This window comes from Micromonospora sp. NBRC 101691, from assembly GCF_030269285.1.
Lineage (GTDB): Bacteria > Actinomycetota > Actinomycetes > Mycobacteriales > Micromonosporaceae > Micromonospora > Micromonospora echinospora.
Genome location: NZ_BSTB01000009.1, coordinates 1 through 55879, shown reverse-complemented (window position 1 = coordinate 55879; position 55879 = coordinate 1). Strand labels below are relative to the sequence as shown.

Sequence of the window (55879 nt, the reverse complement as noted above, 5' to 3'; positions counted from 1 at the left end):
CCGTAGACGGCGGTGGTGACCACCTTGCCCTGTTCCAGGTCACCGGGGATGAAGACCACCGAGGGCACCCCGGCCCGGGCGGCGTGCGCGGCGACGGAGTTGGCCAGGTTGCCGGTCGAGGCGCAGGCGAACCGGGTGAAGCCGAGCGCCTTGGCGGCGGTCAGCGCCACCGAGACCACCCGGTCCTTGAACGAGTGGGTCGGGTTGGCGCTGTCGTCCTTGATCCAGAGCGGCGCGGTGATGCCCAGCTCGGCGGCGAGGTTGCCGGCGGCGACCAGCGGGGTGAGCCCCGGGTCGAGGGTGACCCGGGTGGTCGGGTCCTGGCCGGCGGGGAGGAGGGCGGCGTACCGCCACAGGTTCTGCGGCCCGGCCTCGATCTGCTCCCGGGTCACCCGGGCCAGCGCGGCGGTGTCGTAGTCGACCTCCAGCGGCCCGAAGCACTCGTAGCAGGCGTGCTGGGCGGCGAGCGGGTAACGCGCCGAGCAGGCGCGACAGACCAGGGCGCGGGCCGGGCTGGCGGTGGTGTCGATACCGGGGGCGACGATCGTCGACGTCATGTCGAGGGGGTCCTCTCATCTTTCCCCGCGTCGCACCCTGCGGCGGGGACGGATTTGGCACCTGCCCCGTCGGACGCTCAGCTCTGAGCGCACGGGGTGGTTGCCGGGGCGTCGTCGGGCCGTATCCCTCAGCCCCTCTGGATGAGGTATTCAGTTGTGCCTGCGAGCATACGCACAGCCCAACCCGCGTCCGCTCCCCCTTCCCACCTTGTGAGCCATTCCACCCACCCGGGCGCGGGTAGGGTGCGGGGCGTGCCGTGGTGGGTGGGGGCCGCGATCGGGTGCGGAGTGGCGGGCGCCCTCCTGCCCACGGTGGGCTACCGCCTCGCGGTGCCGTACGGCGAGCCGCCCCGGCAGACCTGCTCCGGATGCGGTGTGCCACTGCGCCCCGGCGTCGTGGGGTGGTTCGCCGGTCGCTGCGTCCGGGGACACCGGCTGGGCGTCCCCCGGTGGGTCACCGCCGCGCTCGCCGGGCTGGCCGGGGCGCTGCTCGCGGCGGCGCTCGGCGCGGTGGCCGTCCTGCCGCTGCTGCTCGCCCTGGCGGTGCTGGGCGTGCTGCTCGGCGTCGTCGACGTCGCCTGCCATCGGCTCCCCGACCCGCTGGTGCTGCCGGCACTGGCCGCCACGCCGCCGCTGCTCGGGCTCGTCGCGCTCGGCACCGGCCAGTGGGACGACTGGGTACGCGGACTGCTCGCCTGCCTGGCGGTCGGAGCGGCGTTCACCGGGCTGGTGCTGCTGCCGGGCGGCGGTTTCGGGTTCGGTGACGCGAAGGTGGGCGCACTGCTCGGCTGGTACCTCGGCTGGCTGGGCTGGGACGCGGCGCTCCTCGGCGTGGCGCTGCCGTGGGTGGTGAACGCGCCCGTGCTGCTGGTGCTCCTCGCCGTCCGACGCGTCCGCTGGCGGACGAAGCTGCCCTTCGGGCCGGCTCTCCTGGCCGGTGCGCTGCTGGCGGTGCTCGTCACCGCCGGATGAGGGCCGACCGCTTCCGTCCGGAGTGGAGCCGGCGTCCCGTCCGGCCACTGGCGACCGTCTACTACCGTCCCGGTCACCTGCCGAGAGAAAGGTGACGGACGATGCGTCGGAGCGTGGTTCCGGTGGTGGCTCTGCTGATGGTCTGCGTACTGGCCGCGTGCGGCGGCAGCGGCAGCGGCAAGAAGAAGCGGTCCCGGGACGCCCGACCGGCCGCCGCCACCACCGCCGCGAAGGTCGCGCCAGCCGACCGGGACGAGGACGCCGGACCGACCCGGATCGCCCCCAGCCCCAGCTCCACCGGGACACCACGACGCAAGGTACGGGCCCTCACCTGCGCCGACCTGCGCGACGCGGAGCTGGGCAGCAGCGGCGTACGGTACCGGGATCTCCCGAACCCGCTGCGGCTGCGCGGCGGGCGGTGGACGGGCAACGGCACCACGGTGATGCTGGAGAAGCCCTGCGCGACCGGCGACCTGGACGGTGACGGCGCGGTCGACGCGGTCGGCACCGTCACGCTCGACTCCGGCGGCTCGGGGCGGTTCTGGAGCCTGGCGGTCTGGCGCAACGTCGACGGCCGACCGCGCTACGTCACCGTCACCGACGTGGGTGACCGGACGCCGGTCCAGTCGATCCGCATCGCCGACCAGAAGGCCACGGTGGTCCAGCTCACCCGTTCACCGGGGGCGGCCATGGCCGAACTGGACCTCCGTCGTACCGCCGTGCACCGGCTGACCGGCACCCGGTTCCCGGCGGTCAGCCACACCGAGGTGCCGTACACCCCCTGAACGAGCCGGGGCGGGAGCGCCGGATCAGGCGACCAGCCGCCGGGCGAGTTCGTCGGCGACCTTCTCCGCCAGGTCGGGCGGGATCGCGGCGGCGATGGCCTCCGGGGTGAGCGTGGCCAGCACCCCGCGCACCACCTCCGCGCTGATGGTGCCGCTCTGGAAGTTCTGGACGCCCTCGTAGACCTTGTTGAGGACGTTCAGCGTGGAGAGGTCGGCCGGGATGCCGCCGCCGCTGTACTGCCACGGCAGGGCCCGCATCAGAGCCGCCACGTTCGGGTCCTTCAGGATGGCAACGAACTGTGCTGGGGTCATGTCGTCCTCGCTCTGGTTGAGGGCCTGCTCGACCTTGGCCAGCAGGTGGTCCCAGGGAAAGTTGGCGCCGGGATCGGTGTGGGTGGTGCCGCCCCAGGCCAGTCGCATGTCGTTGTGTCCGTAGAAGGCCCGGACCTGGGGGGTGGCCTTCATCTCGGCGACGGTGGCCCGACGGGGCGCGATGTCGTAGTACCGGCAGACCACCGCCAGCACCTCGGCCAGCCGGTCCCAGGCCACGTTCTCCAGCCACCACTGGCGGCTGCTGGACGAACGGCCGCTGATCTCCACCGCGATGGCGTTCTCGTTACCGGTGCTGGAACCGGCGTGGCCGGCCCGGGCGGTGGTGTCCAGGGACTGGACGACCGAGTCGGCGTCGACGTAGAAGTGCGAGCTGACCCCGTCGGTGCGTCTGGTGGCGTAGACGGATTCCGCCTCGGCCGAGGCGGTGTTGTCGGTGGCGTGGATCGCGATGCCGAACTTCTGACCGTCACGGTCGTCGTAGGCGTTGCGACCCTGGACGAAAGGAACTCCGGGGACTTTCACGATGACTCCGTCTCCGGTTGGGGGACCGTCGGCCGGCGACCGTGCCGGGCCGATTACGGATGACCCCAGGAAACCAGCCGCACCGTGACGAATACATCAGCCTTCGTAGATCGGCCTTGACAACCGGGTGACACCCGTCGGGCTCCATTGAGAGGCATGAAATCTCTCCGTGCCTGCGCATTCGTCCTCACGGTCCTGGCGGCGACCCTCGCCGTGCCGACTCCCGCCCTGGCGGTGACGACCTCGGTCTTCCAGGCCACCCGCGACACGTACGTCAACTCGGGCTCGCCGGCCACCAACTACAACGACCAACGGCAGCTCGCGGTGGCTGGCGATCCGGACCGCATCGCCTACCTCGCCTTCGCGGTCAGCGGCCTGACCGCGCCCGTCCTGCGCGCCTGGCTCCGGTTGCGGACCAGCGATGTCTCCCACGCCGGCAGCCCCAACGGCGGGCAGGTGTACCGGGTCGCGTCCGGCTGGTCCGAGAGCACCCTGACGTACGCCGACCGGCCGGGGGCCACGGGGACGGAACTCGGCCGCTTCGGTCGGGTCCGCCCGAACAGCGTCTACGAGGTCGACGTCACCGCCGCGGTGACCGGGAACGGCGTACTCAGTCTGGGGATCTACTCCATCAGCCCGGACGGCGTCTACTACGACAGCCGGGAGACCGGCGCGACCGGACCCCAGCTCATCGTCTACACCGGCGTTCCCGGCACCGACGACACGGTGCTGCTCGCCGCCGGGGACATCGCGAGCTGCACCACCGAACGGGACGAGCAGACCGCCCGCGTCCTCGACGGCGAGGCGGGGGTCGTCACCCCGCTGGGCGACGTGGTCTACGAGAAGGGCACCCCCGAGGAGTTCGCCAACTGCTACGAACCGACCTGGGGCCGGCACAAGGAACGGACCCGGCCTGCGGTGGGCAACCACGAGTACCTGACGCCGGGCGCGACCGGCTACTACGGGTACTTCGGGGCGGCGGCCGGACCGCCGGGCCAGGGCTGGTACTCCTACGACCTGGCCGGCGGTCAGTGGCACGTGGTCGTGCTCAATTCGAACTGTTCCCACATCGGTGGCTGCCACGCCGGCTCCGCACAGGAGCAGTGGCTCCGCGCCGACCTCGCCGCCAGTCAGGCCCGCTGCACCGTGGCGTACTGGCACCACCCGCTGTTCGCCTCGGGAGGGCGGGCCCGGCACGAGATGCGGCCGTTGTACCAGGCGCTCTACGACGCCGGGGCGGAGGTCGTGCTGACCGGACACAACCACCAGTACGAGCGGTTCGCCCCGCAGAGCCCGACCGGGGCGGCCGACCCGGCGCGGGGGATCCGGCAGTTCGTGGTCGGCACCGGCGGCCGGTCGCTCCAGCCGGACTTCCCGGACGTCGCCCCGAACAGCGAGGTCCGTAACGGCAGCGTGCACGGGGTGCTCAAGCTGACCCTGCTCACCGACCAGTACCGCTGGCGGTTCATGCCCATCGCCGGGCAGTCCTTCACCGAGGTCGGCACCGGCACCTGCCACTGACCGCCCAGCCCTCGTCGATCATGGAGTTGTGGCGCCCGATCAGTGACGATCGCGAAGTTCGGCCGGTGCCCCAAGTCCATGATCGACGGGGTTCTCCGGCGGGCGGCGGAGCAGGGCGACGAAGGCGTGACCGAGCAGCAGCAGGCCGGTGCCGGTGCCGACCAGCAGGGGCACCAGTCCGGACGACACCAGGCCGGCGACCAGGCCGACGAGCGCGACGAGGCAGACCGCCAGGCCGAGCGGGCGCAGCAACGGATCGCCCAGCAGCGGGGCCAGCGGCAGGAAGTGCAGTCCCACGACGGCGCTGACCAGGACCGGGATGAACGCCGACCAGCCGACCAGCCCGAGCAGCGCCGCGCCCAGCCCGGCGGCGGCGAACTCGGCGACAACGACGAGCAGGTAACGCCGGTCGGTGGCCCGGTCGCGGGGCGGCGCGTCGGCGCCCCGGGCGCGGGCGACGACGACGCCACCGGCGACCGCCGTCAGCAGCGCCGCCACGCTCGCCACCACCAGCACCGTGTCCAGCGGCGGATCGGCCTTCGGCACGCTGAACCAGAGGGTCGCGAAGACCCCCAGGTAGAGCGCGGTCAGCCCGGCCTGCCGCCGGGTGGCTGTCCGTCCGGTCGTCACCGTCGTCACCGTCCGTCCGTCTGCTCGCGTGGGTGCCCCGGGGATCCTACGGGCCGGTGACAACCCGGTCGGCGGTCAGCTCGTGACGTCCTTGCGCGTGAACCGCCAGAAGGCGAGCCCCCAGAAGAGGGTGGCGTAGCTGATCGCCGAGACGCAGCCGCGCACCACGTCGTCGGTCTGCACCGGTGTGGAGAGCAGGCCCAGCCAGGCGTTGCTGTAGTGGGTGGGCAGGAAGGTACGCAGCACGCCGAGGGCGGTGATCTGGTCGAGGATGCTGGAGAGGATCCAGAGCAGCACCGCGCCGCCGACCGCGCCGAGCGCCGCGTCGGTGACCACCGACAGCAGGAACGCCAGACCGGCCACGACCAGCATGACCACCGCCAGGTAGCCGAGGACGGCGAGCAGCCGCAGCAGTCCCTCGCCCGGGGCCAGTTCGGCGGCGACCAGGCTGCGTAGTGGCGACCAGCCGTAGCGGAGGGTGCCGGCCAGCAGGGCGGTGCCGGCGAGCAGGACCAGGGCGATCGCCGAGTAGGTGAGCGCGACCAGCAGTTTCACCGTCAACAGCCGGGCCCGGGGCACCGGGATGGCCAGCAGGTAGCGCAGGCTCCCCCAGCTCGCCTCGCTGGCCACGGTGTCCCCGCAGAACAGCGCCACCACCACGACCAGCAGGAACGACGCCGACACGAAGATGGTGAAGAGGGTGAAGTTCAGCCCGCCGGTGGTGGCGAACTCGACCAGGCTGGCGAACTCGCCGCCGCCGTTGTCGTCGTCACCGGAGTCGAACTGGAACGCGATCAGGATGATCAGCGGCAGCAGCACCATGAAGCCGAGCGCGAGCTGGGTACGCCGCCGCGACGCCTGCCGGCGGAACTCGGCCCCGAACGGCAGGGTCGCCGACGGACGGTAGCCGGGGGCCGCGCCCACCGTGGCGGACGTCTTCGTCGTCACCGGTTCCCCGTTCTCCCGCGCCTGCACCGCCGGTCCCCCGTTTCCCTGGGACTCCATCACCGGTCCCCGCTTCCCCGGGAGTTCTCGCCCACCAGGGCGAGGAAGGCGTCCTCCAGGCGACGTCGGGGCACCACCCGGTCCACCCCGACCCCGGCCCGGACCAGTTCGGCGACCACCTCGCTGCGGGCGGTGCCGTTGGTGTCCACCACGAGCTGCCCCTCGGTGTCCGGCAGCACCCGGACGCCGTCGAGCCGGTCGAGCACCTCCCGCGCGGCGTCCGGGTCGCTGACCTCGAACAGCACGCTCGGCGACTCGCCGACGATCTCCTCGACCGGACCGGAGGCGACGATCCGTCCCTTGTTGACCACCACCGCGTGGGTGCAGGTCTGCTCCACCTCGGCGAGGAGATGGCTGGAGACCAGCACCGCCCGGCCGTCGGTGGCGTACCGCTGGAGCACCCGGCGCATCTCGGCGATCTGCGGCGGATCCAGCCCGTCGGTCGGCTCGTCGAGCACCAGCAGCTCGGGCAGGCCGAGCATGGCCTGGGCGATGGCGAGCCGCTGCCGCATGCCGTGGCTGTAGTTGTTGGTCCGGCGGTGCACCGACGCGCCGAGGCCGGCGATCTCCAGCGCCTCGGCGAAGTGCGCCTCCGACTCCGGCCGTCCGGTGGCCCGCCAGTACGCCTTCAGGTTCTCCAGGCCGCTCAGGTGCGGCAGGAAGCCCGGCCCCTCGACCAGCGCGCCGATCCGGGACAGCACCGGTGAGCCGGGCACCAGCCGGTGCCCGAAGACGTAGATCTCCCCGGCGGTGGGCTGGGTCAGCCCCATCAGCACCCGCAGGGTCGTGGTCTTGCCCGCGCCGTTCGGCCCGAGCAGGCCGACCACCTGGCCGGGGTGCACCTCGAAGTCGACGTTCGACACGGCGACGAAGCCGTCGGCGTACTCTTTGCGGAGCTGCCGGACGGCCAGCGGCGTGCCCGCGTACGCCGGGTGGACGGAGCTGTCCTGGCGGCGGTGCCGGCGGCGTAGCACGGCGACGAGCACGACGAGCCCGACCACGATGGTGGTGAGCAGCCCGGCGAGCACCCAGCGCCAGACGGTGGCCGTGGTGGGGATCGGCTCGCCGCTCAGCGTGGGCAGCACGACCGGCCCGTCCCCGACCGCGACGGTGTGGACGGTCGGTTCGGCCGGCGTGGCGTACGCCTGGTCGCTGGTGGCGACGACGACCCGCAGCCGGTGACCGGCCTCGATCCGCCGGACGATCGCCGGCAGGGTGACGGTGACCGGCCGGGCCTGCTCGATCGTGGCCGGCAGCCCGCTCAGCCGGACCGGGGCGACCAGGCCGCTGGGCAGGGTGGCGGTGCCGTCCGGGGCGACGTCGTAGAGCTTGACGAAGAGGACGGCCTCCCCGGTCGGCGAGGCGGCCCGGATGCTCACCGTGGGCGCGCCGACCACGTCGACCGCCCCGCCCAGCGGCGCGGACTCGAAGCGGGCGTGCTGGCCGGGCAGGTCACCGGCGACCCCGTCGAGCAGCGACGAGAACGACCCGGCGAGCGGCAGCGAGGAGATCGCCGCCGGGTTGCCGCCGGGCGGGTTGGCGATCGGCTGCGCCGGGCCGGTCACCGCGACCTCCCGGCGGTCGTCGCCGCCCACGCCCGGGTAGTCGGTGGTGCGGTAGCCGGTCGCCACCAGCCCCCGGTCGAGCGCGTCGAAGCCGGCGATCCGCGACCAGGTGAAGTCGTCGCCCGGCGCGTCCCCGGTGCCCGCGACGTAGTGGTCGAGCCACTGCACGGTCAGGAACTTCACCCGGTCCGAGTCGGTCTCCGGGCCGTCGCCGCCGTCGTGCCCGCCGGTGAACCAGGCGACCCGGACCGGCGTGCCGTTGGCGGCGATGCCGCGTGCGTTGGCGTCGGCCTCGGCGATCGGGAAGAGGCTGTCCGCGGTGCCCTGCACCAGCAGGGTCGGCGACTCGATCCGGTCCAGCACGGTCGCCGGGCTGGACCGGCGGAGCAGGTCGACGGCGGCCTGGTCGCCCCGGCCGGTCGCGGCGATGCGCAGGTACGCGGCGCAGACGTCGGCGGCGAACCGGCCGCAGGCGGGGTCCGCGCCGGCCGGCGGTGCGCCGGACACCGCCGGTCCACCCGGGTTCTCCCCGGTCGGCCCGCCGGGCTGGCCGCCCTCGTTTCCGCTCTCCTCCTCGGCGTCCCCGTCGCCGCCGGGAGGGCCGGTCAGGCCGGCGGGCGCGGCGCCCGCGCCGCCGAAGAAGATCCCGGCCCAGCCCTTCTTGAAGACCCCCTCGGTCGCCGGGCGACCGGTGCTCTCCGGCAGGAACGCCCGGGGCAGGTCGTTCCAGGTGATCATGGGCACGATCGCGTCGACCCGCCGGTCCTGGGCGGCGAGGAGCAGCGCCAGCCCGCCGCCGTACGAACCGCCGACCACGCCGACCCTCGGGTCACCGGCGGCGTCGGTGCGCACCTGCGGCCGGGCGGCCAGCCAGTCCAGCAGCCGCTGCGCGTCGCGTACCTCGTGGTCGGGGCTGTTCAGGTGGATCTGGCCACCGCTGCGGCCGAAGCCACGCGCGGTCCAGGTCAGCACCGCGTAACCCCGGGCGGCGATCTCCTCGGCGTCGGCCCGGACCGTCTCCTTCGTACCGCCGAACCCGTGTGCCAGCAGCACCGCCGGCACCCGGCTCCCGGCCGACGCCCCTTCGGGCAGGTAGAAGGTGGTGTCCAGGTCGACCGGTTCGTCCCCGGACGGCCCGGAGCGGACGGTCAGCAGCGCGGACTCGGTCGTGTAGGCGGGACGCTCCGGCCACACCGCCCAGCCGACGGCAGCGGCGACCAGTGCGGTCGCCACCGAGGCGGCGACGAGCCGGCGACCGGTGGGGAGGGCACGCCGGAGCCGCGCGACCGTCAGGGTTGGCATGGGCATCACGGTACGGCGTTGATCCTGAGCGTTGGCTGAGATCCTCCGTACGGCCGTCCGGGTCGGCCGATCGGCGATTCCGGATAGTCGACCGCGCAACTATCGACGAAATCCGGCGTTCTGAATTCGTATCACGTGAATTCGGAACCTTCCCCCGGAATACCGTGAGACACCGTCATGTCACCGCGCGTTTCTCACCACAGGTCACCGTGTCGTCACCATGCGCCAACCGCGCCCGGATCCGGGCGACGCGGCCCGGTCGGGGGCGGGAGCGCGTCCAGCCTTGCGGGTAGATTTCCGCTCCGGTGCACCGGACCGGATCGGGCGTGTGCCCGACCCCACCCGCCGCGCCTCCTCGGACCGGTCGCCGGGTCGGTGGTCCGCACCGCCACCGACCCGGCGACCCCGTGTCCCGTCAGTCGCCTCCGAACGCCGGCGCCCCGTGCCCCGTCAGCCGACCCGCAGGCCGCGCCGGATGTGGCCGATCCGGGCCGACCTGGGCGGCGGCGGCTACCCTCGGGCGGGTGGCCGAACCCGAACTCACCCTGATCGCCAGCCTGCGACCGGCGGCGCTCGACGCCCGCCGGGGCGTCGTCCGGCTGCACCCGGAGGTGCTCACCGCGCTGGCCCTGCGTCCCGGCGACCCGGTCCGGATGACCGGTCGGCGGCAGACCGCCGGAATCGCGGCGAAGGCCGAACCGGGCGCCGGCACCGGCCTGCTCCACGCCGACGACCTCGTCCTCGGCAACCTGGGCGTCCGGGACGGCGGGCAGGTCACGCTCAGCCCCATGCCGCTCACCGCAGCCGGCCGGGTGACGCTGCGCGGCCCGCTGGAGATCGTCGCCGCCGTCTCACCGGAGATGCTCCGGCTCGCCCTGCTGGGCAAGGTGGTCACCGCCGGGGACGACGTCTCGCTGCTGCCCCAGGACGTCAGCCCCGACGCCCCGGTCCGCCCGCTGGTCGAGGCGGCGCGGCGCAGTCTCGCCAACACCGTCGGATACGCCTGGACCAGCGCCCTGCTCACCGTGGTCACCGTCGAGCCGGGGCCGGGATCTCTGGTCACCATGGACACCGTCGTCGGCTGGGAACACGGCCAGGTCACCCACGGCAACCCCGCGCCGGCCGGTTCCCGCGCCGCGGCCCCCGGCTCCCTCACGACGGGGTTCCCCGGCTCCCGTCCGTCGAACGCGCAGCGCCACGACGACACGGTCGCGACCACCGGGGAGGCGGACCCGGCACAGGCGCCGGACGTCGACGAGCTGCCCGGCCTGCGGACCCAGGCCGAGGAGTTGACCGAGCTGCTCGACCTCGGGTTCCACCACCGGGAGGTGCTCGGCAAGCTGAACACCACCGTGTCGCTCGGCGTGCTGCTGAGCGGACCGGCCGGCTCCGGGAAGTCGGCGCTGGTCCGCGCCGTCGCCGCCGCCGTACGGGCCCGGGTCCACCCGGTCTGGGCACCGGAACTGGCGGCGCTGACCAACCAGGCCGCCGCCGAGCGGCTGCGCGCCGCAGCCGCCGCCGCCCGCGCCGACGGGCCGGCGGTGCTCCTGGTCACCGACGTCGAGGCGCTCGCCCCGGCGGACCAGCCCGGACCGCTGGCCACCGTCTTCCGGCAGGTCGTCGCGGAGACCGTACGGGCCGGGGCGGCGGTGGTGGGCACGACCAGCCGGCCGGAGGCGGTCGACCCGGCGCTGCGCACCCCCGACCTGCTCTCCCTGCCGATCACCGTGCCACTGCCGGACGCGGCGCTGCGCCGGGAACAGCTGACCGTGCTGACCCGGCGGGTTCCCCTCGCCGGGGACGTGCGGCTGGACGAGGTCGCCGGCCGGGCCCCGGGCTTCGTCGCCGCCGACCTCGCCGCGCTGGTCCGCGAGGCCGGGGTACGGGCGGCGCTGCGGCAGAAGTCGACGGACACCCCGACCGTGGCGATGGCCGACTTCGCCGCCGCGCTGGAGGTGGTCCGTCCGACCTCGATGGCCTCCGCCACGCTGGAGCTGGCCAACGTCACGCTGGAGGACGTCGGTGACCTGGTCGAGGTGAAGGAGACGCTGACCGAGTCGGTGCTCTGGCCACTGACCTACCCGGACACCTTCGCCCGACTCGGCGTGCAACCGCCGCGCGGGGTGCTGCTCTACGGACCACCGGGCTGCGGCAAGACGTACCTGGTCACCGCGCTGGCCGGCTCGGGCCGGGCGAACGTGCTCTCGGTGAAGGGCGCGGAACTGCTCTCCAAGTGGGTCGGCGAGAGCGAGCGGGCCGTCCGGGAGCTGTTCCGCCGGGCCCGCGAGGCCGCCCCCACGCTGATCTTCCTGGACGAGGTGGACGCGCTCGCGCCCGTGCGGGGGCAGGCCACCGACGGGGGCACCACCGACCGGGTGGTCGCCGCGCTGCTGACCGAGCTGGACGGGGTGGAGGCGCTGCGCAACGTGGTCGTGGTCGGCGCGACGAACCGCCCCGACCTGGTCGACCCGGCCCTGCTCCGGCCCGGACGGCTGGAGCGGCTGGTCTACGTCCCGCCGCCGGACGCCGAGGCCCGGGTGGAGATCCTCAAGGCCTCTTCCCGGAACGTCCCCCTGGCCGACGACGTGGACCTCGCCGGGCTGGCCGAGTCGCTCGACGGCTTCTCGGCGGCGGACTGTGCCGCCCTGGTCCGGGAGGCGGCACTCGCCGCGATGCGGGAGTCGCTGACCGCCTCCACGGTCACCGCCGCCCACGTCGAGCGGGCCCGGGCCCGGGTCCGGCCCTCCCTGGACCCGGCGCAGGTCGCCTGGCTCGCCGCGTACGCCGCCGAGCGGCAGGGCTGACCGTCCTCCGCCGGTCCGGTCGGTGCGCGACCGGACCGGCGGTGGTCACCGTGACCCGTCGGTGGGCAGCAGCGGGCCGAGCGGGCCGAGGTCCAGGTTCAGGTCCTCGGGCGCCAGGCCGAAGTGCTCGCGCAGTCCGGCCATCTGCTCCTCCAGCGCCATCAGGGTCATCCCGATCCGCTCGACCTGCTCGTCGGTCAGGTCACCCAGCTCGACCCGGCGCAGCGCCTGCCGTTCCATCAGCTGACGCAGCAGTTCGATGACGGTCAGCACCAGGCTGGCCAGGCCCTTCTCCACCGAGTCCCGGTCCACCGCCAGTCGCCGGTCCAGCGGCGTCACCCGGGGTGCCCGCCACTGCGGCTCGCCGAGCGCGGCAGCCAGCGCGGCGGCCTCGTCCGGTGGGGCCGACCCGGGGTCCTCGGGGGCGGTCATCCGAGGCCACCGGGCGGCTCGGGCGGGGTGAGCGCGCCGACCGAGGAGATCAGGGCGCGCAGCGAGACGTACACCAGGTCGACGTCGGCGATGGAGATGGTGATGTCGCCGCTGACCACCACGCCGGTCGCGAGGACCCGGTCGAGCAGGTCCACCAGGGCGATCGTCTGGTAGGTCAGCGGATCGTCGGCACTGCTCGGCACCAGTGAGGTGGTCGCCATGTCAGCCCCCCGGCTGCCCGACGATGAAGGAGTACGGCGGCCACGGGCCGGTCAGCTCCAGCCGGAGCGCCGGGTGACGCGTGGCGAGGGCCGCGACGACCGCCCGGAACCCGGCGAGCCCCTCGACCGGCACCAGGTACGCGCCGTTGAGCGCCATCGGGTGGGACGCGCCGGAGAGCCGGCTGTCCTGCGGCGTGTGCCGACGGGCCTCGGCCGCGTGGCCGGCCAGTTCCGTGTGCACCGCCGCCGCGCTCTGCGCCGCGGCCTGCTGGCCGGTCTCCCGGGCCCGTAACTGGGCCCGACGCCGCCGCAGGTAGGCGGCGCCCGCTCCGGTGCCGCCGGCCGCCGGGGTCCCTGCGGCACCGACGTCGACCGCCGCGGTTCCCGCACCACTGCGGTCCACCGTCGGCGTCGCCGCACCACCGGGGTCCACCGTCGGGTCTCCCGCGCCACCGGCAGCCGTCCCCGGTGCGGTCGCGCCGCCCCCGGCGGGGGCCGGAGCACCGGGCAGCGCGTACCCCTTGACGCCCCACTCCTGGTGACCGGCGAGCCGGGCCAGGGTGGCGGTCAGGTCGGCCCGGCGGTCGTGCAGCAGCACGGCCAGCCGGCGCTCGTCGGTGTGCACGGTGGCCAGCCGGGCCGGCACCACCGGGCCGGTGCGCGCCAGCACGTCCACCACCCGGTGGTGCGCCCGGGCGGTGCGCTCCAGCCACACCAGGTCCTCCAGGTTGCGGCGCAGCGGCTGCTCGCCGTACTCGTCGAGCGGGACGGCGCTGAACACGGCGGCCAGGCCGGACCCGCGGACCACCCGCACCGGGGTGTCCGCGAGTCCGGTGACCGGAGCCAGCGCTCCGGCGACGGACGCCGGGACGATGCCGTGCAGCCAGGTGCCGGTGCCGGCGGGTGCGGTCGTGACGACCGGATCAGGCCCCATCCCGCTCCTCCAGACGTTCGCTACGCGCGGCGATCCGTGGTCGCCGCTCGGCCTCGACCTCCTCCGGATCGCGCGGTCCCGGCTCGACCGGCGGACGGGCCCGGGAGCTGAGCCACGGATCGTGCTCCCACCAGTCGATGCCGATCTGCCGGGCGGTGTCGACCGAGGCGATCACCAGGCGCAGCTTCAACGTCAGCAGCTCGATGTCGAGCAGGCTGACCCGGATGTCACCGGCGATGACGATGCCCCGGTCGAGCACCCGTTCGAGGATGTCGCCCAGGTTCGCCGGGTCGTGCCCGGCCGGGAGCACCTGCCCGGAGTTCTGCACCACCGAGGGGACCTGTCCCATGGTCATCTCAGCCCACCTCGCCCTTGCCGCGCTGGTAGCGACGGACCCGCCGGAAGGAGAGCACCTCGCCGTCGGCGTCCAGGTCGACCTCGTAGAGGCCGAGCAGGTCGGTCGACGCCGGAATGCGATGGTCCTCCACCAGTTCCACCCCGACCCGCCAGCCGTTCCCGTTGGGCTGCACCGAGGTCACCCCGGACGGGTCCCGACCGGTGAGCCCGCTCAGCTGCCGCAGCGCCTGCCGGGCCGCCTGGCCGGCCGGGATCGGCTCGACCTCCTCTTCCTCGTCGTACGACTCGTCCTCGTACGACTCGTCGTCGGAGTAGTCGTCGTCGGTGTACCGGTCGTCATCCTCCGCGTACCGGTCGTCGGCCGGCTCGCGCCGGTCCTCACCGGCGGACCGGGACCCCGCTCGGCTCCGCTGCGTCCGCACCCTCGCTCACCTCCCTCGCGTCGGTCGGCCCGTCCCGCCGCTCATCCCGCCGCTCGTCCCGGCCGGGCTGACGAGCCGGTTCAGCACCTGCTGCTGCAACCGGTTCCGCTCCTCCTCGGTCAGCTCGCCCGCCGCCGCGGCGGCGTCGATCTCCTCCAGCTCACGGCGGATGTGGACCGGGTTCTGCTGCCGGGCCTCCGCCTCCCGGGCCACCACCTTGAGCACCGCGGTCAGCCCGCGCACCGGTGCGTACGGGAGGGTCAGCAACGACCACAGGATCTCGATCGCCACCGCTCACCCCGCCAGGTGGTGGGCGTCGACGAAGTCGTACGGGGCGAGCGGGCCGAGCAGCCGCATCCGGACCAGCTCCCGGCGTTGGTCGGCGAACTCCTCCGCCACCGCCGCGAACTCGTCCGCCCGGTCGACGTCGACCAGGAACGACACGTGCATCGCGTCCATCTCGTGCCCTGGTGGACGGACCGTGCTGGTGACCGCCACCGGGCCGAGCACGTCGACCAGTTCCCGGGTCTCCGCCTCCCGGCGCAGTTCCACCGCCTGGCTGAGGATCTCCCCGAGCCGGATGCGCTGTTCCCGGCTGACCGCCTCCGGCTGTCCGCGCACCTGCTCGGCGAGGTCCGCCGCGCCCGGTTTCTCGGCGAGCAGCACGCCCATCAGCTCCGACTCGTGGAACCGGCCGCGCATGGTGTACTGCGTCCGTCCCTCCAGCTCGTCGAGGGCGGCCCGGAACCGGTCCCGGTGGGCGTCCAGCAGATCGTGCACCGCGTCGCTGCCGGTGACCACCGTGCCGAACCGCACCGGCACGACCGGGGCCACCGCCGCCGTCCCGTCCAGCAGTTCCTGGTACGCGGAGAGGTCCACCGGCCGACCCACCGGCTGCTCCAGGTCCACCTCGCTGACCAGGGCGGCCAGCTCACCGTGGACCACGGCGGTCACCTCGCCCGGCGGGTCGCCCACCCCGACCGCGTCCTCGGTCGGCTCCACGTCCGCCGGAACGATGCCGTAGACGAACATGCCGCTCTGCCCGGCCATCTCAGCGCCCCCCGTTCCGCCGGTCCGCCCGGCGACGACCGGAGGAGCGTTCCCGGTCCCGGTCGGCACCTGCCTCGTCCCGGTCGTAGTCGTCCTCGTCCTCGTCCTCGTCTCCGGCACCACCGCCGAGTGCCCCGGCCGCCCCGCCGAGGCCCCGGACGGTCTCGCCGACCCCGGACGTGATCCCCTTGGCCGCGTCGGTGACGTTCTCCACCGCCCCGCCCAGGCCGGACTTACCGCGTGGCGTGATGTCCAGCCGGTCGACCGCCTCGGCGAAGCGCAGGTACGTCTCGACGCTCGCCACCACCACCCGCGCGTTGATCTCCAACAGCGGGATGCCGATCACCCCGACGACCACCTGGGCGTCGATCACCACGCCCTTGTCGAGGACCATCTCGACGACGTCCGCCAGGCTCGACGTGGTGCCCCGGTCCAGCGCGGCACCCCCGCCCGGTCCGGCGCTCATTCGTCCCGGTCCTCACGCCGACGCCGGACCACGGGCCGACGGGGGCCCTCCGAGGTACGCCGGGCAGCCGGACGAGGGCGTCCCTCCTCGCGGGAGCGTCCCTCTTCGCGAGGGCGTCCCTCCTCGCGGGAGCGTCCCTCCTCGCGGGGCTGCGGACGGCCGGCCCGCTCCGGACGCCGGCGACGCGGCGGTTCCTCCTCCTCCGGTTCCTCCTCCTCCGGCTCCTCGTCGTACTCGTCGTACTCGTCCTCGTACTCCTCCTCGGCGGGGCGACGACGCGGCGCCGGGCGGCGGGCCCGGCCGGCGGGACGACGACGCTCCCGGGGAGCCTCCTCCGGCTCCTCACCCTCCTCCGGTTCCTCGGGCTCCCGCTCCCGCTCCTGCTCCTGCTCCTGCGACTCGGCTTCGGCGCGCTCCCGCTCCTCACGCAGCGCGGTCTCGTGGTCCTTGACCACCCGCGAGTCGCGGATCTCGCCACGCCAGCCCTCGACCTCATCCGGATCCAGGACGGTCTGGGTCATCACGTGCCGGACGAAGTGCTTCAGTTCGAGGCGTACCCGGCGGCCCTGGGCACGCCAGAGGTTGCCGGTGCGCTCGAAGAGGCCCTGCGGGTGGTACTCGAGCACGACCAGGATCCGGGTGAGGTCCGGGGCCACCGCGTGGAAGCTGACCGTCCCGTCGACCGACCCCTTCTCGCCCTTGGAGCGCCAGTGGATGTGCGAGTCCGGCACCTGCTGGACGACGGTTGACTCCCAGGTCCGGTGCGACCAGAGAACCTGCGCCTTCCAGGTCAGCTTCTCGTCGGACTCCTGGTCGACGTTCTCGACCTTCTTCATGAAGCTCGGGAAGTCCGCGAACTGTGTCCACTGGTTGTAGGCCGCCCGCAGCGGGACGCCCACCTCGATCGTCTCGACGATGTTGGTGACCTTCAGCTTCTTCCCGCCCTTGCCCTTGCCGCCCCGGGCACCGATGGCCGCCATCAACTTCTCCTTACCGCCGGCCAGACCGGCACCGACCATCGCCCGTACCGGCGACTTGCCCTCGGCGAGTTTCTGCGCGCCCGTCGCCGCCGCGACCAGGCCCGGCCCGCCTCCCTGTTTCGCGTACTCGCTGAGCCGACCGGTCGCGCCGGTCACCCGCTCGGTCACCACGGCCACGGCGCGCTCGCCGATCGCCCCGACCAGGTCCCGCGCGTCACGCAGCAACTGGTCGCGCAGCCTGCCGCGCAGGTTCAGGCCCGGGTTCGAGGGGACCGACACGGTCACCACCCCCGCTGCCCGGCGCTGTCGCCGGAGTCACGCCGTCCACGACGGTCGCGCTGCCCACCACCGTCACCGCCGTCACCGCGATCGGACCGGTCCCCGCCGTCACCGCGGTCCTCACCGTCACCGTCACCGCCGCCGGTGGCCTTCCCGCGCAGCGCGTCGGCCCGGCCCCGGAGCTTCCCGCTGACCGCGTCGATGCCGCTGCCGACGGCGGCGGTCGCCGCCGCCCGGCCAGCCCCGACCAGTGGCCCCCCGAGGCGGCTCAGGTTGCTCAACTGGGGCGACGCCTGCACCAGGTCACCGAGCTTGCGTAGTCCGGCCGGGTCCCGGCTCATCCGTCCGGCCGCCACGGCGGCGGCCAGGGTCAGCGCGGTACGCAGCCGGCGACGCCGGCCGAGGACGTAGCCGAGACCGACGGCGAGCCCGATTCGTGTCCCGCTCTTCATGGTGCACTCCTTACCTCCCCGGTGCGGTGCGAAAGCCCGATACGCGCGGTCATGACAATTACCGGGGGCTGAACACGACAACGGCGTCCACTCGGGCAGTCCCATTTCTACGGACTGGTCGGCAGTACCCTGACCCCTGCCCACAAAACCTCGGGAAGTGATTACCGGAGCAGGTCAGAACAGCACTGACAAACCGACGAGCAGGGTGAACCGGACAGACGGGCAGTCGGGAACAGATAGTTCACGACGCTTTTCAAAAAGGCGGAGAAAACGAGTTACGGCATGGGCGGGGCGGAATCAAGACAGATTTCCGCACGTACGTTCTCGCCGTCTGAGCGCAATTTCGCGCCGCACCGGGCGAGCACGCCCAACGCCCCGGTGTTGTCGACGGTCGTCTCGGCGGCCACGGTGCGCATGCCGTGTGCGGCGGCGACGTTGAGCAGCTCCCGCAGGGCCGCCGCGCCGACTCCCTGGCCCCGGGCCGAACGCCCCAGCCACATCCCGGTCTCCACGGTGCCGGGCTCCGCGCGGCGGGCCATCCTGATCATGCCGACGACCTCGCCGCCGAGCAGGATCGCGAACATGACGGTGCCGGTCGGGCCGTCGAAGCCGCCGAAGTGGGCCCGGTGGAACTCGCGGAACGCCTCCCGACGAGCCGCCGACCAGCCGGCCGGCGCCTCCACCGGCGGCATCACGTCACTCGGCTCCGCCTCGGCGGCGGCCACCGAGAGCAGCGGCTCCAGGTTCCGCTCGTCCACCGGCTCCAGCCGGACCGCACCTGCCACGTGCCGCAGTCTGCCGGCCCCACCCGACCGGCGTCCACCCTTCCGCCGGGCACCACCGGTCCGGCCGGCCGGTACCAGCCGGTCGGCGGGGGTGAGTGTTCCTGGTCACGCTCCGGGGTCGGCCGGCTCCGGGAACTCGCACAGGACGACCGACGCGTCGTCGGAACGTTTGGTCCGCCGCAACCGGTCCGGGTGTTCCCGCTCGGCAGCCCGGACCCGTTCGAGCAACGCCCCCGGCCCCTCGGTGGTGACCAGGTCCAGCAGACCGTCCCAGCCGAACAGGCCGAACTGCTCGACCGCGCAGGACGCTCCGTCGCTGAGCAGCACCGCCCGGCGCAGCGCGTTCGGCCCGCGCAGCGGCACCGACCCGGTCACCGCGTGGTACGCCGCGTCCGGGTCGCTGGCCGCCACCCAGTAGCCGTGCGTACGGTTCATCCGTTCCCGCTGCACGGCGACCGCCCGACGGAACCGGGTGGCCGGGTCGTCGGCGGCGCGGGCCGGCACGGTGTGGGCGACCGCACGCAGGTCGGCCAGGGCGGTGTCCAGCCGGTCGTCGGAGACCACCGCCACCCGGCCGCCGGTGTCCAGCACCAGCGGGCTGTCGCAGAGCACCAGGTAGTCGGCCCGATCCCCGCCGTCGCGCAGCAGGCAGACCGTGGCCGACGGCGTACCGGGGTGGTCCAGGTCGCAGGCGCCGCCGTGGTCCGCCCGGACCGCCAGGATCGCCGCCGCCAGATTGCTCATCAGGGTGGCGGCCGGACGGGTCGCCTCGGCGAGCCCGATCCGGGCGGCGAGGTGCCGGACGTACCAGGCCGGACCGTGGACGCAACCGGTGTCGAAGCCGTCCGGCACGGTCGCGCCGTCGAGCACTCCCACCAGCGGCCCGAGGCGGAAGACCGCGTCCTCGTTCTCCAGCCGGCCGGGCGCCGCCGTGGAAGCGGAGCTGACCTGCATCATCGATCGTCCTCCCGTCGGTGGCCGGACTGGTCCGTCATGGTGGCATGCCGTCGGGGACGTCGGGGTCCGTCAGGGTGGCGTACCGCCGGGCACGTCGGTTCGCCACGGACGCGCCGCCGGCGCGTACCGGGGTCGCCCCGTGTAGGGCTCCTCGGCGGTGTACGGCGCGTCGACCGCCATCCCCTCCGGAAACGGCACGGGTTCCGGCAGCGGGGACGGCCCCCGCGTCGGCCCGGTCGGAGCCGACCGCCCTCCGGCCGGCGCGGTCGGCTCCGGCCCGGTCGGCTGAGCCACGGTCGGCTCCGGCGCGGTCGGCTCCGGCGTCGTCGGCTGAGCCACGGTCGCCTCCCGCGCGGTCGACTGAGCCACGGTCGGCGCACCCCCGTTCCGACGCGCCGCCCGGGACCGGGCCAGCCAGCCCGCGACCGCTCCGGCCAGCGCGGCGGTCAGCAGCGGCGCGGGACGCTGGGCGTACCATCCTGCGGCCATGCGCGCTCCCCTCGTCGCCCCGACCCCGCTGCGGACGGGACCAGCACCCGCCTACCCGCCCCGCCCCCGGACATGCCCCGGTTTCCACCGCACCCCGACGGTCGGCAGCGCTTCCGGATCTGCCCGGATGCGACAGCACGCGACTGTCGACGGCAGCGCTCTCGGACCTGCCCGGGTGCGAGGGCACCCGCCGGGCGACGGCGGCGCTTCCGGACCCGCCCGGTCCGTCGGCACCCCGGCCGTTCCGACCGTCACCGGCTTCCGGCGGCGATTCCGCCCGCCACGGCCACTGTCGGGTCAGCGACGGCGGTTGCGGGCCCGGGACGAGCGCAGCCGACGCAGCCGGCCGACCAGCAACGGGTCGGCGGCGAGAGCGGCCGGATTGTCCAGCAGCGCGTTGAGAAGTTGGTAGTACCGGGTGGCGGAGAGGCTGAAGGTGTCCCGGATGGCCTGCTCCTTGGCACCGGCGTGCCGCCACCAGTGCCGCTCGAAGGCGAGGATCCCCCGTTCGCGCTCGGTCAGACCGTCCGCGGGTCCCGAACCGCCGGCATCCTGCGCCGACGGCACCTCGGAGACGCTCTCCGGGCCGGGCGGGGCGGACTCCACCTCCGGGGCGGACCGGGGCGGGGGCACCCCGCGCGCGGACGACGACGTTGGTTCCGTGCGGTCGGCACGGCCGGGGAACGCGTCGGCGGACGGCTGCATGGCGCTCCTCGGGCAGGCGGCCGGCCGGGCGACGCCAACCGGGGAACCCCAGGGTAACCAGGTTGGGCCAGCCACGCATCGCACGTCCGACGTGCCGCCGCCCAGGTGTTTGCAGGGGCCCCCTGCTCACCGGAAATGATGAACAGGGGACCCCTGCAGGCACCCCAGCGGCGTGCTCAGGCGATGTCGCGACGGCGCATCGACCAGAGGGCTGCGCCGAGGGCGAGCACCAGCCCGGTGAGGAGCAGCACCGACGAGTGCTGCCAGGTGATGGTGAGGACATCGGGCTCGCAGCCCCCGGACACCGAGAAGTTGCAGGCGTCGTAGTTCTCCAGCTTGATCTCCTTCCCCATCCAGGCCAGGCCGTAGGTGGGGATCAGCCATGCCTCGGGGAACTTCACGTCGGCCAGGGCGAGCACCACGCCGAGGCCGAACTGCCCGACGACGCCCACCGCGAGCACGCCGCCCAGGGCGAACGCGGTGTGCCGGCCGAGCGAGGCCAGCGCGAACCCGACCACCGCCGCGACCACCACCAACGCGAACCCGCGCAGGCCGGTGAGGGCGAAGGACTGCCAGACGCCCGAGGTCATCCTGGCGGTGCTGCCCCGGAAGGAGCCGACCGCCCAGAACGCGGCCGTCCACGCGAGCAGCCCGAGCACGGTCACCGCGACCACGCCGGTGAGCAGCGCCGCCAGCTTGGTCAGCAGGACGTTGAGCCGCTTCGGCCGCCACAGCAGCAGGTTCATCATGCCGCCGGTGCTCCACTCGGCACCGACGAAGGAGGCGCCGACCACGAAGGCGATCAACCCCAGGATGGCCGCGTACGTGACCAGGGTCTCCCCGAAGTTGCTCCGGAAGTCGAAGGTCGACGGCAGGAACCACTGTGCCTCGAACGAGTCACGGGGCGGCGGGGTGATGACCGAGCAGTCGTCGGGGAACCGGTTGTCGTTCGGTTCCCCGGCCGCCTCCGCCCGCTCGCACGCGTCCCGCTCGCGCTGGCTGTAGCGGACCTGTTCCTCGTACTGCGCCTGGGCCGTCCGTTCGGCGGCGGCGCGCTGCTCCGGGCCGATCTTCTGGTTGGTGAGGAACGTGCCGACCGCCACGGCGAGGAGCACCAGCAGGCCGATCAGGGTCATGTACCGGGTGAAGCGGCGCTTGCCGAGGCGACGCAGTTCGGTGACGTACAGGCTCATGCGCTCCGCCCTCCCTGGTTGTGGCCGCCGACCTTGCGGGACTCGTCGACCTGACGGTGCTGGCCGGGAACCGGCGCGGTGGCGGTCAGTTCCAGGAAGACGCTCTCCAGGTCGGCGGTGACCGGGGCGAGTTCGCTGACGTAGAGACCGTGTTCGGCGAGGAGCCGGGTCACCGTGGCCGGCTTGTCCACGCCGGCCAGCATCAGGTGGTCGTCGTACCCGGTGACCTGCAGACCGGACCGGCGCAGCGTCTCGGCGGCGAGCGGCAGGTCGGTGACCGCCTCCAGCCGCACCCGTACCGCGCCGCCGGAGTAGCGGGCGAGCACCTCGTCGACCGGTCCGAAGGCGACCCGACGGCCCAGCGAGATGATGGTGACCGAGTCGCAGATGAGCTGGATCTCGCCGAGGATGTGGCTGGAGAGCACCACGGTCATCCCGGAGGCGGCCAGGTCGCGCATGAGCGTGCGCATCTCCCGGATGCCGCCCGGGTCGAGGCCGTTGGCCGGCTCGTCGAGGATCAGCAGCTTCGGGTCCTTGAGCAGCGCCGAGGCGACCGCGAGGCGCTGCTTCATGCCGAGCGAGTACGTCTTGACCCGCTCGCCGGCCCGGTCGCGGAGCCCGACCAGTTCCAGTACCTCGTCGACCCGGCCAGGCGCGACGTTCCCGGCCCCGGCGAGCAGCGAGAGGGTGTCCCGCGCAGAGAAGTGCGGGAAGAACTGCGGGCTCTCCACGATCGCGCCGACCTGCCCGGCCACCTCGGGCAACGCGGCCGGGACCTCACGGCCGAACAACGCCATCCGGCCCGCGTTCGCCCGGATCAGACCGAGCAGGGTACGCAGGGTGGTGGTCTTGCCGGATCCGTTCGGGCCGAGGAAGCCGTGCACCTGCCCGGCGTCGACCCGCATGTCGAAGCCGTCGAGCGCGTGCCGTTCGCCGCGCCTCCGGCTCTTGTACGTCTTGCGTAGACCTTCTATCTCCAGCACGGCGGGCACGTTGACCTCCCCCGCTCGGGTTTATGACGGGAGAGACAATACTGTGTTATCCGCAATAGTGGGGGCGGAAACGCCGTCGTCGCGCACGCTCCTCCCGACGACGACGTTCCCGACCAGGCACCGAGCCCGGACGGCACCCTGGACGGACAGCACCCGGACCGGACTCCGGTGACCGGTCGAACCGGTCAGCGGCCGACGGACCCCGCCGGCACCCGGCGTCGCCGGCCGACCAGCGTCAGTCCGATCCCGGCGAAGACGATTACCAACGCGCCTCCCGCCATCGGCAGCACCGGCGGCAGCCCGGTGATCGGCAGGGTGCCGGGATCGTCCCCGCCACCCGTCCCCGAGCCCGCCACCTGGACGACGATGGTCCGCGACGCGCCGACCAGTTCCCGGTCGGGGTCCGGGACGACCACCCGGTACTGGTGGCCGCCGGCCCCCTTCGGCGTGACGGCGAGCGTGAAGCGACCCTTGTCCGGGACCGTGCCGTCGACCATGGTGCGCCAGGCCCCGTCCACCTGTTCCTGGAGTTCGACACCGGTCTCGCCGGCGGGCTTGACCGTGCCGGTGAAGGTGACCTTCGTGCCCGCCGGGACGCTGGTCCGGTCGGCCGTGGCGGTGACGGCGGGCCTGATCCGGGGATGCCGGGACGCGGCGACGACGAACGAGGGTGACACCGAGACGTTGGACGGGCGCAGGATGCCGACGCAGCGCAGGGAACGGTCAGCCGTCGGGTACACCTTGGAGAACGAGCCGTCGGCGGCCGTCCTGCCGTTGGGCGCCCCCGGGTGCTCGACGCAGGAGTTGTCGACGCCGAAGAAGATCGGCTGGTCGGGGATGCCCTTCCCGGTGTCCTGGTAGAAGAACCTGCCCCGGACCGTCAACCGGCCGTCGCCGACCAACGGGTCGGGCGCGAACTCCATGGTCACGGCCGGCAGGTGGGTTCCCGACACGTCGAGGGTCGCCGCCAGTGGGGAGTTCCGGGGATCGATGTCGAGACTCCGCCCCCCGGAGTCCACCGCGACCACCCGGCTGACCGCCCAGACACCTTTCCAGGTGGACGGCACCTGGACCGTCGCGCTCCACACGCCGTCCCGCGCGGTGCCGGCCGTGAGCGCCAACTCCACGCCCTCGGTGACCGCCGGCCCGCCGGACACCCGGGTGATCGTGACGTGGGGCAGGTGGACGCCGTCCATTCCGGAGACGACCTCGACCCCGGACTCGTCGGTGAGGTGGACGGAGACGGTGACCGGCACCAGGTCGACACCGGAGACGGAGACGTCGTCGGGCGTCACCGTGATGCCCTCGACCACCGGAGGCGCCGTGTCGGACGCCGGAGCGGCGAGCCCCGCGGGCGCGGTGAGCACGCCACCGATGGTGAGGAAGATCGCGGTGAGCCCGATCCTCAGTCCTGACATGTGATGACCTCCGGAGGGTGGCCGTGGCCGGGAAGCCACGTCGACACCCTTCCAGTCCGCCAGCGGCCGGCCGCCGTTCGCGACTGTCGGCTTTCCGACTGCGCCTGCCCGCTCAGGCGCAGATGACGGTGACCCCGGCGGCCCGGAACTCCTCGACCACGGAGGGCGCGGCCCCCGAGTCGGTGACCAGGGTCTCGACCCGGTCCACCGGGCAGATCCGGGCGAAGGCGTGACCGCCGAGCTTGGACGAGTCCGCGATGATCACCACTCGCCGGGCTCGGGCCACCATCAGGTTGTTCATCGCCGCCTCGCCCTCGTGGTGGGCGGCGGCCCCGAGGTGCGGGTCGATCGCGTCCACCCCGAGCAGCGCGACGTCCAGGGTGACCTCGCGCAGCAGCGCGCCGCCCAGCGGGCCGACCAGCTCGAACGACTTCGGCCGCACCACCCCGCCGGCCACCACGATCTTCATGCGGGACCGGACCAGCAGCTCGTTGGCGATGTTCAGGGCGTTGGTGACCACGGTGAGCTGGGCACCCTCGGCGCTGGTGTTCAGGTCGGGCCGGACGGCGAGCGCCCGGGCGACCTCGGTGCTGGTGGTGCCGCCGTTGAGGCCGACCACGGTGCCGGGCGAGACGAGCGCGGCGGCGGCGGCCCCGATCCGCTGCTTCTCGGCCGAGTGCTTGGCGGTCTTGTAGCGCAGTGGAAGGTCGTACGAGACCCCGTTGGCGACCGCACCGCCCCGGGTACGCGTGATCATCTGCTGTTGGGCGAGCTGGTCGAAGTCCCGACGGATGGTGGCCTGGGAGACGTCCAGCCGCTCGGCGGCCTCCTCGACGCTGACTCGACCGTCGTCGGTCAGCATCTCCAGCAGGGCGTTCCATCGGGCGTACCGGTCCACTGCGGGGGCCTCCCCTGACTGCACGGAACGTGAGCGATTGCGTGCACAGTAGTGCGCGAAACGCGGGCGCGCAAAGCAATGCGTTGCGCGAACGCGCAAGCGGTTGCCATGACCCCCCGACTTCACGCAGAATGGCGCTCGAAACATGCCCCTAACGAGCCGTAATGCGCACAGCCTCCCCTACGAGGAGTTCTCATGGCGTACGTGGACGCGGAGATCGCCAGCCAGCCGGACTGCTGGCGCGAGGCAGCGAACCTCGCCCCGACCGTCACCGACCGGCTACCTCGCCCCGGCGAGCGGGTGGCCGTCGTCGGCTGCGGCACCTCCTGGTTCATGAGCAGCGCGTACGCGGCCCGCCGCGAGGCTGTCGGGCTGGGCGAGACCGACGCCTTCCAGGCCTCCGAGTTCCCGGTCGGCCGCCGCTACGACCGGCTCATCGCGATCACCCGCTCCGGCACCACCACCGAGGTCACCGACCTGCTCGCCGCGCTCCGCGGTCACCTGCCGACCACGGTGATCGTCGGCGACCCGGACTCCCCCGCGACGCGTCTGGCCGACGCCGTGGTCACCCTGCCCTTCGCCGACGAGCGGTCGGTGGTGCAGACCCGCTTCGCCACCACCGCCCTGGCCCTGCTCCGCGCCCACCTCGGCGACAACGTCCCCGCGCTGGCCGCCGACGCCGAGGTGGCCGTCCGCGCGCCGTTGCCGCTCGACCCGGCCCGGGTGGAACAGGCCACCTTCCTCGGCCGGGGCTGGACCGTCGGCCTGGCCCAAGAGGCCGCGCTGAAGTGCCGGGAGGCGGCCACCTTCTGGGCCGAGGCGTACCCGGCGATGGACTACCGGCACGGGCCGATCTCGATCGCCGCCCCCGGCCGGCTGGTCTGGGCCTTCGGTGAGATCCCGGACGGGCTCGCCGAGGACGTCGCGGCCACCGGCGCGGCCTTCGTACACAGCCGTACCAACGGCTGTCGCACCGTGCTCGGACGGTGGGCCGCTGGGCGCAACCCGGTGGACCCGATGGCCGACCTGATCCTGGCGCAGCGCTTCGCGGTCGCGCTCGCCACCTGCCGGGGCCTCGACCCCGACGCGCCCCGGCACCTGTCCCGCTCCGTGGTGCTCGCGTGACCGCAGGCCCGCCCGTCGCCGGCCGGGTCGGCGAGTCGGTGGTCGTCGCACTGGACGTCGGCGGAACAGGCATGAAGTGCGCCCTGGTCCGCCCGGACGGCACGGTGATCCATGCGGAACGGCACCCGACCGGCGCCGACCGGGGCCCCGACGCGGTCGTGGACACCATCCTGGACGTCGCCGAGGGACTCGCCGACCGGGCCCGCGCCGACGGGCTCACCCCCCGGGCGCTCGGCGTCGCCGTCCCCGGCGTCATCGACGAGGCCACCGGGGTGGCGGTCTGGTCGGCGAACCTGGGCTTCCGGGACGTACCCCTGCGGAAGCTGGCGACCGAACGGCTCGGCCTGCCCACGGCGCTCGGCCACGACGTGCGCGCCGGGGGCCTGGCCGAGGCCCGGCTCGGGGCCGGTCACGACACCCGGCACGTGCTCTTCGTCGCGGTCGGCACCGGCATCGCCGCCGCCCACGTGGTCGACGGGTCGGCCGCCGTCGGCGCGCACGGCGCCGCCGGGGAGATCGGCCACATCCTGGTACGCCCGCACGGCCCACGCTGCGGCTGCGGACGCGTCGGCTGCCTGGAGGCGGTGGCGTCGGCCGCCGCGATCGGCCGCCGTTACGCCGAGTTGTCGGGCCTGCCGGGGAGCACCGCCGCCGACGTGGTCGAGCGGGCCGTGGCCGGTGAGGAACTGGCCCGGGAGGTGTGGAGCAGCGCCGTCGAGGCGCTCGCCGACGGGCTCGCCACCGGTCAGGCCCTCTTCGACGTGCAGACCATGGTGCTCGGCGGCGGCCTGGTACGGGCCGGACGACACCTGTTCGACCCGCTCCGTACCGCACTGCGGGAACGGATGACCTTCCACCGGGAGCCTCGTCTGGTCGCCGCCACACTCGGCGACGAGGCCGGCTGTCTCGGTGCGGCCCTGCTCGCCCTCGACTCTCTGGAGCCCTGATGACCCAACGGGTGACCGGCAAGGTGGTGACCCCGACCGGCGTGATCCGTCAGGGGTGCGTGGAGATCGGTGACGGTCGGATCCGGGCGGTCGCGGAGTACCCGACGGCGCGCGACGGCCAGTGGATCGTCCCCGGCTTCGTCGACATGCACACCCACGGCGGCGGGGGGCACACCTTCACCACCGGCGACCCGGAGGCCGCCCGGGGGGCCGCCGCGTTCCACCTGCGGCACGGCACCACCACCCTGCTGGCCAGCCTGGTCAGTTCCCCGTTCGCGCTGATGCGGGAGGCCACCACGGCGTTCGCCCCGCTGGTGCGGGAGGGCGTGCTCGCCGGCATCCACTTCGAGGGTCCGTACCTGTCGACGGTTCGGTGCGGCGCACAGAACCCGGAGTTCCTCCGCGACCCGTCCACCGAGGAACTGACCGAGTTGATCCGACTCGGCGAGGGCGCGGTCCGGATGGTCACCCTGGCTCCGGAACGTGACGGGGCGCTGGACGCCGTCAAGCTGCTCACCGGGGAGCGGGTGGTCGCGGCGATCGGGCACACCGACGCCAGCTACGACCAGACCCGGGCGGCGATCGCCGCCGGGGCCAGCGTCGCCACCCACCTGTTCAACGGCATGCGCCCGGTGCACCACCGCGAGCCCGGACCGGCGGTGGCCCTGCTCTCCGCCCCGAACGTGGTCTGTGAGCTGGTCGCCGACGGCGTGCACCTGCACGACGGGATGCTCGCCTTCGCCACCTCCGTCGCCGGCCCCGAGCGGACCGCCCTGATCACCGACGCGATGGCCGCCGCCGGCATGGCCGACGGCGAGTACGAGTTGGGCGGACAGTCGGTCACCGTGGCCGACGGGGTGGCCCGACTCACCCGGGACGGCGCGATCGCCGGGAGCACCCTCACCATGGACGCCGCGCTGCGGCAGGCGGTGGCCGCCGGGATCGCCATGTCCGACGTCTGCCGGATGGTCGCCACCACCCCGGCCCGTGCGCTCGGCCTGGGCGACCGCCTCGGCGCGTTGCAGGCCGGTCTCCGCGCCGACCTGGTCGTCCTCGACGAGGACCTCACCGTGCTCCGGGTGATGCGCGGCGGTGAGTGGCTGGACTGACCGCCGGGTGGGTAGCAGGGGCCCCCTGTTACCGCATTCTGATGAGGAAGGGCCCCCTGCAACCACCCGCGGGCAGCGGGGGGTTGCCCCGTCCGCACGGACGGCTCCACAGGTGGTGTGGCCGGAGGTCAGACGTCGGCGACGTCGACGCCGAGCACGGCCTGCTCGTCGGGGCGGTGCACCAGCACGTCGTTGAGGAACGACTGCACCGCCGGGCCCATGCCGACGTCGCGGCCGGCCCGCTCGGAGAGCAGCCACTTGTGCTCGATGATCTGGGTGAACAGCTCCTGCGGCTCCAGCTTGTGCCGCAGGTGGGCGGGGACCGCCCGGACCACCGGCTCGAACACCTCGGTCAACCAGCGGTGGGCAGCCTGCTGCTCGTCGGTGAGGTCGCTCTCCGCCCGGTACGCGTCGAGGTCGTTGAGGAGCTTGCGGGCCTGGTTCTCCTCGGCGTCCAGGCCGGTCAGCCGGAGCAGACGCCGGGTGTGGTAGCCGGCGTCGACGACCTTCGGGCGGATCAGGTAGCGCCCACCGTCGATCGTGGCGAGCGACACCTCGGCGACGTCGAAGCCCATGTCGTTGAGGCGCCGGATCCGCCGCTCGATGTCGTGGCGGGCGTCCCGCTCGACCTGCTGCTCGTAGGTGACCTCGTGCCAGAGCCGCTCGTACCGCTGCACGACCTCCTCGCAGACCATCTCCGGGTCGATCGACTCGTGCAGCAGACCGGCGGCCTGGAGGTCCAGCGCCTCACCGAAGATGTTGACCCGGGCGATCTCCAGATCCTCGCCCCGCTGACCGTTGGAGAGGGAGTTGCGCAGGGCCCCGGTCTCGGCGTCCACCAGGTAGGCGGCGAACGCGCCCGCGTCCCGACGGAACAGGGTGTTCGACAGCGAGCAGTCGCCCCAGAAGAAGCCGGTCAGGTGCATCCGGACGATCAGCGCGGCGAGCGCGTCGAGGAGCCGCTCCAGGGTCTCCGGACGGAGCGTGTGCGAGAAGAGCGCCCGGTACGGCAGGGAGAACTGGAGGTGCCGGGTGATCAGCACCGGATCCAGGGGCTGCCCGTCCGGGTCGTGTCGGTCGGCGACGATCGCCACCGCCTCCACGGCGGGAAAGTCGATCCGTTCCAGTGCCCGGAGCAGGTCGTACTCGCGCTCGGCGACCCGCTCGCTGGTCTCCTTGACCGCGTAGACGTAGCCGCCCATCCGCACGAACCGGACGATGTGTCGGGAGATGCCCTGCGGGAGGGCCACCAGGTGTTCGGCAGGCCACTCCTCCAGCGGGGTCGACCAGGGTAGGTCGAGCAGCGCCGGGTCGACGAGAGCCGAAGTGATCCGCACGGGACAAGCATGCCGGCTCCGCCCGCACCGCGCCTCCCTTCGTGGCTGGGCACACAGCCATTGATGTCCCACCGCGCCGGTGGTCCCGGTGCGCAGGGTGGTCGGGTGGTTGCAGGGGGCCCTTCCTACCGCTTTCTGACGAGCAGGGGTCCCCTGCAACCACCCGACGCGCGACCACCCGACGCACAACCGCACGACGCACAACCGCACGACGCACGACCGCGCGACGCACAACCACCCGGCCGCCGCCGGACAACGGTGCGTGCCGGGGCCGCACGGGGGCGTCGGCGGCGGCCGGTAGCGTGATCGGCGTGCGGGAGCCGAACACGGTACGACGGGACACATGGCTGCGGCCGGTCCGTCCCGCCGGCTGGTGGTTCGACGTGCTGCTGCTGGCCGGGCTGGTGGCGATCACCGTGGCGCTCGCCGACCGCCGTCTCTTCGGCATCGACCGGGCGGTCGCCGACTGGGCCGACGCGCACCGGCCCCCGGTGGCGCACGGCATCGCGGTGGTCTTCAACTACCTCGGGCAGGGCACCCCGCTGACGCTGCTCACGGCGGGGATGGGACTGCTGCTGGTGGTCCGGCTCCACTCGCTGCGTCCACTCCTGCCCAGCGTGGTGGCCTTCGCGCTGACGTACTTCACCATCGGCCCGCTGAAGGTGTGGACGGCACGCCCCGCGCCGAGCGCCAGCGTCAAGGATCCGTACCTCCCACCCGAGCAGACGCTCCCCCTCTTCCAGGACGAGCTGCCGCTGCGCTTCGCCCAGTCGTACCCGTCGGGGCACGTGGCCAACGCGATCGTCTGGTACGGCGTACTGGCGCTGCTGCTCGCTCCGCTGCTGCGCAGCTACGGCCGCAGCATGTCGCCCCGGCTGGTCACCGTGGTCCGGGTGGTCCCGCCGGTCGTGGTCATGTTCACCACGACCTACCTGGGCTGGCACTGGCTGACCGACTCGGTGGCCGGGCTGCTGCTCGGGCTGCTGCTGGACCGGATCCTGCACCGGGTGCCCTGGGACGACGTACCGCTGCCGGGGCGTCTGCGGAACTGGAACCGCCCGTTCATCTCGTCCCCCTAGGGTCACGGTCGTGGAACGACTGGCGCGACGGTTGGGTCTGGCCGATGCCGTGGTGATCGGTCTGGGGTCGATGCTCGGCGCGGGCGTCTTCGTGGTCTTCGCGCCGGCCGCCGCCGCGGCCGGCGGCGTGGGCCTGCTGCTCGCAGTGGCCCTGGCCGGGTTCGTCGCGTTCTGCAACGCGACCAGTTCGGCCCGGCTCGCCGCCCGCTATCCCGAGTCCGGCGGCACCTACGTGTACGGGCGGGAGCGGCTCGGTGGGTACGCCGGTTTCCTCGCCGGCTGGGGGTTCGTGGTCGGCAAGACGGCGAGTTGCGCGGCGATGGCGCTGACCATCGGGGCGTACCTCTGGCCGGGGCAGGCGCGACTCGTCGCGGCCGGCGCGGTGGTGGCGGTGACCGGGGTGAACCTGCGCGGTATCGGGAAGACCGCGACCGCGACGAAGATCCTGGTCGGCGTGGTGCTGGCGGTGCTGGCCCTGGTCGCGCTGACCGGGGCGGGCGCGGTCTCCGCGGACCGGATCGGTGGCCTCGACGGTCACGCCCGGGGCGTGCTCACCGCCGCCGGGCTGCTCTTCTTCGCCTTTGCCGGGTACGCCCGGATCGCCACTCTCGGCGAGGAGGTCCGTGACCCGGAGCGCACCATTCCCCGCGCGGTGCCGCTGGCCCTCGGCATCGTGCTGGCGATCTACCTGGCGCTGGCGGTGGTGACCGCCGGCGTGCTCGGTGACGCGCTGGCCACCTCCGCCGCGCCCCTGGTCGACGTGGTGATCGCCGCCGGACTGCCCGACCTGGCCTGGGTGGTCCGCGCCGGGGCGGCCGTCGCGGTGACCGGGGTGCTGCTATCCCTGGTCGCCGGGGTGGGACGGACGACGCTGGCGATGGCCCGTCGCCGTGACCTGCCGGCCGCCCTCGCCGCCGTGCACCCCCGGCACCGGGTGCCGCACCGCGCCGAACTGGCCGTCGCCGCCGTGGTGATCGTCGTGGTGCTGCTCGGTGACGTACGGGGCGCGATCGGCTTCTCGTCCTGCACGGTGCTGGTCTACTACGCGATCACCAACGCCGCCGCGCTGACGCTGGGACGGGAGCCGGGCCGGCGGCTGCCGGTGCGGGCGCTGGCGGTGGCCGGGCTGGTAGGTTGCCTGCTGCTCGTGGTCAACCTGCCACTGTCGAGCGTGCTCGCCGGCTTCGGCGTCCTCGTTCTCGGGACGATCTGGTACGCCCTCCGCCGCCCAGCCCGGTCATCATGAGTTGCGGCATGACGGGCTCTCCGCCCGCACGGACACCCCCGTATGCCGCACGTCGAGTCGGTCTACTCGTCGCCGGAGCCGGCGGACGGGGCGGGCGGGTCGTCCACGGGACCGAGGGCGGACGGTTCGGGTGGGGCGGTCTCGCGGAGCAGGGCGTTCAGGCCGGCCCGGCGGGCCAGCACCGTCATCCGGTCCCCCGCGGTGATCACCATGCGCGGGTCGGGTGCCCACTCGCTGCGGGGCTGACCGGCACGGGCGTACGCGAGCAGTCGTACGCTGCCGGGACGGTCGACCGTCGCGAGCGCGCGACCGTCCAACGGCGACCCGGCCGCCACCGAGACCTCGGTGACCAGCAGCGCGTGCCGGCCGACCGGGATGGTGGCGATCATCGCGCGGTCCAGCAGCGCGGCGGTGAACGACGGCGCGGCCAGGTACGACACGCTGCGCGAGATGCCGATGCCGAAGGCACGCTGGACCCGTTCGGCGAAGTCGCCGTCGAAGAGGCGTAGCACGACCCGCAGCTCGTCGTTGAGCGCGCGGCCGTTCAACGCGGCCCGGAGGTTCGCTCCGTCGTCGGTCGAGACCACCACCAGCGCCTGGCAGGTCCCCACCGAAGCCGCCTGCAGCGTCTCCTCCAGCGCCGCGTCGCCCACGATCAGCGGTACGCCGAGCCGCCGCGCCAACGACGCCCCGCGCGGTTCGGGGATCTTGTCGATCGCCACCACCTCGACGCCGAAGTCGTTCAGTTGGGCCATCACCCGGGTGCCGAGGTTGCCGAGGCCGACGACCACCACGTGCCCGGAGCGTTCCGGCTGGATGCGTCCGGAGTGCAGAGCCAGCCGGGCCTTCACGACGCCGTCGACCACCACCGCGGTGATCAGCGGGATCAGGGCCAGCCCGGCGATGCTCAGCACCACCTGCATGACCTGCTCGGCGAGGGACTTGTTCGGGTCCGGATCCTGGCCGCTGAGCGTGGTGACCAGGGTCAGGTACAGCGCGTCCGCCCAGTTGAGGTGCGCGGCCCGGGCGTTGAGCCAGCCGAGCAACCCGATCACCGCGAGCAGCACCAGCACCGCGACGCCGATCTTGCGGGTGGCGAAGCTGCGTACCGCCCGGAGAAGCACCACGGCCGGCCGGCGGCGACGCCGGGTACGCCGGGCCCGGGCCAGCCGCCGCGCGGCCAGCTCGGCGCCGGGCATCCGGCCGCTCGCCTCGGCGAGCACCACGTCCGCAGTGGACTCGTCGGCGGGGAGCACCCGCACCTCGCCCGCGTCGCGGGTGTCGGCCACCGCGCAGACGACCTCCTCCGGGCGGACGTCGTCGCGACGGGCCACGTAGAGGGTGCGGCCGGCGTGCCGGAAGTGGGTCGGGGCGACCTCGCCCAACGCGGCGGCCACGAACGCCGGAGCGGCCATGGTGGCGTCGGAGAGCACCGCCGAGTCGGGGAAGATCTGCCGTACGCCGTTGGCCAGGCCGGTGTTGAACATCCGGACCACCAGGCGCAGCCTCGGCTCCACCTCCTGGGCACAGAGCGCGGCGTGCATGTTGCCCACGTCGTCCTGGTGCAGCAGGGCGAGCCCGTCCGCGCCGGCCAGCCCGGCCCGGCGGAAGGCCGCCTCGTCCAGCCGGTCGGCCAGGACGACGTCGATGCCGTGGATGTCCCGGCCGTCCGGCCCGTCGGAGCGACGCCGCTCGGGCACGATCAGGGTGACCCGGATCCGGCCGGTGGACACCTCGCCGGCGAGCAGCGCCCGCACCACCCAGTAGGCGAGCGGATCGTGCCCGCAGACCACGTAGTGGGGGCGGGAACCCGCGTTGGCCCGTAACCGCCGGCTGGCCCGCCAGGCACGGTCGAGCAGAGGCTCCGCCATGTGCGGCATGGTAGCCAGTGCCCCCCAGCCGCCGTGGCCCGCATGATCGCCAGCAGGCATGCGCCGGCCCGGGGTGGGTAGAGCGGGATCGTGCAGACCTTCCTGCCGTACCCGGACTTCACGGCCAGCGCGCTGGCGTTGGACCAGCGCCGCCTCGGCAAGCAGCGGGTGGAGGCGATCCAGGTGCTGCGCGGGCTGACCCGGCCGGGGTACGGCTGGCGCAACCATCCGGCGGTACGGATGTGGGCCGGGTACGAGGAGGCGCTGGTCCGGTACGGGCTGGACGTCTGCACGGTGTGGTGTGCTCCGGGACGGGCGGACACCTGCGCGACCACGCTGACCGCCGACCTCGCCGAAGCCTGCGGCGTCTCCCGGGTGCGCGACCAGGACCAGCTGGCCCGGGCCGGTGAACTTCCGCCCTGGCTGGGGCGGGCCGACCTGCACCTCAGTCACCGGTCCTCGCTCCTGCGCAAGGACCCCGACCACTACCGCCCGATCTTCGGTGACGTCCCGCCCGACCTGGAGTACGTCTGGCCCGACTCCGACCGCCCGCGCCGGTGCCTGCCACCCGCCTGAGGTGGTAGCAGGGGACCCCTGTTACCGCTTTCTGCCGTGCAGGGGCACCCTGCAACCACCCTGCCGTGCAGCGGCACCCTGCAACCACCGTGCAGGGTGCCCATGCACCCGGCGAACACCCACCCACCGGCATGGCGCGCACGCACCCGGCGACAATCCGACAACTGGTGCACACTGGGGCGCATGGCGCTCTCCCAGCGGGTCGGCCGGTTGATCGGCGTACGGGAACACGTGGTCGACCCGGGCGGCGGTGGCCCCGCGCACGTGCCGCACCCGGTCGACGTGGTGGTGGTCGGCGGCGGCATCGCGGGCATGTCGGCGGCGGTGGTGCTCGCCGAGCGGGGCGTACGGGTCACCGTGCTGGAGGCGGCACCCGCCCTGGGCGGGCGGCTCGGCGCGTGGCCGGAGACCCTCGCCGACGGCAGCCGGCAGGTCGTCGAGCACGGGTTCCACGCCTTCTTCCGGCAGTACTACAACTGGCGGTCGATCCTGCGCCGGGTCGACCCGGCGCTCGGCTTCCTCAGGCCGGTCCCCGGTTACCCGATCCTCAGTGCCCGCTGGCCGACCGAGGAGTTCGGCCGGCTCCCGCCCGCCCCGCCGGCGAACCTGCTCGCGCTGCTGCTGCGCAGCCCGAGCGTGCGCCTGCGCGACCTGCGCGGGATGGACCGGGACGCGGCGTTGCCGCTGCTGACGTACGACCCGGAGCACACCTACGCCGAACTGGACGGTCGGACCGCCGGGGAACTGCTCGACTCGTTGCGGCTGCCGGACCGGGCCCGGGCGATGCTCTTCGAGGTCTTCTCGCACTCGTTCTTCAACCACGAGGCGGAGATGTCCGCCGCCGAGATGGTCGCGCAGTTCCACTTCTACCTGCTCGGCAACGCCGAGGGGTTGGCGTTCGACGCCCCGGACGAGGACTACGCCACGGCGGTGTGGCACCCGTTGGCCGAGCACGTGCGGCGGCACGGCGGTCGGGTGCTGACCGGGGTGCGGGCCACCGCGCTGGAGCGCGACGCGGACGCCTGGCGGGTGACGGCCGACGACGGGATGGCGTACCGGGGTGGGCACGTGGTGCTGGCTCTCGACCCGCCGGCGCTCGCCGCGCTGGTCGGCGGCTCCCCGGGCCTGACGGCGGTCGCTCCGGAGCTGGTGGCGCGGGCACCGACGTTCGGCACGCCCGGTCCGCCGTACGCGGTGGCGCGTTACTGGTTCGACGGGGACGTGGCTGCCGGACGGGCGGTGTTCAGCGGGGTGTCCCGGCAACCCACCCTCGACTCGGTGACCCTCTACCACCGGCTGGAGCAGGAGTCCCGCCGCTGGGCACGGCACACCGGGGGCGCGGTGGTGGAGCTGCACGCGTACGCCTGCGAGCCGGGGGTGACCGCCGAGGTGCTGGCCGAGCGGATGCGCGCCGAGCTGGGGACGCTCTGGCCGGAGGTGGCCGGGCTGCGGGTGCGCGACCTGCGGGCCCGGGTGGAGGCGCGGGCTCCGGCGTTCGCGCCGGGTGGCCACGCGACCCGTCCGGGGGTACGCACCGACGCGGCCGGGCTCTACCTGGCCGGCGACGGGATCCGCACGGACTTCCCGAGCGCGCTGATGGAGCGGGCGGCGGCGACCGGGATCATCGCCGCCAACCACGTCCTGCGCGCCGAGGGTGGAGCCGCCGAACCGGTCCGGTCGGTCCGCCCCCGGGGCCTGCTGGCGTCGCGGCGGGGCACGTCGACGCAGGGGAGAAAAATGGCCATTTCATGAAACTAGAACCTATGTACGAATAAGCTGGACGGCAGATCACCTTGCCAGCGGGGGACACCGTGCAGCCACGCCACCATCAGCTCCAGACGGAGCCCGGCACCCGCCCCGACGAGCCCGGCCGCGAGGACGGCCCACGCGCCGACGAACGGGCGGGCGTGGTGACCGCACTGCGGCTCGGCTGGTGGATGGCGGACGCGTACCACCACGCGCGGACCACCGCGCCGGACGACGGCCCCGCCGACCGACCGGTCGCACCCCGGTCCAAGCTGTCCAACCTGACGGAGATGTCCGGGCGGCAGCGGATGTGGATGTACCTCGACGGTGTGGAGGTGGCGCTCCGCCAGATCGCCACGCTGGCCCGGCACGACGGGGCCGGGCCGTCGACCGCCGCCGCCCGGTCCCGGATCCGGGAGGTTGGCGACGACCGCCCCGGCGACGTCGAGGCGCTGCTGGTCGCCCTGGACGAGTTGAACGTGGACGTGCTGCGCTGGGCGATGGCCCGCGACCACCGGATCGGGATCGCGTACCGGCTCGGGCGTTCCCTCGCCGACACCGTACGGCGGTGCGACGCCGGGCAGCTGCCCCAGCGGTTCGGCGGCCGGCAGGACCAGCTGCGCCGCTGGCTGGACGAGCTGGCGGGCGTGCTGCCGCCGTACGCGGCCCCGGTGGTGCGTCACTCGCTGGCGAGCTGGACGGCGGCGGTCCGCGCGGCGGCGGCCGGGGACCCGGGCGAGGCGGAGCTGCGTGACCTCGCGGCCGAGCTGCGCAACCAGGGTGACCTGTGGCGGAGCGTACTCACCGGCGGGCTGCACCCCCGGGACCTGCTCGACGAGGAGCACTACGCGATCGTCGCCCGCAACCTGATCATCCGGGACCGGCGGCTGGTGGTGCGGGCCGCGCGGGGCATCTGTTACCCGGTGCTCGTACCGCTGCTGGTGGTCCTGCTCGCGGTGGTGGGGGTGAGCGCCACCGCAGCCGCCGGCTCCCCGGCCACCCGGACGGCGGTGGCGCTGCTCGGCCTCGGCGCGGGTCTCGCCGCCGTGTGGCGGGCGCTCTCCGGGCCGGCGCTCCAGGTCGCCGGCGAGGTCAACCGGCCGCTGCTGCACGGCGAACTGGTCGTGCAGATGGCCGGATGTGTGGACCGGCCGCTCGCCGCCGCCCGTGCCGCCAGCCGCGCCCGCCACGCCGGGACCGGCTGACCGACCCGGCACCCACGACCGGGCCACGACCCGGACACGTACGTCCGAGCCACGACCGGACACGTACCACCGGGCCACCGGATCCACCCCCGGCCAACCAGCATGAAACAGACTTTCCGGGCCGGACAAGCTGCCAGACTGGCCCGGTGACGGAGGACCGCCCGCCGACCGGAGGTGACAGGAGGAAGACCGCACGGCACAAGCCGGCACGCGAATACCTGCGCGACGCCGTCGGCAGCCTGTTCGGCAAACGGCCGGTCCGCGAGGGCACCCGTACGGCCACCGAGGAGCTCTTCTTCGACCTGGTCTTCGTGTTCGCCTTCGTCCAGCTCGGCGCGCTGGTCGTCAGCGACTACACCCCTCAGGGCATGCTGCGCGGGTTGCTCGTGCTGGCCCTGCTCTGGTGGTCCTGGGCCGCCTTCGCGTGGTTGACCAACAACCTCCAGGCCAGCTTCGGGGTGATGCGGTTCGGGTTGTTCGTGGTCACCGGGATCACCTTCGTGATGGCGATGTCGACCCTGGTCGCGTTCGTGGACCGGCCCGGTGGGCTGTACGGCCCGCTCATCTTCCCCGCGTGCTACTTCCTCGTACGGTCGCTGCACCTGGCGCTGTACGCGTACGCCGTCTCGGCCCAGCACCTGGCCCGGCACATCCTGGTGCCCGCGGCACCGATGGTCGCCAGCACCGCCCTGCTCGTCTGCGCCGCGCTCGTGCCGCACCGGGTCATCGCCGACCAGCGACAGGCCGCCCTCGCCGTGACCCTCCTCTGGCTCCTGGCCGTGTTCGTGGACTACCTGGGCAGTTTCACGCTGCCCATCTGGGAGATCGGCATCTTCTCCGCCCGGCACTGGTGCGACCGGTTCGGACTGATCCTGATCGTGGCCATCGGCGAGAACATCATCTCGATCGGAACGGCCAGCGCCGACGTGTCGATCGACTGGCATCTCCTGCTCGCCGTGCTGCTGGCCATGACCGTCACCGGGGTGCTGCTGTGGACCTACTTCGACGTGGTGGCGCTCGTCGGTGAGCAGGCCCTCGAACGCGCCGACGCGAAGACCAGGTTCGCCCTGGCCCGGGACGCCTACAGCTACCTCCACCTACCCATGGTCGCCGGCATCCTCCTGCCGGCCCTCGGCATCCGCGAACTGATCCAGCACGTCGGCCCCCTCGAAGAACGCCGCCCCGACGAACCGCTCTCCGCCATCGGCCTCTTCGGTCTCTACGGGGGGATAGTCCTCTTCCTCCTGGCGAACGTCGCCTACCAACTGCGCATCGCCCGCACGATCAGGACGATCGTCTGGACCCGGGTGGCCGCCGTGCTGGTGCTGGTCGCGCTCGTCCCCGTCGCCCGGCGGATCTCGGCGACCGGCGCGCTGGGACTGCTGGCGGCCGTCTCCTTCGTCCTGATCGTGGTGGAGGTCGTCATCGCCGACGGGCAGCGCCGTGAGCTACGCGAGGCGGGTCTGGCCGCGAGGATGGAGATCTGAGGCCGTCTCACCCGGTCGGCGGGATGGTCCAGGTGAACCGCGCCGGACGGCGTTCGTGGAACGCCGCCACCCCCTCCTGTGCCTCACCGCTGGCCAGGGCCTCCCGGTGCCACCGGGCCACCCGCTCGGCGTCGGCCCGACCGTCCACGACCTCCTTGGCGGCGACGATGCTGAGCTGGGAACGCAGAGCGATCGTGCCGGTCAGCCCGGCGATCCGGTCGGCGAGTCGATCGGCCGGCAGCACCTCGTCGACCAGGCCGACCCGGATGGCCCGCTCGGCGTCCACCAGCTCGCCGGTGAAGATCAGGTACTTGGCGGTGGCCGGTCCGACCAGGGCGGCCAGCCGCCGGGTCGCCGGCGTCTGGTAGACCACTCCGAGCCGGGCCGGCGGCACGCCGAACCGGGCGTCGGCGGCGGCGATCCGCAGGTCGCAGGCGACGGCGAGCTGGCAGCCGCCGCCCACGCAGGCGCCGCGTACCGCCGCGACGGTCGGCTTGGCGAAGGCCGCCAGCCGTTCCTCGGCGACCACCGCCACGCTGTGGTCACCGGCCGCCAGCACCTCGTCCAGGTCACCCAGGTCGGCACCCGCGCAGAAGGTCTCCCCCGCCCCGGTGAGCACCAGGACCCGGATGGCCGGATCGGCCTCCAGCCGGTCGAGCAGCGGCGGCAACTGCCGCCACATGTCCGGGGTCATCGCGTTCCGGCGGGTCGGATTGCTGATCACCACGGTCGCCACCGGACCGGCCACCTCGACGGTCAACCGCGCGTCCGACACCGTTCCTCCTCGTCCCGCCGACCTGCCCGCCGACCTACCCGTCGCCCCGCCGACGGCAGAGCCGGGTCCGGGACCGGCCCGTCGACCCTAACGGACCCCCACCGGTCGGTGGCCGCGCGTCGGCGGCGCCCGGCCCACGCCGAGAGCAGGCGCCGGGGGCGGGGTCAGAACATCTGCCCGATCCGGATGCGGTTGCCGAACGGGTCACGGATGCCGAAGTCGATGCCGTACGGACGTTCGGCCGGCTCGTCGGTGATGTCCACCCCCTTGGCCACCAGGTCCTCGTACGTCTTGTACGCGTCGTCGGTGGTCATGAAGAGGTAACCACCCAACGCCCCCTTGGTGAGCATCTCCCGCACCTGTTCGGCGGTCGCCGGGTCCAGGGCCGGCGGGCCCGGCTTCTCCAGCAGGATCTCCCGCTGGCGGTCTCCGGGCACGTTGACCGTCAGCCAGCGCATGAAGCCGAGGTCGGCGTCGGTGTGGACCTCCAGACCCAGCTTGCCGACGTAGAAGTCGAGGGCCTCGTCCTGGTCGAGGACGTAGATCTGGGAGCGGCTGATCGCGTTCATCGTCATGCCGACCACGCTACGACCCGGCCCTGACCTGCTGCTTATCCAAAACTGCTGGGTCGGGTCCAGGCCTTGGTGAAACAGCTCGGCACGGCACCGGCCGGGCTCCGCCGGGCCCGGAAGGCGGTCGGCGACTGGCCGACGATCTCCCGGAAGGTACGGCTGAAGGTGCCGAGGCTGCTGAAGCCCACCGCGTGGCAGATCTCCGTGACGTCCCGGTCCGACTCGATCAGCAGGGACATCGCCCGCTCGACCCGACGGCGCTGGAGGTAGCGGTGCGGGGTCTCGCCGAAGGTGGCCCGGAAAGTCCGGATGAAGTGCGCCTCGGAGACGTGCGCGACCCTCGCCAGGGTGGGGATGTCCAGTGGCTCGGCGTACGAGCGGTCCATCGCGTCCCGGGCCCGCAGCATCGCCCGGTTGGACTGCTCGACCGCACGGCTCACCGGCCCATCATGACAGCCGGCGGACGACGGCCGCCGCGCTGACCGGCCCGAATGCGTAATCGCCCGACCTGCGGCACAATGTCTAATATGGAACTCACCGTCGCCGTGTCCGCCCCCTACCGGCTCTGGGCACGCGCGGTCGGGCCGGTCGACGCGCCGCCGCTGCTGCTCGTCATGGGCGCCAACGCCAACGCGGCGACCTGGCCGCCGGCCCTGGTCGACAGGCTCGCCACCCGGCACCGGGTGATCGTCTACGACCACCGGGACACCGGCCGCTCCACCTGGGCGTTCGACGAGCACCCGTACGACGTCGCCGACCTCGCGGCCGACGCGGTGGCGGTGCTCGACGCGGCCGGCGTGGACCGGGCCCACGTAGTCGGCATGTCCATGGGCGGCGTCCTGGTGCAGCTGCTCGCCCTCGACCACCCCGGGCGGCTGCTGAGCGCCACCGCGTTCTGCACCGCCGCGCTCGGCGCCGGCCTGGCCGGCGGGCCGGACGCGCCACCGTTGCCGCCCCCGGACCCACGCCTGCTGCAACTGTGGGAACACTTCACCGACGAGCGGGACCGCGAGGCGGAACTCGACTGGCGGGTGGCGCACTGGCGGATCCTCAACGGCGACGTGACCCCTTTCGACCCGGCGGCGTTCCGGGCGATGGAGGAGGCGTGCATGGACCACGCCGGCACGCACCGCAACGCCGCCGCGCACGCCCGGGCCGGGCAGCACGGGCTGGAGCGGGGCACGGAGCTGGGTCGGGTCCGCGTGCCGTTCCTGGTCGTCGAGGCCCCGGAGGACCCGATCAACCCGCCGCCACACGCGTCGTACCTGGCCGGGCTGATCCCCTCCGCGAAGCTGGTCACCGTCGGAGGCATGGGACACGCCCTCGCCCCGGCGGTGCTGGAGCCGCTCGCCGACGCGGTGTTGGCACACACCGGCGCGGTCGCCCCGGCGCGGGTCGGGGCGTCGCCGCCGGCCGGGCCCGTTCAGCTGTGAACGGGCCCGGAACCGACGGGGAATGGAGCCCCCGGCCGGGATCGAACCGGCGACATCTCGCTTACAAGGCGAGTGCTCTGGCCAGCTGAGCTACAGGGGCGCGGGCGTCCGTGGTCAGCATAGCGACTGGCGTCCGGATTTCCTCCCTCACCAGGCCCCCCAGCACTGGAAACGTGATCTGACGCCATACTTCTGGTCGGGTTGTGATCCTACGGTGCACGCAACGCAGTCAATGTCCCGGCGATTGATGGTTGTGCGTGCCTGAGTGACCGGTATGCGAATGTCGTCGGTCCCATCCAGTGCCCACCGTCTTGGCACGCGAGGAAATCCCGTTTACCGTGCAGTGACGCGGACGACATTCCAGTGACCTACGGGTGACCGGAATTCGGCCGACGGGCCGGCACGGCTGCGTGCCGGTCGCTCCTTCACTCGGATCGTCCGGCACGTTCCTGCCGGTGAAAGGAAGCGCTTCACCATGGCTACGGTCACCTACGCCAAGGCGTCCCGCATCTACGCGGGCACCGAGCGTCCCGCCGTCAACCAGCTCGACCTGGAGATCGGCGACGGCGAGTTCCTCGTCCTGGTCGGCCCCTCCGGTTGCGGCAAGTCCACCAGCCTGCGGATGCTCGCCGGCCTGGAGGACGTCGACGAGGGCTCGATCTACATCGACCAGCGCGACGTCACCCACCTGCCGCCGAAGGCCCGCGACATCGCGATGGTCTTCCAGAACTACGCCCTCTACCCGCACATGTCGGTGTACGAGAACATGGCGTTCGCGCTCAAGCTCCGCAAGACCCCCAAGTCGGAGATCGACCGGCGGGTCAAGGAGGCGGCCAGCCTGCTCCAGCTGGAGGAGTACCTCAGCCGTAAGCCGAAGGCCCTCTCCGGCGGTCAGCGCCAGCGGGTCGCGATGGGCCGGGCCATCGTGCGGGAGCCGCAGGTCTTCCTCATGGACGAGCCGCTGTCGAACCTCGACGCCAAGCTCCGGGTGCAGACCCGTACCCAGATCGCGTCGCTCCAGGCCAAGCTCGGCGTCACCACCGTCTACGTCACGCACGACCAGGTCGAGGCGATGACGATGGGCCACCGGGTGGCCGTCATGCTCGACGGTGTCCTCCAGCAGGTGGACACCCCCCGGGCGCTCTACGACACCCCGGCGAACGTCTTCGTCGCCGGCTTCATGGGCTCCCCGGCCATGAACATCAAGACCGTGCCGCTGGGCGAGACCGGCGCGGCCTTCGCCGAGATGAACATCCCGCTGACCCGGGAGCAGGTCGAGGCGGCCCGCGCCGAGGGCGGCAACGGCAAGGTCACCGTGGGCTTCCGTCCGGAGGACTGCGACCTGGTCAGCCCCACCGAGGGCGGCATGCCGGTCGTCGTCGAGCTGGTCGAGGACCTCGGTTCGGACGCCAACGTCTACGGCCACGCCGCGCTGGAGGGCGCGAACGAGCGGTTCGTCGTCCGGACCGACCGTCGCGCGATGCCGAACATGGGTGACACCGTGTTCGTCAAGCCGCGCACCGGCCGGATCCACGTCTTCAACGCCGGCAGCGGCAACCGGATCTGACGTACCACGAAAGGGGCGGCCCGCTTCGGCGGACCGCCCCTTTCGGCGTCTGGCTGTCTTCCGGACTCAGGCGACGGCGCGCCGCCGGGCGACCTCGGCGAGGGTGACCGCGGCGGCCACGCTCGCGTTCAGCGACTCGACGTCGGAGACCATCGGGATGCGCACGGTCAGGTCACAGGTCTCGCCGACCAGGCGGGAGAGCCCACGCCCCTCCGAGCCGACCACGACGACCAGCGGGCCGACCGCGGCCTCCAGGTCGTAGAGGTCGGTCTCGCCGTCGGCGTCCAGCCCGACCACCATGAACCCGGCGTCCTGGCACGCCTTCAGCGACCGGGTCAGGTTCGTCACCTGCGCCACCGGCACCCGCGCCGCCGCGCCCGCGCTGGTCCGCCAGGCGGTCGCGGTGATCCCGGCGGCCCGCCGCTCCGGTACGAAGACACCCTGCGCGCCGAACGCGGCAGCCGACCGGATCACCGCGCCGAGGTTGCGCGGATCGGTGACCCCGTCCAGCGCCACCAGCAGCGGGGCGGTCTGCTCCAGCGCCGCCGCGACCAGGTCCTCGAACGGCTCGTACGCGAACGGCGGCACCTGGAGGCCGACGCCCTGGTGCAGCACGCCCCCGGTCATCCGGTCCAGTTCGGCCCGGCTGACCTCCAGGATGGCGATGCCCCGGTCGGCGGCCGTCCGGACGATCTCCTTGACCCGGTCGTCGGCGTCGATGCCCTGGGCGGTGTAGAGCGCGGTCGCCGGCACCATCGCGCGCAGCGACTCCAGCACCGGGTTCCGCCCGACCAGCAGTTCCGGGCTGTCCTTCGCCGGGGTGGACCGGCGCCCCGGGGAGACCCGGGGACCGCTGCGGGCGGCCGGCTTGCCGCCGCGTCCCTTGGCGGCGGGGACGCCCCGGCCGCCGCCCTTGCCCCAGGTGGTGTCCTTGGTGCCGGGCTGGCCGATCTTGGGCGCGCGCCCCTCGTCGGCGGCGGCGCGCCGCTCCTTTTCCTGCTTCCACGCGGTGCGCTGGGGCAGCTTCTCGGTGCCCGAGTACGCCTTGTGCCAGGGACGCTCGTCGGCCGGGAGGGTCTTCCCCCGCCCGGCGAGGGAGTCCCGGTTCTTACCGCCGGAGCCCTTCGGGGCCCCCTGCTTCGGGGCCAGTCGCCGGCCTCGGCGCTGTGAGTTGCCGGGCATCAGTCCTGCTCTCCAATAGTCCAACGGGGGCCCTGCGGGGTGTCCTCGACCACCACGCCGGCCTGCTTGAGCTGGTCGCGTACCGCGTCGGCGGCGGCCCAGTCCTTGCGACCGCGCGCCTGGGCACGCTGCTCCAGGGCCAACGCGACCAGGGAGTCCACCACGCCGCGCAGGTCGTCACCGCGACCGTCGCCCGTCCACGCGGCGTCCAGGGGGTCGACGCCGAGGATATCCAGCATCGCCCGGACGGCGGCGAGCGTGGTGCGGACCGTCACATCGTCCCCGCCGGCCAGGGCGGTGTTCCCGTCGCGGAGCACGTCGTGCAGCACGGCCAGCGCGGCGGAGGTGTTCAGGTCGTCGTCCATCGCGGCGGTGAACGCCGCCGGCAGCTCACCGGGCGTCCCCGCGCCGACCAGCTCGGCGGCCCGCTGCACGAAGCCCTCGATCCGCCGGTACGCGGTCGCCGACTCGCGCAGCGCGTCCTCGGTGTAGTCGATGCGGGACCGGTAGTGCGCCGCGGCGAAGTAGTAGCGCAGCTCGACCGGCCGCACCCCGAGCGAGGCGACGTAGGCCAGGTCGAGGGCGTTGCCGGCGGACTTGCCCATCTTCGCCCCGCCGAGGCTGAGCAGGCCGTGGTGCACCCAGTAGCGGGCGAACGGCAGGCCGGCGGCCTTCGACTGGGCGATCTCGTTCTCGTGGTGCGGGAAGGTCAGGTCGAGCCCGCCGCCGTGGATGTCGAACTCCGCGCCCAGGTAGCGCCAGCACATCGCCGAGCACTCGATGTGCCAGCCGGGACGGCCCCGCCCCCACGGCGACGGCCAGTAGGCGTCGGCCGGCTCGTCCGGTTTCGCGCCCTTCCAGAGCGCGAAGTCCCGTGGGTCGCGCTTGCCCCGGTCCGGGGCGTCCCCGGCGGACTGCATGTCGGCCGGGGACTGGCCGGAGAGTTCGCCGTACGCCGGCCAGGAAGCGACGTCGAAGTAGACGTCACCCGAGCCGTCGGTGGCCGGGTAGGCGTGCCCCCGCTCGATCAGCGTGGCGATCAGCTCGTGCATCTCCGGGACGTGTCCGGTGGCCCGGGGCTCGTACGTCGGCGGCAGCACGTTGAGCGACCGGTACGCGGCGGCCAGGACCAGCTCGTTGGCGTACGCGATCGACCAGAAGGGCCGCTCCTGCTCGCACGACTTGACCAGCAGCTTGTCGTCGATGTCGGTCAGGTTGCGGATGAAGGTGACCTCGAAGCCCCTCGCCAGCAGCCAGCGGCGCAGCACGTCGTAGTTGACGCCGGAACGAAGATGACCGATGTGTGGAGGTGCCTGGAGGGTGAGACCACACAGGTAGACCCCCACCTTGCCGGCTTCCTTCGGGACGAAGTCCCGGACCGTTCGGGTGGCGGTGTCATACAGGCGTAGCGTCACCGTACAAGGGTAACGGTCCCCACATCTTCGGGCTGCCCGGCGCTGGGTCGTACGCTGCCTGCTGTGGAAACGGCGGGACGACCCGGGAACGGGCCCACGGAGCCGGTCGGAGAGAGGCGGTCCGGCCGCCCCGGCGACGGCTCCCCGGCGCCGGTCGCGGACGGCTTCCCGGAGCCGGGCGGCGGCGCGACGTCGGGCCGCCCCGGGGAGACCGCGCAGACCCTGGACCGGGGACTGCGCCTGCTGCACCTGGTCGCCGACGCGCCGGGCGGGCTGACCGTCACCGAGGCCGCGCACCGGCTGGGCATCGGCCGGGCGGCCGTCTACCGCCTGGTCAGCGCGCTGACCGGGCACGGCATGCTGCGCCGTGACCGTGCCGGCCGGCTGCGCCTCGGTGCCGGGGTGCTCCACCTGGCCCGACGCGCCCAGCCGCTGCTCGCCGAGGGGGCGATGCCCGCGCTACGCCGGCTGGCCGAGCAGGCCGGCGCGACCGCCCACCTGACCGTGGTCGAGGGGGACGAGGGCGTCGCCCTGGCTGTGGTCGAGCCGAGCTGGACCGCCTTCCACGTGGCGTACCGGACGGGTTCCCGGCACCCGCTGGAACGCGGGGCGGCGGGGCGGGCCATCCTCGCCGGTCGGGCCGGGTCCGCCGGCCCGGTGACCACCGAGGGCGAACTGCAACCCGGCGCGTACGGCGTGGCCGCGCCGGTGCTCGGCGTACCCGGGCTGGAGGCGAGCGTCGGCGTGGTGGCGCTGGCCCCGCTGGACGCCACGACGGTCGGCGGGCAGGTCCTCACCGCCGCCACCGCCATCGCCCACGCCCTCTCCTGACCCCCCACCCGGCCCAGTCCGCCCGGCCGGCCCGTCCGCGCCGGGTCCCGGCCGGCGTGATCGACTCGTCGTGCGGCATGTCGGGGTGTCAGGGCCGGGCAAGAGGCCGACATGCCGCAATCCGAGTCGATCACGCCGGTCGGGGCGCACGGTCACGCCGCCTAGCACAGTCGTCGGGCACGAGGGCGGTTGTCCACAGGAGGTAGCCGGACGGGCGGGGCTGGTTGTCCACAGGGGTGTCACTGAGCGCAGACCGACCGGCACCCTGACTGACATGCCTCCACCCGCCTACCGACCGCCGGCCCTGGCCTGGCAGGTCTTCCGTGGCTCGGACGCGGTCCGCCGTGGTCTCCTCACCGCAGACCACCTCCGCAGCTCGGCCTGTGTTCGGCTGCGCCACGACGTCTACGCCGACACCCGGCTCGACCGGGACCACACACTCGCCTGCCGGGCGGTGGCCTGCCGACTTCCCGCTGGTGCGGCCTTCGCCGGCCCGTCGGCGGCGTACCTGCACGGTGTCGAACACGCCGCCAGCTTCACCGACGACGTCCATGTCGTCGTCACCGGCCCGGCCGGGCTGCGCAGTCAGCGGGGACTACGGGTGCACACGACCGCCCTGGCCGCCAACGGATCCGCAGTCGGGGCTACGGCCGGCCCGGAGCCGGGCTGGACGGGTGCACCGCCGCGCTCCGACCCGACCCGATCCGCGTGGGAGACCGCAGCGTGGGTGGAACCGGTCCGGGCGGTCGCCATCATCGACGGCCTACTCGGGCGGGGCCTGACCAACCGGCATGCACTCGCCGACATCGCCGGCCGAAACGCAGACCGGCGGGGCGGCAGGCGGGTGATCCGCGTGTTCGGCCTGGCGGATCCGGGTGCGCAGTCACCGCCGGAGTCCCACCTGCGGGTTAGGCTGGTGCTGGCCGGGCTGCCCCGACCGGTGACCCAGCATCCGGTCCGGATGCCGTCCGGGCTGGTCCTGCACCCCGATCTGGCCTGGCCCGAGTTCAAGGTCGCCGTCGAGTACGACGGCCGCTGGCACGCCGACCCGGAGCAGTTGCACCACGACCGTCGCCGGCTCAACCAACTCGTCGGTGCCGGCTGGCTGGTGCTGCACGTGACCGGTCGACGCCTGCGCCACGACTTCGCCGCGCTGCTCCGCGAGATCCGGGCGGCGCTGGCCAGCCGTGGCTGGCGCAGCCGACCGGTCGGCATGAGCGAGCGGCCGGAATAGGTGAACGGCGCGGCCGGCCGGGATGGGCGACCGGCGTGGGCCGCTCGCGCGGCCGACATGGGCAGGCGGCCGGGAACACCGGTGCCGCCTCGGCCGGCAGCACGTAGGCGGCGTACACCCCGCCCCGGCCGGGAAAGACGGAACTGCGGCACCCGGACGAGCCGGGTGCCGCAGTTCCACCGATCAGTCGGACGCGGGCCCTACGGGCGGGCGTTCGGCTTGAGCGGGGTCTTCACGGCGGCGTAGGCGTCGACGATGCCGTAGCCGTAGAAGCCGTTGAAGTTGAGACCGCCGGCGCAGTACGCGTCGTAGGTCTCGTCCCGGCCCTCGTTGCGGTACTGCTGGAGCCGGGGCTCCGGGCAGGCCCGCTCGGCGGCCGTACGGTAGAGGTGCTGCTCGACCAGAGCCGGGTCCATGCCGAACCCACCCCGACGCTCGTTCTTGCCGAACTTGCTGACGATCAGCGCGGTGACGCCGGCCGCGTGCGGCGCGGCCATCGAGGTGCCCTGGAGGTAGGTGTAGTAGCCGCACTCACCGTTGGTCTTGCACTCCTTGAAGACGAAGGTCTCGGCACCGGGGACGATGTTGCCGTCCGCGTCGACCGAGCCCTCCTCCTGGAGCACGTGCTTCGGGTACGCCGACAGGATCATGTTGGCGTCGGTGCGGTACGAGTCGGTGCCGAAGCCGTCCCGGAACCAGCCACCCGGCGCGGCGACGGAGATCTGCTCGGTGCCCCAGTTCGAGAAGTCCGACTTCTTGTACGACGGGCCGAGCGAGGAGACCCCGATCACGTGCGGGCCCTCGGCCGGCAGGTCCCAGCAGCTCTCGTTGTCGATCGGCCGGGGGTACGGCTGGGTGGGACCGTAGTTCGGGCTGCCCGTGTCGGTGCGCGGGGCACCGAGGTCCTCGTTGTTGTTGCCGAGCGCGCCGACCAGCGTGACGCCCTTGCGGTGCGCGTAGGTCAGGGTCCGCTTCATCGCCGCGATGGTGGCCCGCTGTGCGGCCTGGTCCTCCGGCGAGTCGGCCGGGTTGGCGGTGCAGTTGTACAGCCACGGGTCGACGTAGAACGACATGTTCACCACGTCGAGGCCGTTGTTGGCCGCGTGCACCAGCGAGTTGACCACCGGCTCGAGGAAGAAGTAACCCGAGTCCTGGCCGCCCTTGAGCTGCACCAGGGTGACGTTCGGGGCGACCCCGGAGATGCCGAAGCCGTTGGCCGCCGCACCGATGGTGCCGGCGACGTGCGTGCCGTGCCCGTTGTCGTCGGTGCCGACCGGGTCGAGGCAGCTCGCCACCTCGCACGGGCCGTCGACCTCGGCGATGTCGGGCGCGAAGTTGCGCGACAGCGACCAGTCGAAGTTCGGGGCGATGTCCGGGTTGCTGGCGTCCACGCCGGTGTCCAGGACACCGACCTTGACCCGCCGGTCACCGGGCTCGATCTTGCGGGACTTGTCGGCCCGGATCATCTCCAGGCCCCACAGCTTGTCGTCGAGCGGGTCCATCTTGGTCCCGCGCTTCTTGGCGTCCTTCGCCGCCTTCTTCGTCGCGGCCAGCAGGTGTTCCTGCTCGACCCGGTCCAGCTTGGGCTTGCGGCCGATGGCCTTCTGCTGGGCCGCGCCGACCAGGGCGGCGGCAGCGGTGGCCCGGGCGGCGAAGTCGGCCCGCTCGCTGGTGACCTGGAAGATACCGACCTCGTCGGTACGGGAGACCACCGTGCCACCGGCGGAGCGGATGGCGGCGATCGCGGCGTCGGCGGAGACACCCTCCTCCGCGACGACGGTGAACGTCCGGGACACGGTCGGTTCGGCATTCGCCGTTCCGACCGAACCGGTCACCGTGAGTGCCAGCGCCGTTGCGGTAGCGACGGCACCGGCGGTGAAGCGCTTGCTCACCACATCAGATCCTCTCGTTGAGGGACGTGGCAGACATCAGACAACATCAACGCTGGTTTCGCCAGAGGTAGCGGCAGATCAGAGGCGTTCACAGCGGCTGTCGCACCGACCGGTCGATGACGTCGAGCAGTTCGGCCATTGTGGACACCTCACCGTCCGGCGCCACTCCGGGACGGCAGATCGTTCCGGTGCGGTTCAGCCAGACCGCGCGCAGGCCCGCGCGTTGCGGCGCGATCACGTCGTGGTCCAGGGAGTCCCCCACGTAGAGCACCTCCGACGGGGGCACGCCGGCCGCCGCCACCACCGCCGCGTAGAACTCGGGTGCCGGCTTCTTCGGCAGTCCGTTCTCGTGGGCGTACAACTCGAAGGCGAACTCGCCGGCCAGGCCGCAGCGTTCGGTCCGGCTGTTGCCGTTGGTGGCGTAGCCGAGCACGAAGTGCCGGCGCAACTCGGCGAGCGCCGGGAGCACATCCGGAAATGGCCTGGTCAGCGCGAACCGGTGAGCGAAGAACAATTCGAGGATACGGTCGAGTTCGGCGTCCAGCCCGGCCCGGGCCAGCGACAGGGCCAGCCCGGCACGGCGGACCTCCTGCACCGGCGCGGCACTGCGTACGGCCCAGACCGCCGCCCAGTCCGCCTCCAGGTCCGCCAGGGAGACCGTGGCCGCGGCGGGGCTCAACCGCCGCATCTCCTCCAGTACGGCCGCCAGGCTGCTGGTCACCGCCGGCCTCAGGTCCAGTAGCGTCTCGTCCGCGTCGAACACGACCACACTCACCATGGGATGAACGCCCCTGTTGTCGATTCTGTCGGCAAAGCATCCTTCCTAGCATCCGGCGAGCGGATTTCGTATTCCACCTCCCCGTGTTCGTATCCCGGAATCGGGTCGTCCCAGGTGAGGTGAAAAGTGCGGACATAATGCAGACCGGCTTTCTGCATGACCCGCCGGGATCCGACGTTGACGGCCATGGTCTCCGCCCAGACGCGGCGCAGCCCGAGCCGCGTGAAGGCGTACCGGACGAGGGCCCGCGCCCCTTCCGTGGCGAGCCCTCTCCCCCAGGCGGAACGCCGGAGGCGGTAGCCCAGCTCGGCCTGGGTGGGTCCGGACGCCGGGAGGTCGCCGGCCGGCGGGGCGAGGGCGAACCAGCCCAGAAAGGCCCCGTCGAGCCGGTCGGTCGCCGCCCAGCGGCCGAGGCCCGGCCAGCGGTCGTACTGGTCGAGCAGGTGGGGCAGCAGTTCGTCCCGGATCACCGGCAGCGGCGTGGGGCGGCCGTTCGTGAGGTAGCGCATGACCTCCGGGTCGGCGTCCAACTCGACGAGGTGGTCGACGTCGGCCGGGGTCAGCCGGCACAGCCGGAGGCGCGCGGTCTCCAGCAGGGTCGCGGACTGCTCCGGTAGGTCGCTCATGCCCCGTATGGTGCCGCGTGGCGCGTCGGCCGGGCCACGCCTTTGGCCGCCGCCCCGGTTCCGACGGGTCACCCGGACGCCCGCCGGGAAGTGCGTGCCGGGCGTGCGTGCCGGGGTAGCCCGGCGCCGCCAGTGGTCCGCCGAACCAGCGGTGGCGGTCAGTCCGTCGGACCGGCGAAGAGCCAGCGGGAGACGGTGACCTGGAGCAGCACGTTGCCGCCCTCCGGCCCGTCCGAGCCGGTGACGTCCCAGCCGTACTTGGCGCGGAAGGCCGCCACCACGCCGGAGGGGAAGGACTCGCGGTGGATCGTCACCGTCCCCTCCGCGACGACCGGGGCACGTCCGTCCTCCAGAGCCAGCGAGACCCGCGGATCGGCCGCCACGTTCCGGACCTTGCGGTTGCGGGCGGCGGTGCAGATCCACCACTGGTCGTCGAGGTGGACGAACCAGACCGGCGTCAGGTGCGGTGAGCCGTCGGGGCGGAGGGTGCAGAACCAGACGTTGCGTTCCCGGCCGAGCCGGGCAAGCACCTCGCCGTCGGGAACCACCGGCACGTCAGCGCGGTAGCGCCGCGACGAGGAACCGCCGGGCGTACGGGGCGAAGGTGAGCACCGGGCCGACCGGGCCCTTGCTGTCGGGCACCCCGACCAGTTCGGGCAGGTTCGTCGCCGCCTCGACGCACACGTCGTCCGCACCACCCCGGCTGCTCATGCGCCAGTGGGCGCCGGTCAGCTCCATGACTCCGCCACTTCCCTCACCATCTCGATGGACTCCTGCGGTGGCAACGCCACGCCGAGGTCAATCTCCCAGATCCGTCGCAGCCGCGACAGGTCCACCGGCTCTCGCGGTTCCTCCGCACGGGTCAGGGATGGGTCATCCTCAGCACGTCGAGCGCCTCGTCGAGCTGGTCCGCACTGAGCTTCCCGCTGTCCACGTGGCCCCGGGCGAGCACCACCTCCCGGATGGAGATCTCCTTCGCCAGCGCCTCCTTCGCGATCGAGGCGGCCTCGTCGTACCCGAGATAGCGGTTGAGCGGGGTGACGATCGACGGCGAGCCCTCCGCGTACGCCAGACAGACGTCCGCGTTCGCGGCGAGGCCGGCCACGCAGCGGTCGGCGAAGAGACGGCTGGACGCGGCCAGCAGCCGGATCGACTCCAGCAGGTTGCGGGCCATCACCGGGAGCATCACGTTCAGCTCGAAGTCACCCTGGGAACCGGCGAACGCGACCGTGGCGTCGTTGCCGATCACCTGGGCGCAGACCTGCCGGACCGCCTCGGCGACCACGGGGTTCACCTTGCCGGGCATGATCGACGACCCGGGCTGGAGGTCGGGGATACGCAGCTCACGCAGGCCGGCGCGGGGGCCGGAGCCCATCCAGCGTACGTCGTTGGCGATCTTGTAGAAGCCGACCGCGACGGTACGGAGCTGGCCGGACGTCTCCACCAGCGCGTCCCGCGCGCCCTGCGCCTCGAAGTGGTTGCGGGCCTCGGTCACCGGCAGCCCGGTCTGCTCGCGCAACTTCTCGATCACCCGGCCGGCGAAGCCGAGCGGGGTGTTGATGCCGGTGCCCACGGCGGTGCCACCCAACGGCAGTTCGGCCAGGCGGGGCAGGGCCGCCTCCAGCCGCTCGACGCCGTACCGGATCTGCGCGGCGTACCCGCCGAACTCCTGGCCGAGGGTGACCGGGGTGGCGTCCATCAGGTGGGTCCGCCCGGCCTTGACCACGGCCTCGAACTCGGCGGCCTTGGTCTCCAGCGCCTCCGCCAGGTGGGTCAGCGCGGGGAGCAGGTCGTGGGTGACCGCTTCGGTCGCGGCCAGGTGGATCGAGGACGGGAAGACGTCGTTGCTGGACTGCGAGGCGTTGACGTCGTCGTTCGGGTGCACCTCCCGACCGAGTTCCCGGCCGGCCAGGCTGGCGATCACCTCGTTGGTGTTCATGTTGGACGAGGTGCCCGAGCCGGTCTGGAAGACGTCGATCGGGAACTGGTCGTCGTACCCACCGTCGGCCACGTGCGCGGCGGCGGTGGCGATCGCGGTGGCCACCTCGGCGTCGAGCACGCCCAGTTCGGCGTTGACCTGCGCCGCCGCGCCCTTGATCTGGGCCAGCGCCCGGATCTGGGCGGATTCGATCCCCCGGCCGGAGATCGGGAAGTTCTGCACGGCACGCTGGGTCTGCGCCCGCCACAGCGCGTCGGCGGGCACCTCCACCTCGCCCATCGAGTCACGTTCGATCCGGTAGCCCACTGCCTCTGGATTCGTCACGCGTTCCATCCTGCCGCGCCCGCCGCCGGCCCGCAGATGATCGCGGGTCGTCGAGGACGTGCCTGACCAGCCGCGTCAGCCGGTCAACGCGAAGGCCAGGGCACACGTGAATGGGTCTTGGAAATATCCATTGCCAGCGGTGCACGCCCGCCCCTACCTTTAGAGAGCAAGGCAAGATCGGACCCAGCCAAGGAGTTCCCCGTGTTGCAGTACGCCTCCACCGAAACCACGCGGTGCATGCCGCGCGGCGGTGTCGTGCTGCCCTCGATCGGGCGAGCCCACGATCTGCCGCTGAGCGAGTGGAACTGGAAGCTGGGGTGGCGGCGCGAGTAGCGCCAGCGCAAGCTGCTAAGCCGCCCACCCCAGCCAGGGAACGGGCGGCTTTTTCGTTACCCGACCACAGTTTCACAGGGGCGTGGCTCAACGGGTAGAGCGTCGGTCTCCAAAACCGGAGGTTGCAGGTTCGAATCCTGTCGCCCCTGCTTTTCGTCACGGCTGCGGCCGGCGACGTCGCTAATTCTCAACTCCACAGTGGATGGCATTTACCCATACCCCCGGCCGGCACCGTCACGGGCCGGCCGGGGGCAACATCTAACCGGGGCGAGGGAGACGGTAACCCGCCTGCTTTGGGAGCAGGAGACACGGGCTTCGACACCCCGGTCCCGGACCACGTACGTGCCGGCGTTCCCGCCGGCTTCACGGGCCGTTGGAGCAAGCTGGCAGCTCGCCTGGTTCTCAGCCAGGAGGTTTACGGGTTCGAGCCCCGTACGGCCTACGCAACACCTGCGGTACTAGCTCAACGGAAGAGCCGCTGTCTTCCAAACAGCCGGTCGGGGTTCGATTCCCCGGTACCGCTCGCGCATATGCCGAGGTAGCCCAACAGGCACGAGGCGCGGAACTCAAACCTCCGTCGTTGCGGGTTCGAGTCCCGCTCTCGGCACCACGCCGTCGTGGACGGCTCCATGCGGACGTGGCGCAGCCGGTAGCGCGCGACGTTGCCAACGTCGAGGTCGCGGGTTCGAACCCCGTCGTCCGCTCTCACCACCGACAGCCGAAAAGAAGGGAGGGCCCGGTGAACGCCGTGCTCGTGCTCAACGCCGACCTGGGACCACTGCACCGGGTCCCCGTCCAACACGCGATCCGGATGCTGATGCGCCGGGTCGCCGAGATCCACGAAGCCGAACCGGACCGGCACCTCGGCGTCTTCCCGATGCCGCGCGTCCTGCGCCTGGTCCGGTACGTCGTCACCAGGTGGCGGTACCGCAGCGGTCCCGGCTGGTCGAAGTCCGGCGTGCTGCGCCGGGACGGCTACCGGTGCGCGTACTGCCCGTCGACGGCGACCACCGTCGACCACATCCTGCCCCGCTCGCGGGGCGGCCGGAACAGCTGGAAGAACACGATCGGCGCGTGCTACGCCTGCAACCAGCACAAGGGTGACCTCACCCCCGCCGAGGCGGGGATGGAACTGCGGTTCCCGCCGTCGGTGCCCACCTGGTCGAGCATGGTGCACCGCTGATCACCGGCCGGCGGGCCCTGCCCGCCGGCCGTGATGCGGGCTGGTGCAACTGGCAGCACATCCGGCTCTGAAACCGGAAGGTTGGAGGTTCAAGTCCTCCGCCCGCAGCGCACGCCCTCGTGGCCCAACTGGGAGAGGCACCAGGCCGAGATCCTGGTCAACGTGCACGTTCGAGTCGTGCCGAGGGCACCAAGCCGGTGGAGCTCACGATGGTCGAGCACCGCACCTGTAATGCGGCGGACGCAGGTTCGATTCCTGTCATCGGCTCCCACCACGCCGACGTAGCTCAACGGCAGAGCGTCCGGCTCATAACCGGAAGGCACCCGGATCGACACCGGGCGTCGGCACCACGGCTTCGGGGCGAAGGGCACGCCTTCACCCCGGGTCGAGAAAATTTGTCCGGGTAGCCCAAATGGCAGGAGGCAACGCGTTCAGGACGCGTTCAGTGGGGGTTCGAATCCCTCTCCGGACACGGCAGGTCGTAGGCGGAACGGAACCGAGCCCCGGGCAGCCGGGAGAAGCCGGTTCGATTCCGGCCAGCCGAGCCATGGGTCGAGTGCTGGTGCACAGCGTCGCTTTGCAAGCCTCGCGTGCGGGGTTCGACTCCCCGTCGATCCACCATGCCGACGTAGCTCAGTGGTAGAGCATCCGACTGTCGATCGGAGGGTCGCGGGTTCGATTCCCGTCGTTGGCGCGCAGCAACACCTTGCCCCTGTGGCGCAGCTGGACAGCGCGCGACACTACGAATGTCGAGGTTGCAGGTTCGAATCCTGCCAGGGGCACGCATCGGGACGTGGCGTAGTTTGGTAGCGCATCCGGCTGAGGGCCGCAGGGTCGTCGGTTCGCAAACGGCTGGGGTGAGATAGCCCGTAGGAGTTCGGACGTTCTTCCCTCCGCCAGGCGCCGCTAGCTGATGTCAACGCCGCCTCAATCGTGACCACCGTGGTCCGGCTGAAACTGGACCACCTTGGTTTGGTTGATCTTTAGTCGTTGGTCTTGCTGGCTGCGGGGACGCGGCCGAGGTCGCGGTCCTTGAGTCGG

The 55879-nt window shown here is 72.8% G+C and carries 55 protein-coding genes, 15 tRNA genes, 1 pseudogene and 1 riboswitch (1 of these 72 cut by a window edge); of the genes and pseudogenes, 33 read left to right on the top strand and 38 right to left on the bottom strand.

Translation table 11 applies throughout. The features are described 5' to 3' along the window. Positions 1-557, bottom strand: partial view of a threonine synthase gene (gene thrC / locus QSK20_RS16040; RefSeq protein WP_285789389.1) — the 5' portion only. The gene continues 730 nt to the left of window position 1, outside the view; only the first 557 of its 1287 coding nucleotides appear in the window; it begins with the start codon at positions 555-557; its stop codon lies off the left edge, out of view. Between the two features lie 12 nt (positions 558-569). Beyond that, a riboswitch (SAM riboswitch) is annotated at positions 570-705 on the bottom strand. A 104-nt stretch (positions 706-809) separates the two neighbouring features. Here thrC and QSK20_RS16035 point away from each other — a divergent pair. Beyond that, positions 810-1529 (top strand): A24 family peptidase, encoded by a 720-nt coding sequence (locus QSK20_RS16035; protein WP_285789388.1) that lies wholly within the window; start codon positions 810-812, stop codon positions 1527-1529. A gap of 101 nt (positions 1530-1630) precedes the next feature. Beyond that, on the top strand, positions 1631-2314 hold the full coding sequence (locus QSK20_RS16030) for a hypothetical protein (protein WP_285789387.1): 684 nt from the start codon (positions 1631-1633) through the stop codon (positions 2312-2314). Positions 2315-2338: 24 nt separating this feature from the next. Here QSK20_RS16030 and QSK20_RS16025 read toward each other — a convergent pair whose 3' ends face one another. Next, positions 2339-3169, bottom strand: a complete 831-nt coding sequence (locus QSK20_RS16025; RefSeq protein WP_285789386.1) for a peptidoglycan recognition protein family protein — start codon at positions 3167-3169, stop codon at positions 2339-2341. 156 nt (positions 3170-3325) lie between these two features. Here QSK20_RS16025 and QSK20_RS16020 point away from each other — a divergent pair, with 156 nt between their 5' ends. Next, positions 3326-4690 carry a CBM96 family carbohydrate-binding protein gene (locus QSK20_RS16020; RefSeq protein ID WP_285789385.1) on the top strand — a complete coding sequence of 455 codons (1365 nt, stop codon included), beginning with the start codon at positions 3326-3328 and terminating at the stop codon, positions 4688-4690. A gap of 39 nt (positions 4691-4729) precedes the next feature. Here QSK20_RS16020 and QSK20_RS16015 read toward each other — a convergent pair whose 3' ends face one another. The 3 genes from QSK20_RS16015 to QSK20_RS16005 form a co-directional block, all read right to left on the bottom strand. After that, a complete protein-coding gene (locus QSK20_RS16015) occupies positions 4730-5320 on the bottom strand; it encodes a hypothetical protein (protein WP_285789384.1) in 591 nt (196 codons plus the stop codon). 75 nt (positions 5321-5395) lie between these two features. After that, positions 5396-6325, bottom strand: a complete 930-nt coding sequence (locus QSK20_RS16010) for an ABC transporter permease (RefSeq protein ID WP_285789383.1) — start codon at positions 6323-6325, stop codon at positions 5396-5398. Then, the gene (locus QSK20_RS16005; RefSeq protein ID WP_502888910.1) at positions 6325-9192 is read right to left on the bottom strand and encodes an alpha/beta fold hydrolase; all 2868 of its coding nucleotides are present in this window, start codon (positions 9190-9192) and stop codon (positions 6325-6327) included. Before QSK20_RS16005 ends, QSK20_RS16010 begins: the two co-directional genes overlap by 1 nt. A 524-nt stretch (positions 9193-9716) precedes the next feature. On the opposite strand from QSK20_RS16005, the gene QSK20_RS16000 reads away from it, so the two are divergent. After that, complete coding sequence (locus QSK20_RS16000; RefSeq protein WP_285789381.1) at positions 9717-11996, top strand: AAA family ATPase; 2280 nt, start codon at positions 9717-9719, stop codon at positions 11994-11996. Positions 11997-12041: 45 nt separating this feature from the next. Here QSK20_RS16000 and QSK20_RS15995 read toward each other — a convergent pair whose 3' ends face one another. The 18 genes from QSK20_RS15995 to QSK20_RS15910 all read right to left on the bottom strand — a co-directional run bounded on the left by QSK20_RS15995 (position 12042) and on the right by QSK20_RS15910 (position 25026). Further along, positions 12042-12428: a gas vesicle protein K gene (locus tag QSK20_RS15995; protein ID WP_285789380.1), complete on the bottom strand. Its 387-nt coding sequence runs from the start codon at positions 12426-12428 to the stop codon at positions 12042-12044. Next, entirely contained in the window at positions 12425-12649 is a 225-nt protein-coding gene (locus QSK20_RS15990) for a gas vesicle protein (RefSeq protein WP_285789379.1), read from the bottom strand. The genes QSK20_RS15995 and QSK20_RS15990 overlap by 4 nt, the downstream gene beginning before the upstream one ends. Position 12650: 1 nt before the next feature. Continuing rightward, positions 12651-13583 (bottom strand): GvpL/GvpF family gas vesicle protein, encoded by a 933-nt coding sequence (locus tag QSK20_RS15985; RefSeq protein WP_285789378.1) that lies wholly within the window; start codon positions 13581-13583, stop codon positions 12651-12653. After that, complete coding sequence (locus tag QSK20_RS15980) at positions 13573-13938, bottom strand: gas vesicle protein (RefSeq protein ID WP_285789377.1); 366 nt, start codon at positions 13936-13938, stop codon at positions 13573-13575. Before QSK20_RS15980 ends, QSK20_RS15985 begins: the two co-directional genes overlap by 11 nt. A gap of 1 nt (position 13939) precedes the next feature. Then, positions 13940-14362, bottom strand: a complete 423-nt coding sequence (locus tag QSK20_RS15975; RefSeq protein WP_285789376.1) for a gas vesicle protein GvpO — start codon at positions 14360-14362, stop codon at positions 13940-13942. Between the two features lie 6 nt (positions 14363-14368). Next, on the bottom strand, positions 14369-14653 hold the full coding sequence (locus QSK20_RS15970) for a gas vesicle protein GvpG (RefSeq protein ID WP_285789375.1): 285 nt from the start codon (positions 14651-14653) through the stop codon (positions 14369-14371). Between the two features lie 3 nt (positions 14654-14656). After that, a complete protein-coding gene (locus tag QSK20_RS15965; RefSeq protein ID WP_285789374.1) occupies positions 14657-15412 on the bottom strand; it encodes a GvpL/GvpF family gas vesicle protein in 756 nt (251 codons plus the stop codon). Position 15413: 1 nt separating this feature from the next. Beyond that, positions 15414-15878 (bottom strand): gas vesicle protein GvpJ, encoded by a 465-nt coding sequence (gvpJ, locus tag QSK20_RS32255; protein ID WP_285789373.1) that lies wholly within the window; start codon positions 15876-15878, stop codon positions 15414-15416. After that, on the bottom strand, positions 15875-17137 hold the full coding sequence (locus QSK20_RS15955) for an SRPBCC family protein (protein WP_285789372.1): 1263 nt from the start codon (positions 17135-17137) through the stop codon (positions 15875-15877). Before QSK20_RS15955 ends, gvpJ begins: the two co-directional genes overlap by 4 nt. 2 nt (positions 17138-17139) lie before the next feature. Beyond that, a complete protein-coding gene (locus tag QSK20_RS15950) occupies positions 17140-17589 on the bottom strand; it encodes a hypothetical protein (RefSeq protein ID WP_285789371.1) in 450 nt (149 codons plus the stop codon). A 275-nt stretch (positions 17590-17864) separates the two neighbouring features. After that, a complete protein-coding gene (locus tag QSK20_RS15945) occupies positions 17865-18374 on the bottom strand; it encodes a GNAT family N-acetyltransferase (protein WP_285789370.1) in 510 nt (169 codons plus the stop codon). A gap of 105 nt (positions 18375-18479) precedes the next feature. Further along, a complete protein-coding gene (locus QSK20_RS15940; RefSeq protein ID WP_285789369.1) occupies positions 18480-19331 on the bottom strand; it encodes a hypothetical protein in 852 nt (283 codons plus the stop codon). A gap of 69 nt (positions 19332-19400) precedes the next feature. After that, positions 19401-19820: a hypothetical protein gene (locus tag QSK20_RS15935; protein WP_285789368.1), complete on the bottom strand. Its 420-nt coding sequence runs from the start codon at positions 19818-19820 to the stop codon at positions 19401-19403. 297 nt (positions 19821-20117) lie between these two features. Further along, positions 20118-20525 (bottom strand): DUF3263 domain-containing protein, encoded by a 408-nt coding sequence (locus QSK20_RS15930; protein WP_285789367.1) that lies wholly within the window; start codon positions 20523-20525, stop codon positions 20118-20120. A gap of 176 nt (positions 20526-20701) precedes the next feature. Then, positions 20702-21718, bottom strand: coding sequence for an ABC transporter permease subunit (locus QSK20_RS15925; protein ID WP_285789366.1), 1017 nt, complete (start codon positions 21716-21718; stop codon positions 20702-20704). Beyond that, a complete protein-coding gene (locus QSK20_RS15920) occupies positions 21715-22623 on the bottom strand; it encodes an ATP-binding cassette domain-containing protein (protein ID WP_502888919.1) in 909 nt (302 codons plus the stop codon). The genes QSK20_RS15925 and QSK20_RS15920 overlap by 4 nt, the downstream gene beginning before the upstream one ends. Positions 22624-22895: 272 nt before the next feature. Next, positions 22896-24128: a hypothetical protein gene (locus QSK20_RS15915; protein ID WP_285789364.1), complete on the bottom strand. Its 1233-nt coding sequence runs from the start codon at positions 24126-24128 to the stop codon at positions 22896-22898. 112 nt (positions 24129-24240) lie between these two features. Beyond that, complete coding sequence (locus QSK20_RS15910; protein ID WP_145837415.1) at positions 24241-25026, bottom strand: DeoR/GlpR family DNA-binding transcription regulator; 786 nt, start codon at positions 25024-25026, stop codon at positions 24241-24243. Between the two features lie 195 nt (positions 25027-25221). On the opposite strand from QSK20_RS15910, the gene QSK20_RS15905 reads away from it, so the two are divergent. From QSK20_RS15905 to nagA, 3 genes are read left to right on the top strand one after another with little or no spacing between them, the layout of a single operon-like run. Beyond that, complete coding sequence (locus tag QSK20_RS15905; RefSeq protein WP_285789363.1) at positions 25222-26151, top strand: SIS domain-containing protein; 930 nt, start codon at positions 25222-25224, stop codon at positions 26149-26151. Beyond that, positions 26148-27098, top strand: a complete 951-nt coding sequence (locus QSK20_RS15900) for an ROK family protein (RefSeq protein WP_285789362.1) — start codon at positions 26148-26150, stop codon at positions 27096-27098. The genes QSK20_RS15905 and QSK20_RS15900 overlap by 4 nt, the downstream gene beginning before the upstream one ends. Continuing rightward, positions 27098-28207 carry an N-acetylglucosamine-6-phosphate deacetylase gene (gene nagA, locus QSK20_RS15895; RefSeq protein WP_285789361.1) on the top strand — a complete coding sequence of 370 codons (1110 nt, stop codon included), beginning with the start codon at positions 27098-27100 and terminating at the stop codon, positions 28205-28207. Before QSK20_RS15900 ends, nagA begins: the two co-directional genes overlap by 1 nt. 128 nt (positions 28208-28335) lie before the next feature. Here nagA and QSK20_RS15890 read toward each other — a convergent pair whose 3' ends face one another. Next, a complete protein-coding gene (locus tag QSK20_RS15890; protein WP_285789360.1) occupies positions 28336-29544 on the bottom strand; it encodes a DUF4032 domain-containing protein in 1209 nt (402 codons plus the stop codon). Positions 29545-29846: 302 nt separating this feature from the next. Here QSK20_RS15890 and QSK20_RS15885 point away from each other — a divergent pair, with 302 nt between their 5' ends. Together QSK20_RS15885 and QSK20_RS15880 are read left to right on the top strand one after the other, a co-directional pair. After that, positions 29847-30623, top strand: coding sequence for a phosphatase PAP2 family protein (locus QSK20_RS15885; protein WP_502888909.1), 777 nt, complete (start codon positions 29847-29849; stop codon positions 30621-30623). A gap of 10 nt (positions 30624-30633) precedes the next feature. Then, entirely contained in the window at positions 30634-31869 is a 1236-nt protein-coding gene (locus QSK20_RS15880; RefSeq protein WP_285789358.1) for an APC family permease, read from the top strand. Positions 31870-31931: 62 nt separating this feature from the next. Here QSK20_RS15880 and QSK20_RS15875 read toward each other — a convergent pair whose 3' ends face one another. Beyond that, positions 31932-33740 carry a potassium channel family protein gene (locus QSK20_RS15875; protein ID WP_502888907.1) on the bottom strand — a complete coding sequence of 603 codons (1809 nt, stop codon included), beginning with the start codon at positions 33738-33740 and terminating at the stop codon, positions 31932-31934. A 90-nt stretch (positions 33741-33830) separates the two neighbouring features. Here QSK20_RS15875 and QSK20_RS15870 point away from each other — a divergent pair, with 90 nt between their 5' ends. From QSK20_RS15870 to QSK20_RS15855, 4 genes are all read left to right on the top strand, one after another. After that, complete coding sequence (locus QSK20_RS15870; protein WP_285789356.1) at positions 33831-34316, top strand: MSMEG_6728 family protein; 486 nt, start codon at positions 33831-33833, stop codon at positions 34314-34316. A gap of 183 nt (positions 34317-34499) precedes the next feature. Continuing rightward, on the top strand, positions 34500-36068 hold the full coding sequence (locus tag QSK20_RS15865; protein WP_285789355.1) for an FAD-dependent oxidoreductase: 1569 nt from the start codon (positions 34500-34502) through the stop codon (positions 36066-36068). Between the two features lie 59 nt (positions 36069-36127). Next, a complete protein-coding gene (locus QSK20_RS15860; RefSeq protein ID WP_285789354.1) occupies positions 36128-37267 on the top strand; it encodes a hypothetical protein in 1140 nt (379 codons plus the stop codon). Positions 37268-37413: 146 nt separating this feature from the next. Then, positions 37414-38754, top strand: coding sequence for a low temperature requirement protein A (locus QSK20_RS15855; protein WP_285789353.1), 1341 nt, complete (start codon positions 37414-37416; stop codon positions 38752-38754). Between the two features lie 7 nt (positions 38755-38761). Here the strand turns inward: QSK20_RS15855 and QSK20_RS15850 are convergent, their stop codons facing one another. From QSK20_RS15850 to QSK20_RS15840, 3 genes are all read right to left on the bottom strand, one after another. Then, positions 38762-39529 carry an enoyl-CoA hydratase/isomerase family protein gene (locus tag QSK20_RS15850; RefSeq protein ID WP_285789352.1) on the bottom strand — a complete coding sequence of 256 codons (768 nt, stop codon included), beginning with the start codon at positions 39527-39529 and terminating at the stop codon, positions 38762-38764. A gap of 164 nt (positions 39530-39693) precedes the next feature. Beyond that, a complete protein-coding gene (locus tag QSK20_RS15845) occupies positions 39694-40104 on the bottom strand; it encodes a VOC family protein (RefSeq protein ID WP_285789351.1) in 411 nt (136 codons plus the stop codon). Between the two features lie 35 nt (positions 40105-40139). Next, positions 40140-40541, bottom strand: coding sequence for a helix-turn-helix domain-containing protein (locus QSK20_RS15840; protein WP_285789350.1), 402 nt, complete (start codon positions 40539-40541; stop codon positions 40140-40142). Between the two features lie 87 nt (positions 40542-40628). On the opposite strand from QSK20_RS15840, the gene QSK20_RS15835 reads away from it, so the two are divergent. Further along, on the top strand, positions 40629-41534 hold the full coding sequence (locus tag QSK20_RS15835) for an alpha/beta fold hydrolase (protein WP_285789349.1): 906 nt from the start codon (positions 40629-40631) through the stop codon (positions 41532-41534). A 23-nt stretch (positions 41535-41557) separates the two neighbouring features. On the opposite strand, the gene QSK20_RS15830 is transcribed toward QSK20_RS15835, so the two are convergent. Continuing rightward, a tRNA-Thr gene (locus tag QSK20_RS15830) sits at positions 41558-41634 on the bottom strand. 375 nt (positions 41635-42009) lie between these two features. On the opposite strand from QSK20_RS15830, the gene QSK20_RS15825 reads away from it, so the two are divergent. Next, positions 42010-43101: an ABC transporter ATP-binding protein gene (locus tag QSK20_RS15825; protein ID WP_285789348.1), complete on the top strand. Its 1092-nt coding sequence runs from the start codon at positions 42010-42012 to the stop codon at positions 43099-43101. 66 nt (positions 43102-43167) lie between these two features. Here the strand turns inward: QSK20_RS15825 and rlmB are convergent, their stop codons facing one another. Together rlmB and cysS are read right to left on the bottom strand one after the other, a co-directional pair. Then, positions 43168-44283 carry a 23S rRNA (guanosine(2251)-2'-O)-methyltransferase RlmB gene (gene rlmB, locus QSK20_RS15820; RefSeq protein WP_285789347.1) on the bottom strand — a complete coding sequence of 372 codons (1116 nt, stop codon included), beginning with the start codon at positions 44281-44283 and terminating at the stop codon, positions 43168-43170. Next, positions 44283-45698, bottom strand: coding sequence for a cysteine--tRNA ligase (cysS, locus tag QSK20_RS15815; protein ID WP_285789346.1), 1416 nt, complete (start codon positions 45696-45698; stop codon positions 44283-44285). The genes rlmB and cysS overlap by 1 nt, the downstream gene beginning before the upstream one ends. A gap of 222 nt (positions 45699-45920) precedes the next feature. On the opposite strand from cysS, the gene QSK20_RS15810 reads away from it, so the two are divergent. Continuing rightward, a complete protein-coding gene (locus tag QSK20_RS15810) occupies positions 45921-46529 on the top strand; it encodes an IclR family transcriptional regulator (protein WP_285789541.1) in 609 nt (202 codons plus the stop codon). Between the two features lie 274 nt (positions 46530-46803). After that, positions 46804-47763: a PDDEXK family nuclease gene (locus QSK20_RS15805; RefSeq protein ID WP_285789345.1), complete on the top strand. Its 960-nt coding sequence runs from the start codon at positions 46804-46806 to the stop codon at positions 47761-47763. Positions 47764-47963: 200 nt separating this feature from the next. Here the strand turns inward: QSK20_RS15805 and QSK20_RS15800 are convergent, their stop codons facing one another. The 7 genes and pseudogenes from QSK20_RS15800 to QSK20_RS15770 form a co-directional block, all read right to left on the bottom strand. Then, entirely contained in the window at positions 47964-49655 is a 1692-nt protein-coding gene (locus QSK20_RS15800) for a S8 family peptidase (RefSeq protein ID WP_285789344.1), read from the bottom strand. 88 nt (positions 49656-49743) lie between these two features. Next, on the bottom strand, positions 49744-50433 hold the full coding sequence (locus QSK20_RS15795; RefSeq protein ID WP_285789343.1) for an HAD family hydrolase: 690 nt from the start codon (positions 50431-50433) through the stop codon (positions 49744-49746). Further along, a complete protein-coding gene (locus tag QSK20_RS15790) occupies positions 50427-51059 on the bottom strand; it encodes a GNAT family N-acetyltransferase (RefSeq protein WP_285789342.1) in 633 nt (210 codons plus the stop codon). Before QSK20_RS15790 ends, QSK20_RS15795 begins: the two co-directional genes overlap by 7 nt. Before the next feature lie 158 nt (positions 51060-51217). Further along, positions 51218-51613 carry a pyridoxamine 5'-phosphate oxidase family protein gene (locus QSK20_RS15785; protein ID WP_285789341.1) on the bottom strand — a complete coding sequence of 132 codons (396 nt, stop codon included), beginning with the start codon at positions 51611-51613 and terminating at the stop codon, positions 51218-51220. A 1-nt stretch (position 51614) separates the two neighbouring features. Beyond that, a complete protein-coding gene (locus QSK20_RS15780; RefSeq protein ID WP_285789340.1) occupies positions 51615-51797 on the bottom strand; it encodes a DUF397 domain-containing protein in 183 nt (60 codons plus the stop codon). Further along, positions 51788-51901, bottom strand: a pseudogene (locus tag QSK20_RS15775) (transcriptional regulator); the annotation flags it as partial. The pseudogene QSK20_RS15775 and the gene QSK20_RS15780, both read right to left, overlap by 10 nt. A 20-nt stretch (positions 51902-51921) precedes the next feature. Continuing rightward, positions 51922-53322: a class II fumarate hydratase gene (locus QSK20_RS15770; RefSeq protein WP_502888906.1), complete on the bottom strand. Its 1401-nt coding sequence runs from the start codon at positions 53320-53322 to the stop codon at positions 51922-51924. 201 nt (positions 53323-53523) lie between these two features. Between QSK20_RS15770 and QSK20_RS15765 the strand changes: the two genes are divergently transcribed. The 16 genes from QSK20_RS15765 (at position 53524) to QSK20_RS15690 (ending at position 55620) form a co-directional block, all read left to right on the top strand. Further along, positions 53524-53655 carry a hypothetical protein gene (locus QSK20_RS15765; protein ID WP_285789338.1) on the top strand — a complete coding sequence of 44 codons (132 nt, stop codon included), beginning with the start codon at positions 53524-53526 and terminating at the stop codon, positions 53653-53655. Positions 53656-53731: 76 nt separating this feature from the next. Next, positions 53732-53804: transfer RNA gene (locus QSK20_RS15760), tRNA-Trp, on the top strand. Positions 53805-53917: 113 nt separating this feature from the next. After that, a tRNA-Pro gene (locus QSK20_RS15755) sits at positions 53918-53992 on the top strand. Positions 53993-54022: 30 nt separating this feature from the next. Beyond that, positions 54023-54097: transfer RNA gene (locus tag QSK20_RS15750), tRNA-Glu, on the top strand. Between the two features lie 10 nt (positions 54098-54107). Then, positions 54108-54178, top strand: a tRNA-Gly gene (locus QSK20_RS15745). A gap of 9 nt (positions 54179-54187) precedes the next feature. Next, positions 54188-54265, top strand: a tRNA-Leu gene (locus tag QSK20_RS15740). A 21-nt stretch (positions 54266-54286) separates the two neighbouring features. Continuing rightward, positions 54287-54359, top strand: a tRNA-Gly gene (locus tag QSK20_RS15735). Positions 54360-54394: 35 nt separating this feature from the next. Further along, positions 54395-54838, top strand: coding sequence for an HNH endonuclease (locus tag QSK20_RS15730; RefSeq protein WP_285789337.1), 444 nt, complete (start codon positions 54395-54397; stop codon positions 54836-54838). A gap of 34 nt (positions 54839-54872) precedes the next feature. Further along, a tRNA-Gln gene (locus QSK20_RS15725) sits at positions 54873-54946 on the top strand. Positions 54947-54951: 5 nt separating this feature from the next. Further along, positions 54952-55030 (top strand) — tRNA-Leu (locus QSK20_RS15720). Between the two features lies 1 nt (position 55031). Next, positions 55032-55105, top strand: a tRNA-Thr gene (locus QSK20_RS15715). An 8-nt stretch (positions 55106-55113) separates the two neighbouring features. Then, positions 55114-55188: transfer RNA gene (locus tag QSK20_RS15710), tRNA-Met, on the top strand. Between the two features lie 47 nt (positions 55189-55235). Next, positions 55236-55310, top strand: a tRNA-Leu gene (locus QSK20_RS15705). Between the two features lie 77 nt (positions 55311-55387). Continuing rightward, a tRNA-Ala gene (locus QSK20_RS15700) sits at positions 55388-55459 on the top strand. A gap of 1 nt (position 55460) precedes the next feature. Further along, positions 55461-55532, top strand: a tRNA-Asp gene (locus tag QSK20_RS15695). A 14-nt stretch (positions 55533-55546) separates the two neighbouring features. After that, a tRNA-Arg gene (locus QSK20_RS15690) sits at positions 55547-55620 on the top strand. The last annotated feature ends 259 nt before the right edge of the window (positions 55621-55879 follow it).

Bases quoted from the DNA above. Each gene is read 5' to 3' on its own strand.
- QSK20_RS16030 (WP_285789387.1), top strand. From the start codon at position 1,631: ATGCGTCGGAGCGTGGTTCCGGTGGTGGCTCTGCTGATGGTCTGCGTA.
- QSK20_RS16020 (WP_285789385.1), top strand. From the start codon at position 3,326: ATGAAATCTCTCCGTGCCTGCGCATTCGTCCTCACGGTCCTGGCGGCG.
- QSK20_RS16010 (WP_285789383.1), bottom strand. From the start codon at position 6,325: ATGGAGTCCCAGGGAAACGGGGGACCGGCGGTGCAGGCGCGGGAGAAC.
- QSK20_RS16005 (WP_502888910.1), bottom strand. From the start codon at position 9,192: ATGCCAACCCTGACGGTCGCGCGGCTCCGGCGTGCCCTCCCCACCGGT.
- QSK20_RS15995 (WP_285789380.1), bottom strand. From the start codon at position 12,428: ATGACCGCCCCCGAGGACCCCGGGTCGGCCCCACCGGACGAGGCCGCC.
- QSK20_RS15990 (WP_285789379.1), bottom strand. From the start codon at position 12,649: ATGGCGACCACCTCACTGGTGCCGAGCAGTGCCGACGATCCGCTGACC.
- QSK20_RS15985 (WP_285789378.1), bottom strand. From the start codon at position 13,583: ATGGGGCCTGATCCGGTCGTCACGACCGCACCCGCCGGCACCGGCACC.
- QSK20_RS15980 (WP_285789377.1), bottom strand. From the start codon at position 13,938: ATGACCATGGGACAGGTCCCCTCGGTGGTGCAGAACTCCGGGCAGGTG.
- QSK20_RS15965 (WP_285789374.1), bottom strand. From the start codon at position 15,412: ATGGCCGGGCAGAGCGGCATGTTCGTCTACGGCATCGTTCCGGCGGAC.
- gvpJ (WP_285789373.1), bottom strand. From the start codon at position 15,878: ATGAGCGCCGGACCGGGCGGGGGTGCCGCGCTGGACCGGGGCACCACG.
- QSK20_RS15950 (WP_285789371.1), bottom strand. From the start codon at position 17,589: ATGAAGAGCGGGACACGAATCGGGCTCGCCGTCGGTCTCGGCTACGTC.
- QSK20_RS15940 (WP_285789369.1), bottom strand. From the start codon at position 19,331: ATGATGCAGGTCAGCTCCGCTTCCACGGCGGCGCCCGGCCGGCTGGAG.
- QSK20_RS15935 (WP_285789368.1), bottom strand. From the start codon at position 19,820: ATGGCCGCAGGATGGTACGCCCAGCGTCCCGCGCCGCTGCTGACCGCC.
- QSK20_RS15930 (WP_285789367.1), bottom strand. From the start codon at position 20,525: ATGCAGCCGTCCGCCGACGCGTTCCCCGGCCGTGCCGACCGCACGGAA.
- QSK20_RS15925 (WP_285789366.1), bottom strand. From the start codon at position 21,718: ATGAGCCTGTACGTCACCGAACTGCGTCGCCTCGGCAAGCGCCGCTTC.
- QSK20_RS15920 (WP_502888919.1), bottom strand. From the start codon at position 22,623: ATGCGGGTCGACGCCGGGCAGGTGCACGGCTTCCTCGGCCCGAACGGA.
- QSK20_RS15915 (WP_285789364.1), bottom strand. From the start codon at position 24,128: ATGTCAGGACTGAGGATCGGGCTCACCGCGATCTTCCTCACCATCGGT.
- QSK20_RS15905 (WP_285789363.1), top strand. From the start codon at position 25,222: ATGGCGTACGTGGACGCGGAGATCGCCAGCCAGCCGGACTGCTGGCGC.
- nagA (WP_285789361.1), top strand. From the start codon at position 27,098: ATGACCCAACGGGTGACCGGCAAGGTGGTGACCCCGACCGGCGTGATC.
- QSK20_RS15875 (WP_502888907.1), bottom strand. From the start codon at position 33,740: ATGGCGGAGCCTCTGCTCGACCGTGCCTGGCGGGCCAGCCGGCGGTTA.
- QSK20_RS15865 (WP_285789355.1), top strand. From the start codon at position 34,500: ATGGCGCTCTCCCAGCGGGTCGGCCGGTTGATCGGCGTACGGGAACAC.
- QSK20_RS15845 (WP_285789351.1), bottom strand. From the start codon at position 40,104: ATGACGATGAACGCGATCAGCCGCTCCCAGATCTACGTCCTCGACCAG.
- QSK20_RS15835 (WP_285789349.1), top strand. From the start codon at position 40,629: ATGGAACTCACCGTCGCCGTGTCCGCCCCCTACCGGCTCTGGGCACGC.
- QSK20_RS15825 (WP_285789348.1), top strand. From the start codon at position 42,010: ATGGCTACGGTCACCTACGCCAAGGCGTCCCGCATCTACGCGGGCACC.
- rlmB (WP_285789347.1), bottom strand. From the start codon at position 44,283: ATGCCCGGCAACTCACAGCGCCGAGGCCGGCGACTGGCCCCGAAGCAG.
- QSK20_RS15805 (WP_285789345.1), top strand. From the start codon at position 46,804: ATGCCTCCACCCGCCTACCGACCGCCGGCCCTGGCCTGGCAGGTCTTC.
- QSK20_RS15795 (WP_285789343.1), bottom strand. From the start codon at position 50,433: ATGGTGAGTGTGGTCGTGTTCGACGCGGACGAGACGCTACTGGACCTG.
- QSK20_RS15790 (WP_285789342.1), bottom strand. From the start codon at position 51,059: ATGAGCGACCTACCGGAGCAGTCCGCGACCCTGCTGGAGACCGCGCGC.
- QSK20_RS15780 (WP_285789340.1), bottom strand. From the start codon at position 51,797: ATGGAGCTGACCGGCGCCCACTGGCGCATGAGCAGCCGGGGTGGTGCG.